General features: G+C 29.1%; 60 protein-coding genes (1 of these 60 running past the window's edge). 29 read left to right on the top strand and 31 right to left on the bottom strand.

Translation table 11 applies throughout. The features are described 5' to 3' along the window. From ACQY5W_RS04085 to ACQY5W_RS04070, 4 genes are all read left to right on the top strand, one after another. Positions 1 to 124, top strand: the 3' end of a protein-coding gene (locus ACQY5W_RS04085; RefSeq protein ID WP_428023672.1) for a hypothetical protein. It extends 272 nt beyond the left edge of the window; only the last 124 of its 396 coding nucleotides appear in the window; its start codon lies off the left edge, out of view; the stop codon is at positions 122 to 124. 126 nt (positions 125 to 250) lie between these two features. Next, positions 251 to 1,588: a c-type cytochrome gene (locus tag ACQY5W_RS04080; protein WP_428023671.1), complete on the top strand. Its 1,338-nt coding sequence runs from the start codon at positions 251 to 253 to the stop codon at positions 1,586 to 1,588. A 9-nt stretch (positions 1,589 to 1,597) separates the two neighbouring features. Further along, on the top strand, positions 1,598 to 2,791 hold the full coding sequence (locus tag ACQY5W_RS04075) for a hypothetical protein (protein WP_428023670.1): 1,194 nt from the start codon (positions 1,598 to 1,600) through the stop codon (positions 2,789 to 2,791). Between the two features lie 68 nt (positions 2,792 to 2,859). Then, the gene (locus ACQY5W_RS04070) at positions 2,860 to 3,531 is read left to right on the top strand and encodes a response regulator transcription factor (protein WP_428023669.1); all 672 of its coding nucleotides are present in this window, start codon (positions 2,860 to 2,862) and stop codon (positions 3,529 to 3,531) included. Positions 3,532 to 3,638: 107 nt separating this feature from the next. On the opposite strand, the gene ACQY5W_RS04065 is transcribed toward ACQY5W_RS04070, so the two are convergent. After that, on the bottom strand, positions 3,639 to 4,307 hold the full coding sequence (locus tag ACQY5W_RS04065; RefSeq protein ID WP_428023668.1) for a 16S rRNA (uracil(1498)-N(3))-methyltransferase: 669 nt from the start codon (positions 4,305 to 4,307) through the stop codon (positions 3,639 to 3,641). Then, positions 4,307 to 4,702, bottom strand: a complete 396-nt coding sequence (locus ACQY5W_RS04060) for a hypothetical protein (RefSeq protein ID WP_428023667.1) — start codon at positions 4,700 to 4,702, stop codon at positions 4,307 to 4,309. Before ACQY5W_RS04060 ends, ACQY5W_RS04065 begins: the two co-directional genes overlap by 1 nt. 82 nt (positions 4,703 to 4,784) lie before the next feature. On the opposite strand from ACQY5W_RS04060, the gene ACQY5W_RS04055 reads away from it, so the two are divergent. The 8 genes from ACQY5W_RS04055 (at position 4,785) to accA (ending at position 11,572) form a co-directional block, all read left to right on the top strand. Beyond that, positions 4,785 to 6,005 (top strand): molybdopterin molybdotransferase MoeA, encoded by a 1,221-nt coding sequence (locus ACQY5W_RS04055; RefSeq protein WP_428023666.1) that lies wholly within the window; start codon positions 4,785 to 4,787, stop codon positions 6,003 to 6,005. After that, entirely contained in the window at positions 5,998 to 6,669 is a 672-nt protein-coding gene (gene queC, locus ACQY5W_RS04050) for a 7-cyano-7-deazaguanine synthase QueC (RefSeq protein WP_428023665.1), read from the top strand. The genes ACQY5W_RS04055 and queC overlap by 8 nt, the downstream gene beginning before the upstream one ends. After that, positions 6,669 to 7,205 carry a 6-carboxytetrahydropterin synthase gene (locus ACQY5W_RS04045; protein WP_428023664.1) on the top strand — a complete coding sequence of 179 codons (537 nt, stop codon included), beginning with the start codon at positions 6,669 to 6,671 and terminating at the stop codon, positions 7,203 to 7,205. Before queC ends, ACQY5W_RS04045 begins: the two co-directional genes overlap by 1 nt. Continuing rightward, a complete protein-coding gene (locus ACQY5W_RS04040) occupies positions 7,198 to 7,947 on the top strand; it encodes a 7-carboxy-7-deazaguanine synthase QueE (protein WP_428023663.1) in 750 nt (249 codons plus the stop codon). Before ACQY5W_RS04045 ends, ACQY5W_RS04040 begins: the two co-directional genes overlap by 8 nt. A gap of 202 nt (positions 7,948 to 8,149) precedes the next feature. Further along, positions 8,150 to 8,893, top strand: coding sequence for a 3-oxoacyl-ACP reductase FabG (gene fabG / locus ACQY5W_RS04035; RefSeq protein ID WP_428023662.1), 744 nt, complete (start codon positions 8,150 to 8,152; stop codon positions 8,891 to 8,893). A 77-nt stretch (positions 8,894 to 8,970) separates the two neighbouring features. Beyond that, positions 8,971 to 9,201, top strand: a complete 231-nt coding sequence (acpP, locus tag ACQY5W_RS04030) for an acyl carrier protein (protein WP_013134306.1) — start codon at positions 8,971 to 8,973, stop codon at positions 9,199 to 9,201. 127 nt (positions 9,202 to 9,328) lie between these two features. After that, the gene (locus ACQY5W_RS04025; RefSeq protein ID WP_428023661.1) at positions 9,329 to 10,588 is read left to right on the top strand and encodes a beta-ketoacyl-ACP synthase II; all 1,260 of its coding nucleotides are present in this window, start codon (positions 9,329 to 9,331) and stop codon (positions 10,586 to 10,588) included. A 42-nt stretch (positions 10,589 to 10,630) separates the two neighbouring features. Continuing rightward, positions 10,631 to 11,572, top strand: a complete 942-nt coding sequence (gene accA / locus ACQY5W_RS04020) for an acetyl-CoA carboxylase carboxyl transferase subunit alpha (protein WP_428023660.1) — start codon at positions 10,631 to 10,633, stop codon at positions 11,570 to 11,572. A gap of 17 nt (positions 11,573 to 11,589) precedes the next feature. On the opposite strand, the gene ACQY5W_RS04015 is transcribed toward accA, so the two are convergent. Continuing rightward, positions 11,590 to 11,934, bottom strand: a complete 345-nt coding sequence (locus ACQY5W_RS04015; RefSeq protein ID WP_428023659.1) for a histidine triad nucleotide-binding protein — start codon at positions 11,932 to 11,934, stop codon at positions 11,590 to 11,592. Positions 11,935 to 12,036: 102 nt separating this feature from the next. On the opposite strand from ACQY5W_RS04015, the gene pheS reads away from it, so the two are divergent. The 7 genes from pheS to efp all read left to right on the top strand — a co-directional run bounded on the left by pheS (position 12,037) and on the right by efp (position 21,378). Further along, a complete protein-coding gene (pheS, locus tag ACQY5W_RS04010) occupies positions 12,037 to 13,029 on the top strand; it encodes a phenylalanine--tRNA ligase subunit alpha (protein ID WP_428023658.1) in 993 nt (330 codons plus the stop codon). Then, positions 13,026 to 15,344 (top strand): phenylalanine--tRNA ligase subunit beta, encoded by a 2,319-nt coding sequence (gene pheT, locus ACQY5W_RS04005; RefSeq protein WP_428023657.1) that lies wholly within the window; start codon positions 13,026 to 13,028, stop codon positions 15,342 to 15,344. Before pheS ends, pheT begins: the two co-directional genes overlap by 4 nt. Beyond that, a complete protein-coding gene (aroA, locus tag ACQY5W_RS04000) occupies positions 15,345 to 16,625 on the top strand; it encodes a 3-phosphoshikimate 1-carboxyvinyltransferase (protein WP_428023656.1) in 1,281 nt (426 codons plus the stop codon). A gap of 3 nt (positions 16,626 to 16,628) precedes the next feature. Beyond that, positions 16,629 to 17,462: a 4-hydroxy-3-methylbut-2-enyl diphosphate reductase gene (locus ACQY5W_RS03995; protein WP_428023655.1), complete on the top strand. Its 834-nt coding sequence runs from the start codon at positions 16,629 to 16,631 to the stop codon at positions 17,460 to 17,462. A gap of 83 nt (positions 17,463 to 17,545) precedes the next feature. Further along, the gene (locus ACQY5W_RS03990; protein WP_428023654.1) at positions 17,546 to 19,198 is read left to right on the top strand and encodes a 30S ribosomal protein S1; all 1,653 of its coding nucleotides are present in this window, start codon (positions 17,546 to 17,548) and stop codon (positions 19,196 to 19,198) included. Positions 19,199 to 19,215: 17 nt separating this feature from the next. Beyond that, positions 19,216 to 20,802: a phosphoglycerate dehydrogenase gene (gene serA, locus ACQY5W_RS03985; RefSeq protein ID WP_428023653.1), complete on the top strand. Its 1,587-nt coding sequence runs from the start codon at positions 19,216 to 19,218 to the stop codon at positions 20,800 to 20,802. A 12-nt stretch (positions 20,803 to 20,814) separates the two neighbouring features. After that, positions 20,815 to 21,378, top strand: a complete 564-nt coding sequence (efp, locus tag ACQY5W_RS03980; RefSeq protein WP_428023652.1) for an elongation factor P — start codon at positions 20,815 to 20,817, stop codon at positions 21,376 to 21,378. Positions 21,379 to 21,525: 147 nt separating this feature from the next. On the opposite strand, the gene ribD is transcribed toward efp, so the two are convergent. From ribD to nadA, 13 genes are all read right to left on the bottom strand, one after another. Beyond that, complete coding sequence (gene ribD, locus ACQY5W_RS03975) at positions 21,526 to 22,542, bottom strand: bifunctional diaminohydroxyphosphoribosylaminopyrimidine deaminase/5-amino-6-(5-phosphoribosylamino)uracil reductase RibD (RefSeq protein WP_428023651.1); 1,017 nt, start codon at positions 22,540 to 22,542, stop codon at positions 21,526 to 21,528. After that, positions 22,542 to 23,168, bottom strand: a complete 627-nt coding sequence (locus ACQY5W_RS03970; protein WP_428023650.1) for a LysE family translocator — start codon at positions 23,166 to 23,168, stop codon at positions 22,542 to 22,544. The genes ribD and ACQY5W_RS03970 overlap by 1 nt, the downstream gene beginning before the upstream one ends. 14 nt (positions 23,169 to 23,182) lie before the next feature. Continuing rightward, positions 23,183 to 23,611, bottom strand: a complete 429-nt coding sequence (rimP, locus tag ACQY5W_RS03965; RefSeq protein ID WP_428023649.1) for a ribosome maturation factor RimP — start codon at positions 23,609 to 23,611, stop codon at positions 23,183 to 23,185. Beyond that, positions 23,611 to 23,967 carry a 30S ribosome-binding factor RbfA gene (rbfA, locus tag ACQY5W_RS03960; protein WP_428023648.1) on the bottom strand — a complete coding sequence of 119 codons (357 nt, stop codon included), beginning with the start codon at positions 23,965 to 23,967 and terminating at the stop codon, positions 23,611 to 23,613. Before rbfA ends, rimP begins: the two co-directional genes overlap by 1 nt. A 1-nt stretch (position 23,968) precedes the next feature. Further along, a complete protein-coding gene (gene infB, locus ACQY5W_RS03955) occupies positions 23,969 to 26,629 on the bottom strand; it encodes a translation initiation factor IF-2 (RefSeq protein ID WP_428023647.1) in 2,661 nt (886 codons plus the stop codon). Then, positions 26,619 to 26,852, bottom strand: coding sequence for a hypothetical protein (locus ACQY5W_RS03950; protein WP_428023788.1), 234 nt, complete (start codon positions 26,850 to 26,852; stop codon positions 26,619 to 26,621). The genes infB and ACQY5W_RS03950 overlap by 11 nt, the downstream gene beginning before the upstream one ends. Positions 26,853 to 26,918: 66 nt before the next feature. Continuing rightward, on the bottom strand, positions 26,919 to 27,800 hold the full coding sequence (gene thrB / locus ACQY5W_RS03945) for a homoserine kinase (protein WP_428023646.1): 882 nt from the start codon (positions 27,798 to 27,800) through the stop codon (positions 26,919 to 26,921). Positions 27,801 to 27,811: 11 nt separating this feature from the next. Next, a complete protein-coding gene (locus tag ACQY5W_RS03940; RefSeq protein WP_428023645.1) occupies positions 27,812 to 28,264 on the bottom strand; it encodes a hypothetical protein in 453 nt (150 codons plus the stop codon). Between the two features lie 8 nt (positions 28,265 to 28,272). Further along, positions 28,273 to 29,181, bottom strand: coding sequence for a UDP-3-O-acyl-N-acetylglucosamine deacetylase (gene lpxC, locus ACQY5W_RS03935; protein ID WP_428023644.1), 909 nt, complete (start codon positions 29,179 to 29,181; stop codon positions 28,273 to 28,275). Next, positions 29,178 to 30,548 carry a M23 family metallopeptidase gene (locus ACQY5W_RS03930; RefSeq protein ID WP_428023643.1) on the bottom strand — a complete coding sequence of 457 codons (1,371 nt, stop codon included), beginning with the start codon at positions 30,546 to 30,548 and terminating at the stop codon, positions 29,178 to 29,180. Before ACQY5W_RS03930 ends, lpxC begins: the two co-directional genes overlap by 4 nt. Beyond that, entirely contained in the window at positions 30,538 to 31,518 is a 981-nt protein-coding gene (locus ACQY5W_RS03925) for a DHH family phosphoesterase (protein WP_428023642.1), read from the bottom strand. The genes ACQY5W_RS03930 and ACQY5W_RS03925 overlap by 11 nt, the downstream gene beginning before the upstream one ends. A 62-nt stretch (positions 31,519 to 31,580) precedes the next feature. Next, entirely contained in the window at positions 31,581 to 32,402 is an 822-nt protein-coding gene (nadC, locus tag ACQY5W_RS03920; protein ID WP_428023641.1) for a carboxylating nicotinate-nucleotide diphosphorylase, read from the bottom strand. After that, positions 32,399 to 33,388 (bottom strand): quinolinate synthase NadA, encoded by a 990-nt coding sequence (gene nadA, locus ACQY5W_RS03915; RefSeq protein WP_428023640.1) that lies wholly within the window; start codon positions 33,386 to 33,388, stop codon positions 32,399 to 32,401. Before nadA ends, nadC begins: the two co-directional genes overlap by 4 nt. Before the next feature lie 102 nt (positions 33,389 to 33,490). Between nadA and plsY the strand changes: the two genes are divergently transcribed. The 5 genes from plsY to prfB all read left to right on the top strand — a co-directional run bounded on the left by plsY (position 33,491) and on the right by prfB (position 37,674). After that, a complete protein-coding gene (gene plsY, locus ACQY5W_RS03910; protein WP_428023639.1) occupies positions 33,491 to 34,111 on the top strand; it encodes a glycerol-3-phosphate 1-O-acyltransferase PlsY in 621 nt (206 codons plus the stop codon). Next, positions 34,112 to 34,423 (top strand): dihydroneopterin aldolase, encoded by a 312-nt coding sequence (locus ACQY5W_RS03905; RefSeq protein WP_428023638.1) that lies wholly within the window; start codon positions 34,112 to 34,114, stop codon positions 34,421 to 34,423. 196 nt (positions 34,424 to 34,619) lie between these two features. After that, positions 34,620 to 35,825: a major outer membrane protein gene (locus ACQY5W_RS03900; protein WP_428023637.1), complete on the top strand. Its 1,206-nt coding sequence runs from the start codon at positions 34,620 to 34,622 to the stop codon at positions 35,823 to 35,825. 124 nt (positions 35,826 to 35,949) lie between these two features. After that, positions 35,950 to 36,579, top strand: a complete 630-nt coding sequence (locus ACQY5W_RS03895; RefSeq protein ID WP_428023636.1) for a c-type cytochrome — start codon at positions 35,950 to 35,952, stop codon at positions 36,577 to 36,579. Then, positions 36,580 to 37,674 (top strand): peptide chain release factor 2, encoded by a 1,095-nt coding sequence (gene prfB, locus ACQY5W_RS03890; protein WP_428023635.1) that lies wholly within the window; start codon positions 36,580 to 36,582, stop codon positions 37,672 to 37,674. A gap of 23 nt (positions 37,675 to 37,697) precedes the next feature. On the opposite strand, the gene ACQY5W_RS03885 is transcribed toward prfB, so the two are convergent. The 12 genes from ACQY5W_RS03885 to ACQY5W_RS03830 all read right to left on the bottom strand — a co-directional run bounded on the left by ACQY5W_RS03885 (position 37,698) and on the right by ACQY5W_RS03830 (position 49,239). Continuing rightward, positions 37,698 to 40,058: a PD-(D/E)XK nuclease family protein gene (locus ACQY5W_RS03885; RefSeq protein ID WP_428023634.1), complete on the bottom strand. Its 2,361-nt coding sequence runs from the start codon at positions 40,056 to 40,058 to the stop codon at positions 37,698 to 37,700. Next, positions 40,042 to 40,602, bottom strand: coding sequence for a FixH family protein (locus ACQY5W_RS03880; protein ID WP_428023633.1), 561 nt, complete (start codon positions 40,600 to 40,602; stop codon positions 40,042 to 40,044). The genes ACQY5W_RS03885 and ACQY5W_RS03880 overlap by 17 nt, the downstream gene beginning before the upstream one ends. Positions 40,603 to 40,609: 7 nt before the next feature. Further along, positions 40,610 to 41,245, bottom strand: a complete 636-nt coding sequence (locus ACQY5W_RS03875) for a hypothetical protein (RefSeq protein ID WP_428023632.1) — start codon at positions 41,243 to 41,245, stop codon at positions 40,610 to 40,612. Between the two features lie 103 nt (positions 41,246 to 41,348). After that, positions 41,349 to 41,591, bottom strand: a complete 243-nt coding sequence (locus tag ACQY5W_RS03870; RefSeq protein ID WP_428023631.1) for a DUF4006 family protein — start codon at positions 41,589 to 41,591, stop codon at positions 41,349 to 41,351. Position 41,592: 1 nt separating this feature from the next. Continuing rightward, positions 41,593 to 42,483, bottom strand: coding sequence for a cbb3-type cytochrome c oxidase N-terminal domain-containing protein (locus ACQY5W_RS03865; protein ID WP_428023630.1), 891 nt, complete (start codon positions 42,481 to 42,483; stop codon positions 41,593 to 41,595). 1 nt (position 42,484) lies between these two features. Beyond that, the gene (locus tag ACQY5W_RS03860) at positions 42,485 to 42,709 is read right to left on the bottom strand and encodes a CcoQ/FixQ family Cbb3-type cytochrome c oxidase assembly chaperone (protein ID WP_428023629.1); all 225 of its coding nucleotides are present in this window, start codon (positions 42,707 to 42,709) and stop codon (positions 42,485 to 42,487) included. Between the two features lie 11 nt (positions 42,710 to 42,720). Further along, the gene (gene ccoO, locus ACQY5W_RS03855; RefSeq protein ID WP_428023628.1) at positions 42,721 to 43,404 is read right to left on the bottom strand and encodes a cytochrome-c oxidase, cbb3-type subunit II; all 684 of its coding nucleotides are present in this window, start codon (positions 43,402 to 43,404) and stop codon (positions 42,721 to 42,723) included. A 15-nt stretch (positions 43,405 to 43,419) separates the two neighbouring features. Next, positions 43,420 to 44,886, bottom strand: coding sequence for a cytochrome-c oxidase, cbb3-type subunit I (ccoN, locus tag ACQY5W_RS03850; protein ID WP_428023627.1), 1,467 nt, complete (start codon positions 44,884 to 44,886; stop codon positions 43,420 to 43,422). Between the two features lie 202 nt (positions 44,887 to 45,088). Next, complete coding sequence (smpB, locus tag ACQY5W_RS03845) at positions 45,089 to 45,559, bottom strand: SsrA-binding protein SmpB (RefSeq protein ID WP_428023626.1); 471 nt, start codon at positions 45,557 to 45,559, stop codon at positions 45,089 to 45,091. Next, positions 45,552 to 46,328, bottom strand: a complete 777-nt coding sequence (locus ACQY5W_RS03840) for a 4-(cytidine 5'-diphospho)-2-C-methyl-D-erythritol kinase (RefSeq protein WP_428023625.1) — start codon at positions 46,326 to 46,328, stop codon at positions 45,552 to 45,554. Before ACQY5W_RS03840 ends, smpB begins: the two co-directional genes overlap by 8 nt. Further along, a complete protein-coding gene (gene truB, locus ACQY5W_RS03835) occupies positions 46,329 to 47,177 on the bottom strand; it encodes a tRNA pseudouridine(55) synthase TruB (RefSeq protein WP_428023624.1) in 849 nt (282 codons plus the stop codon). A 7-nt stretch (positions 47,178 to 47,184) separates the two neighbouring features. Further along, positions 47,185 to 49,239, bottom strand: a complete 2,055-nt coding sequence (locus ACQY5W_RS03830) for an ATP-dependent helicase (RefSeq protein ID WP_428023623.1) — start codon at positions 49,237 to 49,239, stop codon at positions 47,185 to 47,187. A 118-nt stretch (positions 49,240 to 49,357) separates the two neighbouring features. On the opposite strand from ACQY5W_RS03830, the gene ACQY5W_RS03825 reads away from it, so the two are divergent. Continuing rightward, entirely contained in the window at positions 49,358 to 50,257 is a 900-nt protein-coding gene (locus tag ACQY5W_RS03825; protein ID WP_428023622.1) for a LysR substrate-binding domain-containing protein, read from the top strand. A gap of 22 nt (positions 50,258 to 50,279) precedes the next feature. Here the strand turns inward: ACQY5W_RS03825 and ACQY5W_RS03820 are convergent, their stop codons facing one another. Genes ACQY5W_RS03820 through dapB form a run of 3 tightly spaced genes read right to left on the bottom strand, consistent with a single transcriptional unit; the run spans position 50,280 to position 53,388 of the window. Continuing rightward, on the bottom strand, positions 50,280 to 51,281 hold the full coding sequence (locus ACQY5W_RS03820; protein ID WP_428023621.1) for a TIGR01212 family radical SAM protein: 1,002 nt from the start codon (positions 51,279 to 51,281) through the stop codon (positions 50,280 to 50,282). Further along, positions 51,256 to 52,605, bottom strand: a complete 1,350-nt coding sequence (gene purF / locus ACQY5W_RS03815; protein ID WP_428023620.1) for an amidophosphoribosyltransferase — start codon at positions 52,603 to 52,605, stop codon at positions 51,256 to 51,258. The genes ACQY5W_RS03820 and purF overlap by 26 nt, the downstream gene beginning before the upstream one ends. Before the next feature lie 9 nt (positions 52,606 to 52,614). Continuing rightward, positions 52,615 to 53,388 carry a 4-hydroxy-tetrahydrodipicolinate reductase gene (gene dapB, locus ACQY5W_RS03810; RefSeq protein ID WP_428023619.1) on the bottom strand — a complete coding sequence of 258 codons (774 nt, stop codon included), beginning with the start codon at positions 53,386 to 53,388 and terminating at the stop codon, positions 52,615 to 52,617. Positions 53,389 to 53,736: 348 nt separating this feature from the next. Between dapB and ACQY5W_RS03805 the strand changes: the two genes are divergently transcribed. The 4 genes from ACQY5W_RS03805 to ACQY5W_RS03790 form a co-directional block, all read left to right on the top strand. After that, the gene (locus tag ACQY5W_RS03805; RefSeq protein WP_428023618.1) at positions 53,737 to 54,504 is read left to right on the top strand and encodes a fumarate reductase cytochrome b subunit; all 768 of its coding nucleotides are present in this window, start codon (positions 53,737 to 53,739) and stop codon (positions 54,502 to 54,504) included. Positions 54,505 to 54,514: 10 nt separating this feature from the next. Then, entirely contained in the window at positions 54,515 to 56,497 is a 1,983-nt protein-coding gene (locus ACQY5W_RS03800) for a fumarate reductase flavoprotein subunit (RefSeq protein WP_428023617.1), read from the top strand. Next, on the top strand, positions 56,497 to 57,222 hold the full coding sequence (locus ACQY5W_RS03795; RefSeq protein WP_428023616.1) for a fumarate reductase iron-sulfur subunit: 726 nt from the start codon (positions 56,497 to 56,499) through the stop codon (positions 57,220 to 57,222). Before ACQY5W_RS03800 ends, ACQY5W_RS03795 begins: the two co-directional genes overlap by 1 nt. Positions 57,223 to 57,232: 10 nt before the next feature. Beyond that, the coding region (locus ACQY5W_RS03790; RefSeq protein WP_428023615.1) for a fumarate hydratase at positions 57,233 to 57,671 on the top strand (439 nt) is incomplete at its 3' end.

Raw genomic sequence — 57,671 nt, 5'->3', positions numbered from 1 at the left:
CAATTTAGACTTAAATGTATTAAATCTTAACTTAGATGACAAAGCTTATATAAATGCTTCTAACGCATATTCAGATATGCTGAACGCATGTTCAAGATGTCACTCAATTATTAGAGAGTGGTAATTTCTTTATGGGTATGAAGTTTAACTTCATACTCTTTCTTCCAATAAACTAATATTTTTCTTAAATCTAACAATTAATTAACACAGTGTAGCTATCATTTTCCATTAATTTAAATAAGGAGGCTTCATGGATATTATAGGACAATTTCCATTGTTTTATTTTCCAGAATATGGAAGTGCATGGATGATGGGTATGACAGGAACAATTCACATCTTAGCGTCACATACTTCTGTTGGTGCTGCAATGCTATTTGCATTTTTAGCTTACAAAGCATATAAAGAAAATAGAAGTGATTTATATCCGTATATGAAAAGATACGGAATGTTTTTACTAATTTTTTCTTATGTAATTGGTTCAATTACAGGGCCTGGTATTTGGTATACTGCAACAGCAGCAAGTCCAAGGGGAATAAGTGCTCTAATACATAACTTTGTTTGGGTTTGGGCAACAGAATGGGTCTTTTTTGTTTATGAAGTAATTGGGGTATTTGTCCTTGTTTATTTTATTGATAAAATTGATAAAAAAACTCACTTAAAACTAACCTTTTCATTTGCTTTAGCATCCGTAGGAACATTAGCACTTATTATTGGAATAATTAGTTTTATGATGTGGCCAGGAACACAAAGCTTTTATACAACAGGAAGTGCAAGTGATGCTTTTTTTGGAACTAATATCTTTCCGCATATGTTTTTAAGAATAGGATTTATGATTATGTGTTCAGGGGTAATTGGTCTTCTTATTTCAAGTGCAATGAAAAAAGATAATTTAGAATTATCAAATGAACTAACTAAAAAAATGGGTTATATAAGTATGCTTGGTGGGTTTTTAGTTATATTCTTTTTTATGTGGTATATGGGAACACTTCCAGATAATGCCCATGCTGTATTTAACATAACAAAAGCAGATGTTATTCAAAGTAGAATTATTCTTACAATTATTTTTTCAGTTTACTTTTTAATTGCAATTATTAAACCAAAATATATAAGCACACCAATAGCTGGTGTAATGATTTTTGTAATTCTTATTGCAGGTATTTGGCCTGGAGAAAAACTAAGAGAATCCATGAGAAAACCGTATGTAGCTGGACAATATATCTATTCAAATCAAATTATTAGTAGGGATGTTCCAGGAAAAGGAATCAAAAGTGAACTACCAATAATTGCCCAAAAAGGTCTTTTACAAGTAAACCCTTTTGTTCCAGAAAATCTAAAAGTTATAACAGAAGAAAATAAACTAGAAGCAGGAGAACTCCTTGCAAAAATGTCATGTTCAAATTGTCACTCATTGGAAAAAACTGGGAAATATAGACCACTGAAAGATAGACTAACAGCTATGGATAAAGAAGCTATTAAATCAATTTTATATGCAATAGGTGATGGAGGAATGCCATATATGCCAAAACTAAAACTACCAGAACAAGAAACAGATGCAATTGCCCAATATCTTGCATCATTGAAATATTAAGGAGGATTTATGGACGCATCAGTATTATTAGCACTAAGAGACCCAGCAGGGGTACCTTTTTATCCTGTAGTATTTCAAGTACTATATGTTTTAACATGGGCATTACATGCAGCTTTTGTTTTATTGGCTTTAGGTTCCATGGGATTATCAATTTATGGAACATTTAGTCAAAAAAGTGATTCAAATTGGAAAATATTAACACCACATTTAATCCAAACAGGCAAAATAAGTATTTCAATACTTATTGTTTTAGGAGTAGCTCCATTACTTTTTACACAAGTAATCTATGATCCAAACTGGTATGTGGCAAACACCCTTTCAGGTATGTGGGTATTTATATTTATTTATACTTTAATTGTTGGTTATATTATGTATTATTGGTATTACTATGCAAATAAAAAACATGAGGGTGGAGGGAAACTTATTGGTATTATATCCTTCGGAATTTTAGTATTTGCTGGATTATTAATGCACAACTTTGCAGTTACTTCAATCATGCCAAATGAATGGATGAATATGTATGCTCCAAATGGCATTGTGGATAACAGTGGTTGGACATTTAACATGGATATCGTAAGATTAGTTTTTATGGTAAGTTTAGCAATACCCGTTGTTGGTATATTTTTACAAAACTATAGTAGATTTTTAAGTACAAGAAAAGACTTTAGCTCTGAATTTATAAAATATACAGCTGGACTTGGAACAAAAATGGGGGTTATTGGATTGGTTATTAGTGCCCTTTGTTTTGTAGCATGGATGGTACAAATAGATTATTTATTTACTCCTCTTTCTTTAGCAATTATTGCAGGTGTTGCTATTTTATTATTAATGGTTGGAAAAAATAATAATAGTTACCTAACAACTATAGTATTAGTTATTGTAGCTTTATTAATTTCTGGAATGAGAGAACTTATTAGATTTAATATTATGAGTAACCTAGGATATAGTATTTATGAATATCCAGTTAATTTAGAAATTCCTACAATTGCTATGTTCTTACTTACTTTTTTAATTTTAGGAGGAGTAGGAGTAGCTTGGCTTTTAACTATGGCATGGAAAGTTGGTAAAAACCAAGGTATATTTGATGGTTCAAAAGATGTAGCAGTTACAAAATTAGGTAATTATACACTTGGAATAATGATATTATGGATGGTAATTTATTTTACTTGGGGAATGTTTATACTATTTAATAATATTCTTTAAAGTTGTTAAATACTAAAAATGCTAAAGGGTTATTTCCCTTTAGCATTTTTTATTACGGGAGTAATAATATGTTTGGAACAAAAATACTCTTTTTAGAAGATGATAAACTATATCAAGAAACCATAAAAGACTTACTTGAAGAAGAAAAATTTTATGTTGATACGTGTAATGATGGAGAAGAGTTTCTAAATAAGATTTACAACAATATTTATGATTTATATATTTTAGATATTAATGTACCTCAGATTGATGGATATGAGATTATGAAAATATTAACAGAATATAAAGATGAAACTATAAGATTAGTTTTAACCTCTATTCCCAATAGTACTATCAAATCTTTCAAAAGTGGCTGTGATGGATTTTTAAATAAAACTGGTAATAATATTGAATTGATTCTAAGAATAAAATCATTAATTAAAAGAACATATAGAACTTACCACTCAAATATTCAAATAAGTAAAAATCTAATTTATAATATTTTTTCAAAAGAGCTATATTATGATAAAAAAAGAGTTGAAATAGAGGCACAACCCCTTTTGATTTTAAATTATCTAATCAAAAAAAGAGGAGAATTTGTTTCTAAAGATATTTTAGAATCAAATGTTTATCCATCAAATAGTGATTCAAAATCAGATGTAATACGTTATCATATTTGGAATTTACGAAAAATACTTGGTGTAGAATTAATTGAATCACAAAAAAACAGAGGATATAAGCTAAAGCCGATTGGTGTTTAGTGGCTTTGCTTATAATTGTGAATTGATAAAATTTAGTAGGAGATTACCTAATTCATTGTTTAAACAATAGAACTATAAAATATTAGTGTTAATTATTTGTTAGATTATTAAACAATCAATTTTGATGCTATCACTGTAACTGCTGTTTCACTTCTTAAAATCAAATTTGAATCTATTCCTACAATTTTTTCTTGTTTAAATTTATCTAACTCTTTAGGAGAAAATCCCCCTTCGCATCCTACAATTACACTTTTTATCTCATCATTATTTTTAATATAATTATTTGAAAAATTAAATATAAAACTATCATGATAATAGCTTAATACCTCATCAAGATTTTTTAATATTTCTAATTTTATAATCGAACTTCTTCCACACTGTTGAGAAGAATTAATCAATATTTTTTCAAATTTTTCAAGATTTAATTTAAAATTCTTTTGAGAATACTCACCATAAAAAAATGTAATTTTATCAACACCTATTTCATTTAAATATGGAAGTTGTTTTTCTATGGTTTTAGGATCAACAATTGACCAAATAAGATGAAATTTCTTATTTGCTTCAACTATTTTTTCATCTCTTTCAATTAATCTAAGTGTTGCATCTTTTTTGCTTATATCAAATATTTCATAACAATAAAGATAACTATCCCTCAAATTTCTAAAAAATATTTGTGCACCAATTTTTTCACGTCTTGCTTTAAAAAGATATTTATAAATATCTCCATCAACTTTTAAAATATCTTGTGAGGCATCAGCTGAATAAACAAATTGCATTAGAAAATCTTACTTATAATATATGTAGAAACTACTATAATAATCTCTATAAGATATATTTTTTTAGAAAATTTTAAAAACTCTTCTTGTAAAGCTACATCTGCAACTTTAATAACTCTCATTTTCTTAAATCGTTTAATCTCTAATACCATAACGGCAATTGAAGCAGCAATCATAATAAAGATTGTAAAACTAAATATTTTTTCATAAAAAGCAACAATAGTTCCAGTATAGATAATAATTGCATTTAAAGTATGATATAAAGGAGTTAAAAATTTTAATCTTTTAGCTAATTTAATAAAATTATCTAAATTATATACGCTATAAAAATTTACAATCATAACCGCTAAAAAAAGGTATATAAAAAAGACATGCGTATCTATTGAATCTTGCATTAAAGCCATGTGTTTATCTCACTTTTAAAAAATTTTGGTATTATATCAGACTTAAGCATAGGTACAAGTAAAAGGATTTGAAATGAGTGTTTCAGTTGAAGAAGCTTTAAATATTATTATAAACTCTATTGAAATAAAAGATTTTGAAATAGTTCCAATTGAAAATGTAACATCAAGAATAAGTGCCGAAAAAATATATGCAACAAGCTCTTTACCTAAATTTAACAACTCTGCCATGGATGGATATGCAATATTATTTGATGATAAGGATAATGAACTTATTGTTACAAATAAAATATTTGCAGGTGATGATAATCAAGATATTCTAAAAGCAGGTACAACAATAAAAGTTATGACAGGAGCAAGAGTTCCCCAAAATTGTGAAGCTGTTATTGCCCAAGAAGACGTGGAAATTACTGGTAATAAAATTAAAATAAATTATGATGTAAAAAAGATGCAACACATAAGATTTGTGGGTGAAGATATACAAAAAGGCGAACTTTTAATTGATATTGGTGATGAAATAAACTTTTCAAAAGTTACGCTTTTAGCTTCACAAGGAATATCTCATATTAAAGTATATAAAAAACCTAAAATTGTAGTTTTTGCTTCAGGTGAAGAGTTAAAACTTCACTATCAGCCAATAAAAGATTATCAAATATATAATTCCAATACCCCTACTTTTATCTCAAGAGCTCAAGAGTTAGGATGTGATGTAAGTTTTATTGGTCAAGCTCATGATTCAATTGAATCAATAAAAGAGTATATTAACAACTCTTTAAATGCTGATTTAATAATTACTTCTGGTGGCGTATCTGTTGGTGAAGCAGATTTTACTAGGGAATCATTTAAACAAGTTGGACTAAATACTTTATTTGATGGAATAATTGTAAAACCAGGTAAACCAACAATTTTTGGGAAAATAAAAGATACATATATCTTAAACCTTCCAGGAAATCCTTTGGCTTCTGCTATGGTTTTTGAAATGGTTGGAAAAATCATTATTCAAAAAATGATTGGCTCAAAAAACTTTTACCACAATTTTATTACAACAAAACTTGGTAAAAATCTATTAAATAAAAAAGGAAGATTGACTTTAGTTCCCGGTTTTTTTGATGGAGAAAAGTTTAATCCATCTGATAAAAAAAGCCCTGGAATGATATCAATCTTAAGTGAATGTAACTCATTTATAGTATTAAATGAAGATATAACAAAATTAAATGAAAATCATATTGTAAAAGTATTACCAATTAATTGGAAATTCTTTTGTGATAAGAAAAAGGATTATATAACTTATGAATAAAAAAGCTATTTGTATTTTAAGTGGAGGTATGGATTCCACTTTAGCCTCTTATATTGCTAAAAATGAAGGCTATGAAATAATTGCTGTACATTTTAATTATGGTCAAAGAACACAAAATAGAGAACTAAAAGCATTTAGAGATGTTTGTGAAAGTTTAAATGTTAAAAATAAATATGAAATTGATATACCATTTTTTACACAAATTGGTGCAAGTGCATTAACTGATGCAAATATTGATGTTCCAATTGATGGTGTTAAACCTGGTGTTCCTGTTACTTATGTGCCATTTAGAAATGGTATTTTTCTTTCAATCGCAGCTGCAATTGCAGAAAAAGAGAATGCAGAAGCAATGTTTATAGGAGTAGTTGAAGAAGATAGTAGTGGATATCCTGATTGTACAGATTCATTTATTAATCAAATTAAAAATGCAATTAATGAAGGTACAAAAGAGTCAACACATATAAATATCAAAACTCCATTGGTAAAACTTCATAAAAATGAGATTGTAAAAAAAGCATTGGAGTTAAATGTACCATTAGAACTCACTTGGTCTTGTTATAAAGAAGAGCACGAAGCTTGTGGTGTTTGTGATTCTTGTAGATTAAGATTAAATGGATTTGAAAAAGCAAATTCAAAAGATCCAATACCATATAAAGGTTCTTGATGAAATGGAATATCTCAAAAGAGTTTGATTTTTGTTATGGACATAGGGTTTGGTCACAAGAATTAAATTTTGACTTTTCACTAGATTCTTGTTTGGTATGCAGACATCTACATGGACATCAAGGGAAAGTAATAGTTCATCTAGAAAGCTCCAATTTACAAAATGGTATGGTAACTGATTTCAAACATTTAAATTGGTTTAAACAGTTTTTAGATTTAACCTTAGATCACAAATTTATTTTAGATTTAAATGACCCACTTTTTAAAACTTTATTACCACATTTTAAAGATAAAAAAGAGTTAATTTCTCATGATGAAGGATTTTATACCCTTGATTTAACTACTTTAAAAGATGAACCACTTTATATACATGAAATGTATGAAGGATATGTACTTGTTGACTTTGTTCCCACAAGTGAAAATCTTTCAGCTTGGCTTTTAAAAATTGTTCAAAAGAAAATGGATGAAATATCCATAAAAGTATCACACGTAGAATTTTTAGAAACTCCAAAAAGTAAAAGTACTGTATATGCTTGAAGTAAATGAAATATTTGGCCCAACAATTCAAGGTGAAGGTAAATTTGTTGGTAATCCATCTATTTTTATAAGATTTGGTAAATGCAATTTTAGATGTGAAGGTTTTGCTGTTGAGTATGAAACACCAAGTGGTATAAAAAAGTGTTCATGTGACTCCTTTTATGCAGTTGATCCGGCTTTTAAAGATCAATGGCATAAAATGACTAAAGATGAAATCATAAATGAAGTTAAAAAATTAGAGCCCTCTTATAAAACTGATATCGTTATAACTGGTGGTGAACCACTACTTTATTGGAACAATGAAGAGTTTCAAGAGATTTTAGAATACTATATTTCAAATGGATACAAAGTTACAATAGAAACAAATGCTTCATTGAATATTGATTTTACAAAAGAGTATCAAAAAGAGCTTATATTTTCTATGAGTGTAAAACTCTCTAACTCACTTGAACCACTTAAAAAAAGAGTAAATAAAAATACCTTAAAAAAAATCATAACGAATACAAAAGAGTCGTATTTGAAGTTTGTGATAAGTAAAGAGTTTATATCAAAAGCAAAAGAAGAGATAGAATCTATTTCTTCAATTATTCCAAATTGTGAAATTTACCTTATGCCTATGGGTGATAGTGCTGATGAAATAAATAAACATAGTGAAAGTGTTATAAACATGGCAATAGAGTCTGGTTATAAATATTGTGATAGATTACACATACGTGTTTGGGATAACAAAAGAGGTGTTTAATTATTTATAGATATAATGTCATTCTCAAAAGAAGTCTATCTATAAAGAACAACTCGTTGTTCGCTTCAGGATTTGCTTCTTTAAAGAGAATTCATTTCTCTTGTTAAAAGAAGTCATAAAATATAGGTCCCTTTAAAGGTACCCTAAAAAAATATTTATTTTATTAGGAACCTTATTTTAGGGACTAATTTAAAGGATAAAGATGAAATTTACAGGTTCAAATGTATTAGTTACAGGTGCAAGTAGAGGAATTGGAGCAGAGATTGCAAAAACTCTTGCAAGTTATGGACTAAAAGTATGGATTAATTATAGAAGTGGAGCTGAAGCTGCTTCTAAAATTCAAGAAGAGATTGAAGCTTCTGGTGGAAAAGCTGCAATAATAAAAGCAGATGTTACAAATGAAGAAGAGTTTGTAAGTGCAATTAATACTATTATTGACTCTGATGGAGAGTTATCATACTTAGTTAATAATGCTGGTATTACAAAAGATAAACTAGCCCTTAGAATGTCAGTTGAAGATTTTACTGATGTAATAAGTGCAAACTTAACATCTGCCTTTATTGGTTGTAAAGCTGTATTAAAAGTTATGGGTAAAAAAAGATTTGGTTCTGTTGTTAATATCTCTTCAATTGTTGGAGAAATGGGAAATCCTGGTCAAACTAACTACTCTGCTTCAAAAGGTGGATTAAATGCCATGACTAAATCTTTTGCAAAAGAAGCAGCAGCTAGAAGCATTAGATACAATGCAGTTACTCCTGGATTTATTCAAACAGACATGACACATGAACTAAAAGATGAAGTAAAAGAAGAGTATATAAAAAATATTCCACTAAGCAGATTTGGGCAACCAAGTGAAATAGCAGAAGCAGTTGCATTTTTATTAAGTGATCACTCTTCTTATATCACAGGAGAGATACTAAAAGTTAATGGTGGCTTATACGTATAAGCTAAAAATATCTACTTAAAAGAATATTTAAAGGCTTTTGGGTATAATACTTGGACAATTTTAAAAAAGGAAAGAAAATGGCATTATTAGATGATGTAAAAGAAGTAGTAGTTGAGCAATTAGATTGCGATCCAGCCGAAGTTAAAGAAGATTCAAAATTCATTGAAGACTTAGGTGCAGATTCATTAGACGTTGTTGAGCTAGTAATGGCTTTAGAAGAAAAATTTGACATCGAAATCCCTGATGAAGATGCTGAAAAGATCTTAACTGTTTCAGATGCTATCAAATACATCGAAGATAATAAATAATCAAGAGATATATTTTCTTGACCAAATAAAGAGTTAACAATAACTCTTTATTTAAATTTTTGAATTTTTGTAAAAAAATTGAGCAATTTAAATAAAATAAATTATAATCACAATGGAGCTTAAATAGATGAAAAGAGTTGTAATAACTGGATTAGGTACTATAAATTCTTTAGGACATAATGTAAATGATTCATTTGACGCAGTAGTTGCAGGAAAATGTGGGATTAGAGAAATTACTTTATTTGATCCATCAGAGTATTCTGTAAAAATTGCTGGAGAAGTAAAAGATTTTGACCCATCAACAGTTATGGATAAAAAAGAAGTAAAAAAAGCTGATAGATTCATCCAATTAGGTATAAAAGCTGCAAAAGAAGCTATGATTGATTCTGGTTTTATAAGTGATGATAATAATAAAGTTGCAGATAATCTTTCAAATAGATTTGGAGTAATTTCTGCATCTGGAATTGGAGGACTTTCAACAATTGAAAGTAATTCTAGAACATTAGAATTAAAAGGTCCTAGAAGAATTTCTCCATTTTTCATCCCTTCATCTTTAGTAAATATGCTAAGTGGATTTATCTCAATTGAACATGGATTAAGAGGTCCTAGTTTATCACACGTAACAGCTTGTGCTGCATCAACTCATGCTTTAGCTGATGCTGTAAAAACTATTTTAGCAGGTGGAGCTGATAATATCTTAGTAGTAGGTGCTGAATCTGCAATTTGTGGGGCTGGTATAGGTGGATTTGCTGCAATGAAAGCACTATCAACTAGAAATGATGACCCACAAACAGCTTCAAGACCATTTGATAAAGATAGAGATGGATTCGTTATGGGAGAAGGTTCTGGAGCTTTAGTTGTAGAATCTTTAGACTCTGCGCTTGCAAGAGGTGCTAAAATTTATGCAGAAATTATTGGATTTGGAGAAAGTGGTGATGCAAATCACATTACTTCACCTGTAATGGATGGACCATTAAGAGCTATGCAAGCAGCTTTTGAAATGGTAAAAGCAAATAATGGAGAATATCCAAAAATTGATTATATTAATACTCATGGTACTTCAACTCCTGTTGGTGATGTTAATGAAACTAAAGCAATTAAAGAGTTATTTGGTGGAAAAGAAAATTGTCCTCCTGTAACATCTACAAAAGGTCAAGTTGGTCACTGTTTAGGTGCAGCAGGGGCTATTGAAGCTATTTTTACAATCAAAGCATTAAATGAAGGTATTATTCCTCCAACAATTAATATTATCAACCAAGATGAAGAGTGTGATTTAGATTATGTTCCTAATGTTGCAAGAAAAGTTGAATTAACTACTGTTATGAGTAACAATTTTGGTTTTGGTGGAACTAACGGTTCAGTTATATTTAAAAAATATACAAAATAATTTATATTAGAAGATATACATCTTTTTAATAAAAGGAATAAATTGCCAACTTATTTGACATTTGAAGAAAAAATAAAAGCTATAGAAGAAGATATAATAGTTGCAAAAACTAAATCTGATGAGCATGCAGTTGAAATACTAGAAAAAAAGTTAGAAAAAGAAGTTGAAAAAACATTTAAAAACTTAACTGACTATCAAAAACTTCAACTAGCTCGTCATCCTGATAGACCTTATGCCTTAGATTATATAAGAGGTCTTTTAACAGATGCTTATGAAATCCATGGTGATAGACACTATACTGATGATAGTGCTATTGTTTGTTACTTAGGTAAAATTGGCAATGAAAAAGTAGTAGTTATTGGTGAACAAAAAGGTAGAGGTACTAAAAATAAATTAAAAAGAAATTTTGGTATGCCAAACCCTGAAGGCTACAGAAAAGCCCTAAGAGCAGCTAAATTAGCTGAAAAATTCAATTTACCAATACTTATGTTAGTGGACACTCCGGGTGCATATCCTGGAATTGGTGCGGAAGAGAGAAATCAATCTGAAGCAATCGCTAGAAATTTATATGAATTTTCTGATTTAAATGCAATAACAATTTCTGTTGTTATTGGAGAAGGTGGTTCAGGTGGTGCCTTGGCTATTTCAGTTGCTGATAAACTAGCAATGATGAGATATTCTGTTTATGCGGTTATTTCACCAGAGGGTTGTGCTGCAATTTTATGGAATGACCCAGCACAGGCGGAAACTGCTGCTAATTCACTAAAAATTACAGCAGAATCACTAAAAAGTCTTAATCTAATTGATGATGTAATCAATGAGCCATTAATTGGAGCACATAGATCAAAAGATGAAGCTATAAAAGCTTTAGGTGATTATTTTATTGAATCTGTAAATGAATTAAGAAATATGTCACAAGAAGAGAGATATGAAAAAAGATATCAAAAACTGATGTCTTTAGGTAGTTTTTCTCAAAAACAGTAAAAAAGAAAATCTCTTTTTTACTCTTTTATTTTATCTCCAACTAATCTTCCAACATATTCTCCACCTAATATATGAAAGTGTAAGTGATGTACAACTTGCCCACCATGTTCACCAATATTTGTAATCAATCTATAACCATCTTCTCTTAAATTTAATTTTGAAGCTACTTTTTGAATAAACTCAGTCATACCTGCCATTATTTTTGGTGGAACAACATCAAATGAAGTATAGTGATCTTTTGGAATAACTAAAACATGTACTTTAGTTGCTGGACTAATATCCTCAAAAGCTAAAAATTTTTCATCTTCTAAAATAGTCTTATTTGGAATTTCCCCATTTACAATTTTACAAAAAATGCACATCTATATTTCCTTTTAATAGTATTAATTTTTATTATAACCAAACTCTAATAAAAACTTAAGTACAATAATCACCTTTTATATAAATGAAAACAGGGGAAATAATTGAAAGAGTGGATCGAAAAAATAGAATCTGCTGATTCTATAGAAGTGTTAGAAAATCTAAGAATTGAAATACTAGGTAAAAAAGGTTTTTTAACTAAAGAGTTTGCAAGATTAAAAGATATTCCAAATGAAGAAAAAAAAGCATTTGCACAAAATCTAAATAATAATAAAGTAGAAATAACAAATGCACTTGAGTTAAAAAAAGAAGTTTTAGAAAAAATAGAATTAAATAAAAAACTTGAAGAAGAAAAAATTGATGTAACAAGATTCAACAATAACTTGACTTGTGGTGCAGTTCATCCAGTAATAGATACTATGGACAAAATTATTGCTTATTTCCAAAATTTAAATTTTGCAGTTGAAGAAGGTCCGTTAGTAGAAGATGATTTTCATAATTTTGAAGCATTAAATCTTCCTAAGTATCATCCAGCAAGAGATATGCAAGACACTTTTTACAATAAAGATTACACGCTTTTAAGAACTCATACTTCTCCTGTACAAATTAGAACAATGCTTTCTCAAAAACCCCCAATTAGAATGATAGCACCAGGAACAGTATTTAGAAGAGATTTTGATATCACTCATACTCCAATGTTCCACCAAATCGAGGGATTAGTTGTTGATAGTTCTGATAAAATTTCATTTTCAAATTTAAAACATGTACTTGAAGAATTTTTAAAACATATGTTTGGTGATGTTGAAGTAAGATTTAGACCTTCATTTTTCCCATTTACTGAGCCTTCAGCTGAAGTAGATATTTCATGTGTATTTTGTAAAGGTGAAGGATGTAGAGTTTGTTCACATACGGGATGGCTTGAAGTTTTAGGTTGTGGAATTGTAGATGAAAATGTATTTAAAGCTGTTGGATATGAAAATGTATCAGGTTATGCTTTTGGATTAGGAGTTGAGCGATTTGCAATGTTAATTCATAATATTGGAGATTTAAGATCTCTATTTGAAAGTGATTTAAGATTATTAGGACAATTTAAATGATAGTTACAAAAAGATGGTTAGAAGATTTTATAGATATCTCTAAAATTGATACAAATGATATTTGCAAAAAATTAAACTCTATTGGTTTAGAAGTTGATTCTTTAGAAAAAGTTAGGATACCTTCTGGTGTTGTAATTGGATATGTTGAATCAAAAGAAAAACATCCAGATGCAGATAAATTATCTGTTTGTCAGGTTAATATTGGAAGTGAAGTTAGCCAAATAGTTTGTGGGGCTAAAAATGTGGCAGCAGGACAATATGTGCCAGTTGCAACAGTAGGTTGTGAATTAGGTGAAGATTTTAAAATCAAAAAAGCTAAATTAAGAGGAATGGAATCAAATGGAATGATCTGTTCTTCAACTGAAATTGGACTTCCTAAATTAAATGATGGAATAATGGAACTTGATGATTCTATCGGTGAATTAATTATTGGAAAAGAGCTAAACGGATATAGACTTTTAAATGATGATATTATTGAAATCGAATTAACTGCAAACAGAGGTGATTGTTTAAGTATCAATGGAGTTGCAAGAGAGTTAAGTGCTTGTTATGGAATCTCTTTAGCTGAACAAGAAAAAAATTTAGAATACAACGACATTGGAATAGGACAACTTCTTGAAATAGAGTGCGATAGTTCAATTAATTCATCTTTAATTTATAAAGCTGGAGACTTCAATGAACTAAAAGTTCCTCTACTATATAAATTAAGAGTTGCAACCTTAGGATTATATAAAGATTGTGATATTGAAAATATTTTAACTTATGCAACACATACTACTGGCGTAACACTACACGCATATGCAAAAACTGATTGTGATACCTTAAATGATTTATCTGTACTTCATATCAAAAAATCTAATGATGGATTTGATGAAGTTTATGGAAAAGAAAAATTAAGTACTATAAGCATAAAAAATGAAGCAATTAATAAAGATGACACAACATATATCTTAGAAGCTTCATATAATAATCCTGAAGAATTATCAAAAAATGTATTTGAAAAAAAGATAAAAACTGGCGAAGTTTATTATAAAACATCAAGAGGGTCTGAACCAAATATTGAATCTGGTATGGAATATTTTACAACATTGATTTCTAAATTTGGAGCAAAACTATACAGAGGTTTTGAAGTTTTTACAGAGGATAAAGAAAAACTATCTATTGACGTGAGTATCAAAAGAGTTAGCTCAATTGTTGGAAAATCATTTACAAAAGTTAAAATTGAAAAAATATTGAGTGATTTAGGATTTACTGTAAGAGATGGTGGTTCTGGTGTTTTATCAGTTCAAGTTCCATTATATAGACATGATATCAAAAATATAGCAGATATTACTGAAGAAGTTGTAAGAATAGTTGGTATTGATAATATTGAATCAACTCCTTTACAAATAGAAGAAGTAAACAGAGTAAATGATGCTTCTAAAAAAATAATGAAAAAAAATAAAATTAGAGCAAAAGCTATTGAAGATGGGTTTTTTGAGACTTTAACTTATGTTTTTACAAACAAAGAGACTTTAGAAAAATACAATCTTGAAATAGTAGATGAAAAACTTGATATTTTAAATCCTATTGTAAATGAATTAAATACATATAGAACAACTATGCTAACAAATCTAATAGAAGCTTGTTCAAATAACTTTAAACAAGGGTTTAAAAAAGTTGCATTTTTTGAAATTGGTACAATTTTTAATTGTCAAAGGGAAGAATCAAGAAAAATTGCATTTATATTTAGTGGGGATAGTGAACACGAATCATTTTTAAATAATGGAAAACCAAAAGTTATTGACTTTTTTACATTTGCTAAAAAAATTGCAAATAGTATTGGTAAATTTGATTTAGAACCAATGAATGAAATAAAAAATTCTTTAATTCATCCATACCAAAATGCAAATGTAATTGTTGAAGGTAAAATTATTGGATTTATATCTAAACTTCATCCAAATGTTGCAAATGATTTTGATTTACCTGATACTTTTATTGCAGAAATTGATTTTGATAAAATTGGAAATAATTTAATAAAAGCAAAAGAGTATTCTAAATTCCAAGCTTCAAAAAGAGATTTAAGCTTAATTGTACCTAAAGATATTTCATACTCAAAAATTAGAAATGTTATTACAAGTATTGAAGATGATACAATCCAACAATTCAATTTAGTAGATACGTATAGTGATGAAAAACTAGGTGATAAAGAGAGTTTAACAATAAGATTTGTTTTACAAAGTTTTGATAAAACACTTGAAGAAGATGAAATTAATACTACTATGAACAATATTTTAGAAAAATTAAACTCTGTATTAGGAATAGGAATAAGATAAATGCAAAGCTTTAGTATAGATGCTTTAAAAAACCCATTTAATATTGTTATTGATAATATTGCAAGTGATAAATCTATCTCTCATAGATGTGCAATGTTTTCACTTTTAAGTGATAAAACATCGCATATCAAAAACTTTTTAACAGCGGAAGATACACTAAATACACTTTCAATTGTAGAACAGCTAGGTGCAGAAATTACAAGAGATGGTTCGACAGTTACAATTACGCCAAAAGGCACTTTAAGTGAGCCTAATGATGTACTTGATTGTGGAAACTCTGGAACTGCAATGAGACTTTTTTGTGGTTTTTTAGCTTCTATTGATGGTGCTTTTACACTTGTAGGAGATAAATACTTACACTCAAGACCTATGAAAAGAGTTGCTGATCCACTTAGAAGTATTGGTGCAAAAATTGATGGTAGAGAAGATGGAAATAAAGCGCCGCTTTTTATAAGAGGTGTAAAAGAGTTAAAACCTTTTGTTTATAACTCACCAGTTGATTCTGCACAAGTTAAATCAGCAATGATACTTGCAGCACTTAGAGCAAATGGTGTTTCAAAATATAAAGAAAATGAACTAACACGAGACCATACTGAACGAATGTTAAAAGGAATGGGTGCAAAACTTGAAAATGATAGTGAAGGATATATTAATATTTATCCTTTAACAGCACCATTAAAACCTTTAAATATAACAGTTCCAACTGATCCTAGTTCTGCATTTTTCTTTGCAGTTGCTGCTGCTATTACACCAAATGCAAAAGTGACAATTAAAAATGTAACTTTAAACCCAACAAGAGTTGAAGCCTATCAGGTTTTAAAAAGAATGGGTGCAAGTGTTGAATTTGTTGAAAATGAAAATATCTATGAACCAATAGGTGATATTATAGTAGCAAATGATAAATTAAATGGTGTAGAAGTTAGTGAAAATATCTCTTGGTTAATTGATGAACTTCCAGCATTAAGTATTGCTATGAGTTTAGCAAATGGAAAATCAAAAGTATCAAATGCAAAAGAACTAAGAGTAAAAGAGAGTGATAGAATAAGCTCTGTTGTAAATAACTTAAAACTTTGTGGAGTAAACTACACAGAATTTGAAGATGGATATGAGATTACTGGTGGAGAGCTAAAAAAAGCAACTATTAACTCCCATGGTGACCATAGAATTGCAATGAGTTTTGCAATAGCTGGTTTAAATTCAGGTATGGAAATTGAAGATGTTGATTGTATTTTGACATCATTTCCAAACTTTAAAGAGATACTAGATACTTTAGGAAAATAATTTATGAAAGTAAAATTAGCATCATCTTATGGATTTTGTTTTGGTGTAAAAAGAGCTATTAAAATCGCTGAAGATTATAAAAATTCAGCAACAATGGGTCCTTTGATTCATAATACAAATGAGATAGATAGACTTAAAAATGATTACAATGTAGGTCTATATAATAGCTTAGATGAAGTAAAAGATAATGATACAATTATTATTAGAACCCATGGAATTCCAAAATTTGATTTAAAAAATCTAAAAGCTAAAAATGCAAAAGTTATAAATGCAACTTGCCCTTTTGTTACTACTCCTCAACAAATAGTAAAAAAAATGTCTGCTGAGCAATATTCTATAATAATTTTTGGAGATAAAGACCATCCAGAAGTTTTGGGAGTACAATCATATGCACAAGACCAAGATGATGTATTTGTTATTTTAGAACCTAGTGATTTAGATAAGATTAATTTTAAATACCAAAAAATTGCTACCATTGCACAAACCACAAAGAAAAAAGAAAAATATCTTGAAATAGTTAACTCTTTAATTTTAAAAAATAAAGAAGTAAGAGTATTCAATACAATTTGTGATGCCACTTTTGAAAATCAAGATGCTGCAAGAGAATTGTCAAAAGAAGTGGATATTATGATTGTAATTGGGGGTAAAAACTCTTCAAATACAAAACAACTTCTAAGTATTGCTCAAGAGAATTGTAAAGATAGTTTCTTAGTTGAAGATGAAAGAGAATTAGATGCTTCATGGTTTAAAAACAAAAAACTTTGTGGTATCACAGCTGGTGCTTCTACCCCTGATTGGGTTATACAAAAAATAGTAGATAAAATAGAAAAATATTAATCAATTTTTAAAATTTAGTAGTTTAAGCCAATCTTCGATATAATCATCGCATTTTATAAATAATGGTTATACGAAGGAAAAATATGGGTATCGAAGATATTGAAATTGGTGAAGACTTTGACTTTGAGCAAATGCTTAATGAGTCTTTCGAAAATGCAGAGAACAACTCTGTAGTTGATGGTGTTATTGTTGAGATTTCTGGTGAAAACGTTTCTGTAGATGTTGGTCAAAAAGTTGAAGGAAGACTACATATCTCTGAAATTACTATTGGTGGAGTAGTTAAATACAAAGTGGGTGATACTATCCCTGTTGTATTAACAGGTACAAGAGGTGAAAAACCTTCAATCTCTCACAAAAAAGTTTTACAAAAAGAAAAATTTGATTCTTTTGTAAAAGAACATGCAGAAGATTTAGAAAATGTTACAATCGAAGGTAAAATTGTTTCTATTAAACCTAGAGGTGGGTTTATTATTGAAGATGACAATGGTTGTGAATATTTTATGCCAATGGCTCAATCTTACTTAAAAGCTCAAGGTGCACTTGGTAAAAAAGTAAAAGCAAAAGTTCTAAAAATAAATGAAGCTCAAAACTCTATTATAGTTTCAAGAAAAAAACTTATTGAAGAATCAAAAGTAGAAAAAGATTCAAAAGTTGCAGAATTTTTAAATACTGATGGTCCAATCAATGGAACAATCAAAAAAATTACATCTTATGGAATGTTTGTAGATTTAGGCGGAATTGATGGTTTAGTAAACTACAATGAAATCTCTTACAAAGGTCCAGTTAATCCATCTAATTATTATAATGAAGGTGATGAAGTTACTGTTAAAGTTCTATCTTATGACAAAACTAAACAACATTTATCATTATCAGTTAAAGCTGCACTTTCTAACCCTTGGGAAGAGATTAGAGACGAATTAGAAGTTGGTGATACAATTACTGTAACTATTTCTAACTTTGAATCTTATGGTGCATTTGTTGATTTAGGAAATGATATTGAAGGATTATTACATATCTCTGAAATTTCATGGAATAAAAATCTTAAAAATCCAAAAGACTTATTAACATTAGGTGATGAAGTTAATGTTGAAGTTATTGAATTAGACGTTGATAAAAAAAGATTAAGAGTATCTTTAAAAAATCTTCAAGAAAAACCTTTTGCAAAATTCACAAAAGAGCACAAAGTAGGCGACATAATTAAAGGTAAAGTTGCAACTTTAACTGAATTTGGTGCATTTGTTACTTTAGGTGATGTTGATGGTTTATTACACAATGAAGAAGCATCTTGGGAAGGTAATGTAAAATGCAAAAACCTTTATAAAAAAGGTGATGAAGTTGAAGTTAAAATTATCAAAATTGATAGAGAAAAAGAGAATATCTCTTTATCAATCAAAGATATTACAGACTCTCCTGCAAAAAGATTCCAATCTACTCATAAAATTGGTGACATTGTAAAAGGAACTATCAAAGATCTTAAAGATTTCGGTCTATTCATCAAAATTGAAGACAATTTAGATGGACTAGTTAGAAATGAAGATTTTGGTCCTTTAAAACCAGAAGATATTGAAATTGGAAAAGAAATTGAAGCAGTTGTTGTAAATATTGACACAAATAGAAATAGAGTTAGATTATCTATTAAAAGATTAGAGCAACAACAAGAAAGAGAAATCTTAAAATCTGTAAATGATGATTCATCAATGACTTTAGGTGATTTATTAAAAGACCAAATTAAATAATTCAAGGATTTAGTAGAATGAGTAAACATACGATTGTAGTTTGTGATCATATCCATGAAGATGGACTAAATATTCTTAAATCTGCAGAAGACATAAATTATGTTTTTGCTGCAGATATTGATAAAACTACTTTATTAGATGTAATTAAAGATGCTGATGTTGCAATTACAAGATCTTCAACTGATGTTGATGAAAAGTTTTTAGATGCAGCAGTTAATTTAAAAGCAATTATTAGAGCTGGCGTTGGTTATGACAACGTTGATATGGCTGGTTGTAGCAAAAGAGGTATTATTGCTATGAACGTTCCAACTGCTAACACTATTGCTGCAGTTGAGCTTACTATGACTCATATGCTATCTTGTATGAGAAAATTTCCTTATGCTCATAATCAATTAAAAAATGAAAGAGTATGGAAAAGAGAAGATTGGTATGGAAATGAACTATATGGTAAAAAACTAGGTGTAATTGGTTTTGGAAATATTGGACATAGAGTGGCTTTAAGAGCAAAATCATTTGAGATGGATGTAATTACGTATGACCCTTATATTCCTTCAACAAAAGCAACTGATTTAGGTATTAAATACACAACAAATTTTGAAGATATTTTAGCTTGTGATATTATTACTATTCATACACCAAAAAATCAAGAAACAATCAATATGATTGGTGAAGCAGAAATTGCAAAAATGAAAGATGGTGTAATTTTAATAAACTGTGCTAGAGGTGGTTTATATAATGAAGAAGCATTATATAACAACCTAAAATCTGGTAAAATTGCAATGGCAGGAATTGACGTATTTATAAAAGAACCTGCAATTAATAACCCATTATTAGATTTACCAAATATCACTGTAACTGCGCACTTAGGTGCAAACACAAAAGAATCACAAAAAGAGATAGCTATTCAAGCTGCAGAAAATGCAATTGAATCAGCAAGAGGTATTGCATATCCAAATGCACTAAATCTTCCAATAGATGAAAGCAAAATTCCTTCTTTTGTAAAACCATATATTGAATTAACTCAAAAAATGGCATTTCTTGCAGCTCAATTGGATAAATCTTCAATTAGATCAATTTCAGTATGTGCTCAAGGTGATATTGCTGAATATCTTGATTCTTTAGTAACTTTTGCAACTGTAGGTGCGTTAAGCGTTTCTGCAGGAGATGAAGTTAATTATGTAAATGCTAGTTTTTTAGCAGAAGAAAAAGGTATTACTTTTGAAACTTGTGAGATGAAACATACTGCAGGATATAGCAATAAAGTAAGTGTAAAAATTACAACTGAAAAAAGAGTAAATTCTATTTCAGGTACTGTTTTTGATGAAAATGTACAAAGAATAGTAAACCTTGATGGTTTTGATTTTGATATTGAGCCAAAAGGTAAAATGATTATGATGAGAAACAATGATGTTCCTGGTGTAATTGGAACTGTTGGAAAACTTCTTGGAGATAGAGGGATTAACATCTCAGATTTTAGATTAGCACGAGGCAAAAATAATGATGCCCTAGCTATTATTTTAATTGATGAATCAATTAAAAGTGATATTTTAAAAGAAATAAGTAATATAGAAGCTGCAATAGCAGTTTCATATGCAGAAATTTAATAAGGAGTTCTTTTGGCAAGTATAGGAATGAGTGAATTAAAAAAGGGATTAAAAATCGAATTAGATGGTATCCCTTATAAAATTACAGAATATCAACATGTAAAACCAGGAAAAGGTGCAGCATTTGTTAGATGTAAAATTAAGTCTTTTTTAAATGGTAAAGTTATTGAAAAGACTTTCCATGCTGGTGATAAGTGTGAAACTCCAAACTTACAACAAAAAACTATGCAGTTTTTATATGATGATGGCGAGTTATTACAATTTATGGATAACAATACTTATGAACAAATTGGTTTAACATATGACCAAGTTGGTGAAGCATTTGATTGGATTATTGATGGTATGAGTTGTGATATGATGTTCTTCAATGGAAATGCAATCACAGTTGAACCACCAATGACAGTTGAACTTAAAATTGTAGATACTCCACCTAACTTCAAAGGTGACTCTCAAGGTGGTAAAAAACCAGCTACACTTGAATCAGGTGCAGTGGTACAAATTCCATTTCACTTAGTAGAAGGTGACATTATAAAATGTGACACAAGAACTGGTGAGTACATAGAAAAAGTAAAATAAAAAGTCAAAGCTTTATCGTGGAAATACTGCGATATAGCTTTCTTTTCTTCGGTCACTTACATTTGTAAGCTCCCTCTTCAAATAAAACTCTATCTTATTTCGACGATAAATCTTAACCTTTTTTAAATTATATTTTCAACACTAAAATCATTCAAAAGATGGCTTTTTCTTTAAATAGACTATTTTTTCTTCACCTATAAAATTCTCGTGAACTATTTCGAAGTCCATGTCTATTTCATTAAGTGCATTGATTCCATTTCTGATTTTTGGACTAACTAAAAGTATCATATAATCAATTCTTTCTTTTAGTATGTCCATTAGATTATAAATTCCCTCTACCATTACAAACTTGTAATCTAGTAGTTTAAATAAATCATCACTTATGATTACTTCTCTATTTGGTACTTTAAAAAGTGGGATATTATTATCGAAGATTTTGTTTTTACTATAAATCATTACATTTGGAGCACGTCCTGCTATGTATCTAGCATCCAAAGTTGGTTTGTCTGTTCTTACAGTATTTCCACCAATTAACATCAAGTCTATTTTATCTCTTAGGGTATGTACATAAAGTTGAGTCATTTTTGATGAAACTTGTCCATCTATACAGCCATTTAATGTTTGTGCCATTTTATAAAATACAAATGTTCCACTACTCCATTTGATAAATGGATATAAAAGGTCATAGGCTTCTTTTTTCATACATCCAAGACTAACATCTATATTTACACTTTCTAAGGTTTGTATGCCTCCTGAAGCTTGTTTATTTGTATCTTCATGGGCTATGATTACTCTTTTTGGTTTTAACTCTTTAAGTAAGTTTGCACATGAGGGAGTTTTTCCTATATGATTACATGGTTCAAGTGTTACATATATTTCACAGTCAGCAAAAAAATTGTTGTGATTTTTAATTAAATACTCATGTATATCATGGGAAGATTTTTTTGTTTTTAAAACATCATTTGGGTATTTTTTTAAGTATGCAGCTTTCAGGGCATTTACCTCTGCATGAGCTTGCCCTGCTTCTTTGTGAGCCTCTATAGAAAGTATTTCTCCATTTTTTACAACAACACAACCAACAGCTGGATTTGGATAAGTTATAAGTTGATATTTCCATGCCTCATCAATGGCAAGTTTCATATAAAAATTGTCATCAATTTTCATTATGTTTGCTTATTAAATAATAAAAATGTTCCAGCTGCTATCATTATTGAACCAGCTGTATAATTTACTCTTTTTAATGACTTCTTTGACTTTAGAACTTGTTTAGCCTTATTTGCCATAATTGATATACTCATTAATCCTAACATCAAAGCAATGATTGTTAAAAATGCAGCTAATATTATGTCATGATTTGTTAATGATTTTATATCTAAAAATGTTGGTAGAAAAGCAATATAAAATAGTATAACTTTAGGATTAGATGCAGAGATTAAAAATCCTTGCATAAAACCAAAATAGAAATCTTTTTTTCTTGTAACACTTTTATCTGTAGATTCTACTTCAATTGGGGCAGTAATCATTTTATAACCTAAGAAAAATAGATATAATGCTCCAACAACTCTTATAATATCAAATAATAATGCGTAGTTTTGTGCAATAGTAGATAATCCAAGACAAGCAAAAATTAAATATATTACATCACTGATAGTCATGCCAAGTGCAAGTGAAATACATTGTTTTGCACCTAAAGTCATTGATCTACCTAATAAAGCAAAAACTCCAGGTCCAGGGGTAATACCAAAAATAAAAATGGCAAAAAAGAAAGTTAATGAGCTTTCAAGACTCATATTATCTCCTTATTTTACCATTCAAAATATGTAGATGCAGAAGATACTTCATCATAAGTAATAATTTCATCACCATGTTCAGTATTTATTTTTATTTCATTTTCATCTGCAAAAATCAATTCACCACTTAGTACATTTTTTTCAAAATCTTTTACTTTTACTTTTTCACCAATTGATGCCATAAAATGTCTTGGTTTTTTTAATTTTCGCTCAATTCCAGGAGAGCTTACTTCAAGATTATATTTGCCATACATTGGTTCATCAATGTCTAAAATAGGAGAAATCAATCTAGATACTTCAGCACATTTATCTAAAGAAATACCATCTTTTGAAGTTATATATATTCTAAAGATATCTCTATCATTTTCTTTAGTTGTTATAATGTCGTATAATTCAACTCCACAACCTTTTACAGTCATTTCTATTGATTCTTCTAAAGTCATTAGTCCTCTTTTTTATTTTTTTTAATTTGTTCAAATAAAGACTCTATTTTTAAATCTTTTTCCAACTTATCATCAGCTTGAAATTTAAAATTAGGACATTTATACCAACCTGTGGCATTTAAACAGTATGATTTTATATGTCCATTTGCTTTACTTAAAAGATTATTTAAAATTTGATGCTCTTTTTTATCATAATCACTTCCATCATAATAAACTATTGCATCATATTTACCATTTCTACAATTTACTTCTGTAATTGCTAATGATTTAATTCTAGTATCATTTAAAGTAGCTAGAGCCTCTGGAATTAACTCCATTAATAAAGACTCTGTTCTTTGTAAATTTACACTTTTCATATTATAAATCTATTTCTACTTTTTCTTCAATTTGAATAAATGTTTCGATGAAATCTCCAACTTTTATGTCATTAAATTTTTCAAACATAATACCACATTCAAATCCATTAACAACTTCTTTTGCATCATCTTTAAATCTTTTTAATGATGAAATTTTACCAGTATAAGTAACCACACCATCTCTAATGATTCTTGCATGTCCACCTTTAATAACTTTACCATCAGTTACTAAACAACCAGCAACAGTTCCAACTTTTGGCACAACAAAGGTATCTCTAACTTCTGCTTGACCTGTGTTTTCTTCTCTTATAACTGCACTAATCATTCCAGATAAAGTTGCTTTGATATCATCAATCAAGTCATAAATAATTGTATATGTATTAATAGTAATTCCATCAGCTTTTGCTTTTTGTTTAATAGCACCTGTTGGTCTTACATTAAATCCTAAAATTATACAACCTTCACTAGCTCCTGCTAAAACTAAATCAGACTCAGTGATTCCACCAACTGCAGCATGTAAAATTTTAACTTTTACTTCATCATTTTGGATTTTTTCTAATGAACCTTTGATTGCTTCTAATGATCCACCAACATCAGTTTTAATAATTACTGGTAATTGTTTAATTTTACCTTCAGCAATTAATCCACTCATCTCTTCTAAAGATACTTTTGTAGATTTAGATAGCTCTTTTGCTCTAGCATGTTCAGCTCTTGTTGTTGCAATATCTCTAGCTTCTTTTTCACTATCTTGTACAATCATAATTGAACCAGATGTTGGAATATCATTTAATCCTAAAACATTTCCAGTTTCTGAAAGTCCCAACTCTTTAACAGGTTTACCCATATCATTTGTGATTGCTTTTACTCTACCATAAGTTGTATCACTTACAATATTATCTCCAACTCTTAAAGTACCACTTTGAACAATAACAGTAGCAACTGGTCCTCTTCCTTTTTCTAATGTAGCTTCAACAACAGTAGCTTTTGCTTTAGATGTAGGATCTGCTTGTAACTCTAATATTTCAGCTTGAAGTAAAATATTTTCTAATAGTTCATCAATACCATCTCCTGTATGAGCTGATACACCAATAAACTCAATATCTCCACCCCAATCAACAGGAAGCATCTCTTTTTCTGCCATTTGAGATTTAACCATATCTGGGTTTGCAGTTTCTTTATCCATTTTATTCATAGCAACAATAATTGGACAACCACTTGCTTTTGCATGAGCGATTACTTCTTCTGTTTGTGGTTTAACTCCATCATCAGCTGCAACAACAATGATAATAATATCAGTTACATTTGCACCTCTTGCTCTCATTTCACTAAAGGCAGCATGTCCTGGAGTATCTACAAATGTAATTTTTTTACCACTTTGTTCAACCGTATAAGCTGAGATATGTTGTGTAATTCCACCTGCTTCACTTTTTGCAACTTTTGCACTTCTAATTTTATCTAATAAAGAAGTTTTACCATGGTCAACGTGACCCATAATAGTTACAACTGGAGGTCTAGTTACAAAATTTGTTTTATCAATTTCTTCTTCATGGTCTTCAATATAATTTACGTCTTCTAAGGCATCTTTTACAGTTACTTCTATACCAAACTCTTCTCCAAGAATTTCTAATTCATCTTGTTTTAAGAAGTCATTTTTTGTAACCATCATCCCCAATGAGAATAATACAGTAATTACTTCAGCTGCACTTTTTCCACAAGCTTCAGCAAACTCATAAACTCTAATATCTTCAGGAATTGTAATTTCTGTAATTTCAGCAGCTTCAACTTCTTTTTTAATTCTTTTCTTTCTTTTCCCTCTTTTTAATCCTTGAGGTCTATTTCCAAATGCAGCAGGTTTAGAACTTCTAGATTGTTTATCATTTTTCGAAGGATTAGTATTTGGTTCATCAAAAAGTTTTGAAGTATCAGTTAATCCCATATCAAGTAAAACAACTTCTTCACCTAATAAAGAGTCATCTGATTCTTTAAAATCTTCTTTTTCAATTTCCAACACTTTTCCATGTTCATGTGCTTTTGGAAGTGCTTTTTTCTTTTGAGTTTTTACTTTTGGTTTAGGTTGATTATTATCTTCTATAGATGGTTCTTGATTATTCCCACCTAAAATTTCACTTAAAGATTTCATAGGTTTTTTTACAACATCTTGAGCTACAGGCTCTTGAATAGTTTTAACTATTTTCTCTTCTTCTTCAGGTTTTTTCTTTTTAACAATCTTTAAACCTCTTCTTTTAGGTACTACTTTTTTAACAGATAAATTGTCATTAACTTCTTGAGTATCATCAGTTTCTTCTTGGCTAGTCTCTTCAACTTTCTTAGGTTTTGTAATTACTGGCTTTATTTTTTCTTTTGGTTTCTCAATTTCAACTGGCTTTTCAATATTAACTTCTTCAGGTTTCTTTTCTTCAGTCACTGATACTTCTTCAATAACTTTTGCAGGTTCTACTTTTTTAACTGCTTTTTTCTTTGGCTGAAGTCTTTTACTTTTTCCAGTCATTATATAGTTTACTATCTCTTCTGCATCTTCAACAGAAGTTTGACTTTGAGGTGATTTAAGTTCTATTCCTAAATCTTTTGCTTTTTTTATAACATCGTTGCTGCTAGCCCCAGCTTCTTCTGCAATTTCATATACTCTTACGTTATCTGACATGCGTTATTATCTCCTTAAGTTGTACCAAGTACTCGTCTTTTTTTTTGCACTGTCTAAAAAGTGCTTTTTCTATTTTTTTTGTTTCCATATCTGTAAGAGCCTTCTCTTGACACTCATTACAAATATAGAAACTCCTACCTATACCATCAAAACTGATAAGTTTGTAATCTTTACACTGTAATCTAATTAGATTTTCTTTAGTTAGTTTATTACGACAAACCACACAAGTTCTTATAGGTTTTTCTAATTTAGCCAATTATTATATCCAAAACTTACTAAATTTCCAATTTTATGCTTCTACTCTTACACCATAGTTATCAAAACCTGAAATAAATACTTTAAAATGAGGAAATTTTGTTCTCAAATCTTTCTCTATTTTCTTAGCATCTTCAAAATAACATATTGAAAAAAGTGTAGAACCAGAACCAGATAATGTACTCATTAAAGCACCACTATTTAAAGCACATTTTTGTACTTCAAAAAGTTCAGGCATCTGTTTCATTCTATAATTTTGATGAAACTTATCTTGTGAAGCAATTTTTAACATATCCCAATTTTCACTCATAAAAGCAGCTGTTAATAAAGATGAATGTGAAATATTAAATACCGCATCCTCTTTAGAATACTTAAATGGTAAAGTTTTTCTTGAAAGTTGTGTAGAAATTGGTCTATTTGGAACAACAACCACAGCACTTAAACTTTTTGGAATAGATTTATTTATATATTTTACTTCATTATCTTCAACAGATGAAACAGTAAAACCACCCATTACTGCAGGAGTAATATTATCTGGATGTGATTCATATGCAAGTGCCAAATTAAGTAACTTACTTTTTGGTAATTCAATCTCTTCTATTGCATATGCTGATGCAATTGCACTAACAATTACAGCAGAAGAACTTCCTAAACCTCTAGATAATGGAATTTGATTTTCAAATTCAAATCTAAATGCTCTTTTCTTTTGTGATAAATTATTATAAAAATCATTAAAAATAGCGATAAACATATTGTTATCTTTTAAGATAGGATTATTTGCTCCTTCACCTTTTAAAGATACACTATGAAATTTTGCTGGTCTTATTGTTACTTGATTTTTTATTTTTAAAGCTAATCCAAGGGTATCAAAACCTGGCCCTAGATTTGCACTCGTAGCTGGTACACTAACTCTCAATTATTTTCCTTTTATACTGCTGGTAAATTGTAAATTGGTAAAGTATTAGATGAAAATTTTGTTTTATCTAAATATTTTGGTAATTTAAAATCCGAAATTATACTCTTTTCTTCTAAAAAATCTATTATTATTTTGTCATTTTTATTAAAAAAATATTTTTTACCCAAAGCTTTAATAGGAGAATTCTCATTAAATAAAAATCCACTTACAGCATTTAACTTAATATTATTAACTATACACACTGTTTTTAAAAACACATATGCAACTTTTATTGCCATATATGAACCTGGAGTATTTACATATGTAATAGAGTCTATCTTGTATTTTTTTAATAAATCTTTAAATATTATAGGCAAAAGATTTGATGTCATGCCATCTTTTTCTATCTCTTCAATTAAAACACTATTTTCATATACCCCTATTTTAATTGGAGTAGAAATTGAAATAACTAAAATATCAATCAAATAAAACCTTAATTTGCATCTACCATTGCATATGCTTTTTGAAATACATAACTCTCTTTTTGAGCTACTTCTAAATCTATAATTTCATAATTTTCTTCAGACTCATAAAGTTTTTTTGTTAATAAATGATTTAAGTGATGACTTCCTGCATGTGCATCATATTCTCCAATAAGTGTATAACCTAGTAGTGCCATATCACCTATTGCATCAAGAATTTTATGTCTTACAAACTCATTTTCATATCGTAAGCCTTCAGGATTTAGTATTTTATCTCCATCTACAACAATTGCATTTTCTAAACTTCCACCTTGTGCAAGTCCTATACTTCTTAAATATTGTACTTCATGTAAAAATCCAAAAGTTCTAGCTTTACTAATATTTTCTTTATACTCTTCAATACTATAATCAAAATGGTAATTTTGCTGACCAATTACTGGACTTTCAAAATCAATTGAAAAATCATATACAATATGATTAGATGGTTTTAATGACACTCTTTTCCCATCATCAGTTGTAACTTCAACCTCTTTTTTAATCTTAATTACCTTTTTTGATTCATTTAACTCTTTTATTCCAACTTCATCAATTAACATACAATACCCTGATGAACTTCCATCAAGTACTGGAACCTCATCATTATCAAGTACGACTCTTAGATTATCAATTCCATATGCGTAAACAGCTGATAATAGATGTTCAATTGTCGAAATAACAACTCCATCTTTACCAATAACTGTTGCCATTTTTGTATCTACTACATTTTCTATTTTAAGTGGAATTGATAAACCCTCATCTGAACGATAAAATATTATTCCTTGATTTGCTTCAAGAGGTTCTAATCTCATTTTTACAGGAACGCCTTTATGAAGTCCTATTCCTACAATTTCTACAGGTTTTGCTATTGTTCTTTGTTTCATTTATTGTCAATTACCTTTTTTGCTTCATCAATAATATCAGTAATTCTTGTTTTTATCCAGTTTTTATCCATCCATTCTAAAGGATCAACTTCTATACCTTGTATCAAAACCCCAAAATGTAAGTGATCACCTAAAACTGCCCCACTAACACCAGTATTTCCAATTTTTTGATTAGCTTCAACTTTCTCACCTACAGTTACATTTGAAGAACTAGTATGGGCATAAAGTGTTTGTAAACCAAATCCATGATCTAGAATAATAGTATTCCCATATATTCCTAAATAGTCATTAAAAATAACTCTTCCTTTATTTGTAGTAAAGATATCTGCTTTTTTAACACTTGCCCAATCAACTCCCAAATGCCAAGCTTCATCAATTTTTATATTGTTATGATAATAAGATCTTCTTTGTCCAAATTGACCTGCAGTTGCAGCATTTGTTAGTCTTTTAAAAGGTATAATATTAAACTCATTTACAAGTTCCTTATCCATATACTTTTTAGAAACTTCTTCTATCTTAGCAACATTTTGAGACCTTAATAATTCATTTTGTTTAATAAATATTTCAACTAAATCATTTGGTATCTCTTTTCCACTTTGATCTAGAACTTTTGTACTTACATTTTGAATAAAACTATCACTAATTTTAATTTTTGATGCTTTTTCTTTTATATTTCTAATATATAAAGGTACTTTTATTATAGATTTATTATCTGCTTTATCTATGGCAATTAAATTTACTATGCTAAAATTTTCTGTTAAAATAGGCCATGCGATTAACGAAGCATAATAATTATCTTTGTAAAATGGTATCAACTCAAATTTTTGCTCATTATTAAATGAAATATAACTATCTTTTAAATTTTCATCTTCTACTTTTACAATAACTAAGGCACTACCACCTCTTTTTATTGCAAACGAATTTGATATAACAGAAGCCAAAGGTTTTTTTCTATCTATTTTAAGATTAAAACTTTCAATTACTTTATTACCTTCTAAAAAATTCCATTTACTACTATCTATTGCTTCTACTATTATTTGAACATCTGTACTTTTAAAGAACATATCAAGCTCTGGTGATTTTAATTCTAAATCAACTCTTTTTTTAGCTTCAACTAAAACTTGTGTATCTAATACAATCTCTTTATTTCCATCTTTAAAAATTACTTTATAAAATTTTATACCACTATCATCACTAATACTTAAATTTAATTTACTTTTTAAATTCCAATATATATTATCTTTAAACTCAATTTTTGGAGGATTTTTTTCAAACATTGGTGATAAATATACAAATCCACCTGCTGCAATTCCAGCTACTAAAAAGATAAAAAACAATATTTTTCCAAAACTACTTTTATTTCTCAAGAATTTCCTTTAATATAATCTTTTTTGCTTCAAAAACATCATCAGTTTGTATTACACAACCTGCAGCATTTAAATGCCCTCCTCCACCAAAAACGGAAGCGATTTTTGAAACATCTATTTTCTCTTTTGATCTAAGAGATACTCTAACTTTGTCATTTACTATTCTAAAATATATTGCTATTTTTACAATTGCAATATTTAATACCATATCTAGCGCAACTTCTGTTTCAAGAGTTGTTGCACCACTTTCTTCAAACCACTCTTTTGTGGCATAAATAGTTGCAACTTTACCTTCATCTAAAAGTTCTAAACTATTAAATATCTTGGGTAAAATTCTATATTTAGCCAAAGAGTCTCTTTTTATAAACTTATCAGCAATATAAACTGGACTAGCGCCACATTTAACTAAAAAGTTAATTTTTTCATAGGTAAACTCATCACATCTTGGAGTTGTAAAAGCTAATGAATCATCGTAAATACCAACATAAAGTGCTTCTGCTGTATTTTTTGTAATATATAAACCATTGAATCTAAAAAAATCATATACAATTTCAGAAGTTGATGATTTATTAATATCAACAATATTAACTGTTCCAAAATTATCATTTGATTTATGATGATCAAAATTAATTAATGGCATTCCTTGGGGAATATCTATACCAAATCTATTTGAAGTACCACAATCAACTGAAATAACTAAATCATAAAATTTAGGGATTTGGTCAGTAATTTTTTCATACCTATTTATAAAGTCACATTTTTCAGGAAGATTTTTCCCCTTATTAAAAACTTTATGTTTTATTCTATTTTCATATAAATAGTTTGAAAGAGCAAGCCCTGAACATATAGTATCAGGGTCTGGATTTATATGGGTGATTATCAAAATATATTTTGAATTCTCAATTAATTTTAACGCACTTACAAAAGAGGCAGTATTTACTTTGTTATTTGTTATAAAATCTTTTGTCAAATACTCTCCTTTATTAAAATATTTTTTAGACTAACATATAATTACTAATCAAAAGTTAACCACTAATCAAATTTCATAGAAAAATCTAACCATGTTGCTTGGTGAATAATACTTCCTGAACTAAGTGCATCAACACCAGTTAGTGCATAATCCCTTACCGTATCTAAATTTATATTTCCACTTGCTTCTAAAAGAACGTGAGGATGGACTTCATTTCTAAACTTTACCACATCTCGTATTTGAGTAGGAGTCATATTGTCACACATTATGATATCTCCGCCTGCTTCCATAGCATCTTTTACTTGCTCAAAAGTTTCACACTCTATTTCTATTTTAGTAACCCAAGAGATTCTTTTTCTAGCTTTTTTAACAAACTCTTTTAGATTTGTAATTGTTCTTAGGTGAGTATCTTTTAACATCAAACAATCATCAAGTCCCAATCGGTGATTAATAGCACCACCTATTCTACTTGCATATTTTTCAAAATCTCTAAGTTGTGGTCTTGTTTTTCTAGTATCAAGTAAAACAACATCTAAGTCTTCAATCAAAGAAGCATAAGAATTTGCCATTGTTGCTATTCCGGAGGCATGTTGAAGTATATTTAAAAAAGTTCGCTCACTTGAAAGTAAAACTGCTGCTTTACCTTCAAGATTTGCTATAACATCACCTTTTTTAATCTTGTCACCGTCATGTTTTAAAAATTTACACTCAAATTTTTCTGTTTTGGATAAAGCTTTTGCATATATTTCACCAGCAAAAATACCATCATCTTTTGAAATAACCTTTGCTGTAAATCTACCCTTTGGAGCAACATCAAAAAATAAATCACCCCTACCATTATCTTCAATTATGGCATTTTTTACGAATTTTTTTATATTAATCATACTTCAAACATCCTTTGTAGCGCCACTTGTGCCCATTTTGTTACATTTTCATCTACAAAAATTTCATTAGAAAATACTTCTTTTTTATCTTTTATCTCTTTTAGACAATTATATACATCTTCCAATGTTGTCTCATTCATTGTTGGACACTCTGGTTTTGTTGAACTTAATATGTATGTATTTTTTTCTCTTAATCTATTTACCATATTATATTCTGTTCCAACTGCAACTTTTTGCTCAACTGGTAACTCTTTTATATATGTAATTAATTGTGAAGTAGAACCAACAAAATCAGCCATATCACAAATTTTTGGGTCACATTCAGGATGAACTGCAATTAAAATATCTGGATATTTATTTCTATAAAACTCAATATCATCAGTAGAAAAAAGTTGATGAACAGAACAAAAACCATCATAACATATAATATCTGCTTCTTTTGGGTCAGTTCCATCACCTATTACAGTTGATTTAAGATTAAGACTTTTTGCAAAATTTTGTCCCAAACAACGATCTGGTACAAAAAAGATTTTTTTACCAGACTTTAAACCTTTTTCAATAATTTTATAAGCATTTGAAGAGGTACAAACCATCCCACCCATTTCTCCAACTCTAGCTTTTACTGCTGCACTAGAGTTAATATATGTAATAGGAAGAAGTTCATCACTTGATACTCCCATAGCATTTAATTTGGCTAATGATTCATCAAAATAATCCACATCAATCATTCTAGCCATTGCACAACAGGCAATTTTAGGCATTAGAACTCTTTTTTGAGGGCTCATTACTTTAACACTCTCCCCCATAAATCCAACACCACAAAAAACTATATATTTACTATCTGTTTGCATAGCTTTTTTAGCTAATTCTAAAGAGTCTCCTGTGATATCAGCTAGTTCAAACACTTCATCTCTTTGATAAAAGTGTGCAACTAACGTAACATCTAACTCTTCTTTTAATTTTATTATTTCATCTTTTAAATTCAAAACTTACCCTTAGGTTTTAATATTTATTAATTAACGGGAATATAACAAATTTTTAGTTATAATCCATTTAAACATATTTTAAAATGATAATTGAGGTTATTAATGGATTTCTTAAATACAAATCTGATTTTCTATATTTTAGCATATTTAATTGGTTCTATTCCATTTGGGTTATTACTTGCAAAAAGTTTTGCGGGGGTAAATATAAAAGAGCATGGTAGTAAAAGTATTGGTGCAACAAATGTTCTACGAGTAGTAAAAGAAACAAATCCAAGTTTAGCAAAAAAACTAGGTCTTGCAACTGTTATTCTTGATGCTGTAAAAGGAACTGTTGTTTTACTTATTGCGATGGCATATGGTGTTAGTGAAGCTACGCTTTGGACTATTGCTGTTTTGGCTATCATTGGACACTGCTACAGTATTTATTTAGCCTTAGAGGGCGGAAAAGGTGTTGCAACAGGACTTGGTGTTTTTTTAGTGCTTATTCCAATCCCAACACTTATAGGTGCTGTTGTTTGGGGATTTTGTGCAAAGGTTTTAAAAATATCATCACTTTCATCACTTTTAGGTTTAGTTGCAGTTGTTATTTCAGCACTAATATTTAATAATGGACTTGCTGTAAATTCAAATGCTCCAATGTATTTAATAGCTTTTATAATTTTTTATAAACATATTCCAAATATAATTAGACTTATAAAAAAAGAAGAGTTAAAAGCTGTATAAATGAAGGTTAAAATAAAAAACCTTACTTTTAATTGTATTATTGGTATTTTGCCATTTGAAAGAGAAAAAGAGCAAAAAGTAGTAATAAATTGCTCTTTTAAATATAAATACCAAAATTCAAACTTTGTAGATTACTCAAAAGTAGCCTTGGATATAGAAAATATCATGTTAGAAAAAAAGTTTGAACTTTTGGAAGATGCACTTATCCAATTAAACACATTTTTAAAGAATAAATACAATATAAAAAAACTCAAACTAACTATCCAAAAACCAGATATTTTACCTAAGTGTAAAGTAAGTGTAACACTATAATTTATACGATTTTTATAGGTAAAACTTAAAATAATAGATTAAATTACTAAAAAACCCACAAATTAAGAAAACTTTAATTTTAATCCAAGTAAAATTTTCGCAACGGTGAATCGGAAAGTATCTTTCAAACACTTCGTGTAAGAAGATTGTTCGCGCGTCCGAGGATCTGATTTAAATAACCCTTTCAGGAGATCAAATGAAAAAATTCGTAAAATTAAGTTTAGTTGCTGCTGTTGCAGTAGCTGGTTTAACTACTGCTAATGCAAAACCATTAGAAGAAGCAATTAAAGGTGTAGATGTATCTGGTACAGTTGCATATCAATATAATGATAGAAGTTCTGATAATACTACATTAGATGCTAATGGTAAGAACCTTCACCCAAATGTAACTAGCCATAGTTATAAAGCAGCTATTACATTAAAAGCTAATGCTACTGATGATATTACTGTTGTAACAAAAACAATTATTGGTGGTGGAAATACACTAGCAAACAATCCTAGTAATAATTCTGTTGGTGCTACTGGTTCAACAAATGATATGGCTACAATTTCTGCAGGTGGTTCTGATGCACAAGCTTCTTTTGGATTAAGCCAAGCTAACTTTGTATATACTGGTATTGCTAATACTACATTTATTGCTGGTAAACAAGCTGTTCCTTCTCCATTTGCAGTACAAGCTGACGCAACAGGTGATGAAGATACAGGTAACGGTTTAACTGCAGTTGTTAATGCAGGTCCTGTTACAATTGCTGGTACATACTTACAAAACACTAACTTAGCTACTACTGGTCAAGCAGTTGCAGGTTTAGGTGTAATGGGTAACGCTGGTCCAGTTGCTTTAGATGCGTGGTATTTAGATGTTTCAGAAATACATGATAACTCTGATGATGGAGCAAAAGCATATACTCTTGGTGTAAGTGGAAAAGTTAGTGTTGTTTCTTTCTATGCTAGATATTCTGCATTAAATCCAGATGTTGCTAATGTTGACACTGCTAAATTATTCAAACTTGGTGCAAAAGCTAAAATTGGTATCGTAGGATTCGGTGTTGATTATGGTATGACTAATGATGTTAATACAACTTCAGGTGTAAATATCACTGGTGACTCTGATGCTGACGTTGGGTTCCAAGGTTGGGGTGTAGATTTAGGTAACAGAGATGATGCTGATATGTATAAATTAAATGTTAATGTAGATGTTACATCTAATATTAACCTTTCTGTTAACTACAATGACTTATCTGTAGATTCTGCTGCTAATTCAGATGAAAGTGAGTGGGTATTCCAAGCAACACATAAAGTGGCTAAAAACTTCTCTTACTATGTAAGACTTGGTCAAGTTGACAAAGATGGTGATACTGATTCAGGTAAAAGAGGTAGACTTAACATTGTATATTCTTTCTAATATTAGAAAAATATAGTTAACTACAAAACCTAAAGGCTAGAAGCTAAAGCTTCTAGCCTTTTTTTATAAATAAAATCTCAAGAAACTTTATGATAAAATATCCTTTTTATAAAGGATATCAAAAATGATAAAACTAATCTCAGCATTTACTTTTGCAACCCTAACTACAATGTCTCTTTTTGCACAAACAACTATGTGCTTTAAAGAAAATCATAAATCAATGTCAACTATTGAAAAAACAAAACTAGATGGTGGACTTTGTTCAGGTGAAAAATCTCCTTCTCAAATGAAAGAAGAAGGTTGGAATGTCAACGACATCAAAATAACAGAAACAAAAAATGGATACAACTATATCTATGTCTTTAAAAAAAATGAAAATGTAAGTAATTTTGATATAGATAAATTAGAAAAACAAATTATTGCAAGACTTGAAGACAAAGATAAAGAAGCTAAACGACAAGCAATAGTTAAAAGAAATTATGCAATGTCTATTTCAGGAAAACAAAGATATATAGCGAAATGTCAAAGATGTCATGGTGAAAAAGGTGAAATAGAATCAAGTGGTACATCAAGACCAATAAAAGATTTAAGTTTAGATGATTTTATAATGACAATGAGAGACTACAATCTTGGAACTTACAATAGAGGACAAGCTTTTGTTATGATGCCATTTGCAACTATATCTAGCACAGATGATATTAAAAATATCTATGTATATTTACAATCAATCAATAAAGAAGAGACAGATAAATAAGTGGATAATTACGAATACTCTGAATTATTAAAACTATTAAATAAAAAACTTAGTAATATAAAAAGCATTTTGAAGCCAGAAGAATTGACTTCTAGACTAAAAGAGATTGAAGAACTTGAATCAAGTCAAGATTTTTGGAATGATGTTGACAACGCTACTAAAATTGGTATAGAAAAAAATAGAATTTTAAGTAAATTGTCTAAATTTAATAAAGCTAATGACTCATTAAGTGGAACAAATGAACTTTATCAATTAGCAACAGAAGAAAAAGATGAAGATACCTTTGAATTGTTATATGATGAAGCTGAAGATTTAGAAAATCTAATCAAATCAACTGAAATATCAGTTATGTTATCAAATCCTGATGATACACTTAATGCAATTATATCTATTCATCCTGGTGCTGGAGGTACAGAGTCTCAAGATTGGGCAAGTATACTTTATCGTATGTATCTAAGATGGGCTGAAAGAATGGACTTTAAAATTGAAGTTTTAGATTATCAAGATGGCGAAGAAGCTGGGATAAAAGATGTCTCTTTTATTATAAAAGGTGAAAATGCTTATGGATATCTAAAAGCAGAAAATGGTATTCATAGACTTGTAAGAATATCACCTTTTGATTCAAATGCCAAAAGACATACCTCATTTGCTTCAGTTATGGTAAGTCCTGAAATTGATGATAATATCGATATAGTAATTGAAGATAAAGATATTAGAATCGATACATATAGAGCAAGTGGTGCAGGTGGGCAACATGTAAACAAAACTGAAAGTGCCATTAGAATTACACATATTGCAACAAATATAGTTGTACAATGTCAAAATGATAGATCTCAGCATAAAAATAAAGCAAGTGCATTGAAGATGCTTAAATCACGACTTTATGAATATGAACTTGAAAAACAACAAGCTACAAAAGATGGTGTAGAAAAAAGTGAAAATGGATGGGGACATCAAATAAGGTCCTATGTTATGCAACCATATCAACAAGTAAAAGATACCAGAAGTAATATTGGTTACTCAAATGTTGAAGCAATACTTGATGGGGACATTACAAAAATGATTGAGGATGTCTTAATCGCTACTTCAAAATAGTGTAAATTAATATTTACACTATTTTATCTATTGCAAATAGTTTTAAACTCACAATACTGACAAGTTGATGTTTTTTCACACTTTTCAAAATTTACTTCTGTAGTTTTAAGTTCACTTAGTATATTTTTTAGCAAATCTAGTTTTTCATTTAAAACAACCTCTTCAAGGAGTTTTGAGCTATTTAAATCATAATAATATGCTTTTATTTTTTCATATCCAAATAACTCTTTACAAGCAAGGTAATAAAACTCTAATTGAAAATCAACGCTATTTTCATAGGTCTTTAAACTATCAATACTAAGAGAAGAAGATGTTTTATAATCTATAAGTAAAAATGTATCATCTAACTTATCAATTCTATCTATACTTCCCTTTATTCTTATTCCCTCATAATCAAAGTTAAAACTTTTTTCTACTTCAAGTAATGCTAAGTTATTATCTTCAAATCTTTTTTTCTCTACATTAACAAATTGTTCTAGCTTTTTTAAATATACCTCTTTATCCAAAAGTAAAAATGGATTATCAATCAAATGTTTTTCAAATAATTCTTTTAACTTTTCAAAAGTAATATCAGCTATATCATAATTTTGAAATGCAAACTCAAGGGTTTTGTGAACAATACTACCAAGTTCAAAACCTTTTGGTTTTAAACTTATATCATGGTCTTTGATTTTGTGAATATACTCTAAATAATATTTTCTTTTACACTCTAAAAACTTTTTAAGTGAAGTTGCAGACCATTCTTGTTTTGATAAATCAATATTATGTATTATCTCACTATCAAAATGATTTATATTTTTGTTTTTATATAAAATTTGTTTATACTCTTTGTCTTTTGTTTTTGTATCAATTTTATCTTTAAAGAGTTCATCTGTAAATCTACTTATTTGCATAGTTTCATTTTGTGTATATGAAATATAAACTTTTTGGGCACTATTTATTAGCTTATAGTAGTAATACTTTTGTAAGTTTTCTCTATCCTTTTGTGTTGGTAAATTAACTCTTTTTTTAATTACTGAAGATAGAAACTTATCTTTGATACTTGATTTTGGAATATAATTTTCATTGAAATCACAAATAATCACAGCATCAAATTTTACTGCCCTTGTTTCTAATAAGCCCATTACTGTAATAAGCCCAGAATTAACATCATCCAAACTGATTTTTGATATTTTTTGTATAAGTATTTTAATAGCTTCTTTATAAACTATATTTTGTGTATTATTAAAAAATAGATGATTCAATTTATATATAAGCTCATCAAACTTCTCTATTATCTCTTTATTTGTTTCTATGGATTTTAAATAATCTAATAACAAATCAAAATTGCTTTTATTTAATCTTTTATTCCATACAGTTTTTAGATTATTTATTATTTCTATATCAATACTATAAAACTCTATTGACTCTTTTGTTTTTCTTTCTTCTTCACTTAAATAATTGTATATGGAACTTATAACCTTATATAATTTGCTATTAGTTATACTCTTTCCCATCGCATAGTTAAAATAACCTTCATCATCAAATTGTTCTATGATAGCTGTAAATTTTTCATCTGGTACTACTAAGACTATTTTATGAGCTTCTATGCCACTATTAACAGCATTTACAACTGAATCTTTTATAAATGCAATTTGATTTATCCTACTTGTAAAAGCATTAACTTTTATATCTGATAATTCTGAATATTCTTCTTCTTTTTTTAAAACTAATCTATTAGTCAAATCAATTTTATATTCAAAACCACTTTCTAAATCAAATCCCATTTCTATAAAACTTTGCATGGATTTTTGATTATACTTATTTGAATAGAGATTAATAATAGTTTTTTTTCTTTTAGCAATATTTGATATTATTTCCAATTCAAAATTAGTAAAATAACCTTCAAAAAATATTTCTATTTCATCATATCTATCCAAAAAATTTTCATTTATTTCATAAAAATATGCAATATTTATTTTGTCCACCGCATTATTATCATTTAATATTTCAATATAATTATTATAAATTTCTTTTAAAATTTCTATGTGCTCTTTATAATATTCATATGTATCAGCAAGTTCAATAGAATCAATTGAGACTTTTTCAGCTGCTAATTCTGCAAAAAATCTAAATAAATAATCCGATTGTTTTAAAAAAGAGGTAAAATTATTTGATAAACCAAGTTTTTCAAGTCTTTTTACATCAGAGGCAGCTTTTAAGAATAAAAACCTTTGTTCTTCATCAATGTATTTTTTGTTCGCTATAGAAATAGATTTTTTAAAAAGTTCATCAATAGTTAAATAAGATGGAAGTAATGTATTTTCATTACTTCTATTCTTTATTACTTCCCTAATAGCTCTTGAAGTGGGATATACGATAAGTTTGTTACTTTGATGTAGCATTTGACTTTATATAAAAGTAACCTTTTTCTCCATCATTTGTATCAATAGTTCCAGTTATATTCCAATTACCCTCTTTAGCTAAGTCAAAATTAAAAGAGTAATTTCCATTTTCATTATTATTAATGTCAATATCAGAATAACTATTTGTTGTTCTAGTAACTTTAAAATTAATTTTTGCATTATTAACTACTAATCCATTTTTATCACTTAATTCAAATTTAACACTATTTGAACCTTTGTTAAAAATATCTTTATGTGTGGACTTATCATCAATTACTCTTTGAGATAAGAATACATCATTTATTAGTAGTTTATCAAATACTTTTTCATTAATTTTAATTTTTATGTTATATTTGTCACTAAATTTTTCATTTGAAGCAACGATATCATTAAAGTCACCATCAACATTATGATATGTACTTAAAAATGATTTATCTTCATGTACTGGCGTATTTACAGCTGAAACAATAGTCCATACAATCATAGAGAAAGTAAAACCAAATATAGCTATAAAAAGAAGTGGCCAAAAATTTCTTTTTTTCATTTATTACCTATTTCTTTTTTGTTCTTAATACTGCAAAAGTATAAAGTATAATACCACCTAAAACAATTGTGTACATAAAAACTTTCCAAATAGTTCCAGCAGTTTTCCCAGAATCTGGAATTCCTGTTTCAAGTTTTTCTACACCGTTCGCCTTGGCAATTTGATCAGCAATTTCATCATAGCCATTCAATACAGCAGCGCTTACTTTTGTAAAAAGTGTATTTTTATCTTTTGAAGCAAGTAATGGTACAACATAACCATTTAAAATATCATTTTTATCAATTATTTTTTCTATATCTTTCGACATAAGTATATTAACATGAGTTTGTTCTAAAGCAATATTTAAAAGTACATAAGGTTTTTCTAATTTTGAAACTAATTGTGTTTCATAATTTTTAATAAATTCTAATTTTTCTTTTGTTGGAATTTCTTTATCAATGCCTAAAGTTGTTTTGGCATTAACATATATATTTACATTTGTTTTACTCTTAACTTCTGAGCCAATTTCTAATATCTTTTGAGCTGTTCTTGTATCAATAACAACATCATCAGATATAACATATTTGTTTATACTTGCATTTAATGGGATTAAAAAAAATAGCAGTGAAAACACTGCTATTTTTAAAGTTTTTAAAGCTCTCATTTATCCAACAAATACTTTTGAAGAATCAAAATAAGCTAAGTAAGCTGATACTACAGCTGATACTAATAATAGTAGTCCGATAATTTTATCCATAATCTACCCCTTACTTTGTTTTACCAACAAGTTCATAATGACTTGCATTATCTGAACTGTTAGCTTTAAGACCAGTTAGATCTTGATTAATTTTATAAAAATTTTGAGCTTCATTTGCTTGTGTCATGATACCAAAAAATGTTAAACCACCTAAAATCGATAATAATAGTACTGTAGCAATTAACATTCCAGTGATACCATTAAGAGCAAATATACCTCTTTCACTATCGTTCATTTGAGAATTTCCAGCCATATCACTCTCCTAAACTTCTAATATATGCAGCTACTGCTTTTTCTTGAGTAGGGTTTAATCTACCTTTAAAAATTGGCATTGCACCAATTGCACCTTTTTTACCATTTTCTAATACTGCTGAAACTAAAGCATCATCATATTCTAAAATGTTTGGAGCAACATAAGGCATACCTTTACCATCAGCACCATGACATCCAGCACACACACCAAATGCAGCTGGTTGTTCACCTTTAAACCCACCAGCAACATATGTAGATACTACTTTAATATCATTTTCATCTGTTAACATCATTGGAGGCATACCACCTGGATATACAGTTTTAAGGTTATTAGCACCATTTCTAATCACATTCTCAACAGAAGCTTGTGACATTCTTTTTCTTAAATTTTGAGCTTTACCATTGATACCTTCTGCATCAACACCATGACAAGGTGAACATTGTACTAAGAATACAGACTCACCCATTGCAGATAAAGTTTCATTTGATGGGTTTTCCCATTTTGACTCAAATTTTTTATTGAATTCAATAGTCTCTTCATTCCATTGACCAATTTGAGAGAATCCATTTGTTGGATAACCAACTGTCCAGTACCATAATAACCAAACAATAGTTCCAATAAAAGCTAATCCCCAACCAGTTGGGATAGGATTTTTATACTCACCAATACCATCCCATTTCTCTTCTGCTAATTCACCACCAGCAGTATCATTTTTCATTTGATTAACATACTTTAAGGCAACAAATACAGTAATTGTAATAATTGCAACTGCCCCAAGCATAGTTAAACTATTAATATAATCATCACTATTAAAAGCATCACCAGCAACGAAGTAAGTTCCTGCTATTAAAGCGACGATAAGAATAATTCCACCTATTACCATAGATTTCATACTATTTCTCCTTCTCTTTTTCGTCTAAATTGTTGTTTCTATCTTCAAGAGGTTTAGACTCAATTGAGTCATCATGTACCAAGTTTGAATATTTTTCAAAATTTCTCTCACCCTTTTTATCTCTTTTGTATATTGAGTAAGCATAAGAGTAAAATATAATAAATACTACAAGGATAAGAAAAAATTTCATATATCCTTGTAAATCAACCAATTCTTGATGACTCATGTCTTAACCTCTTATTTTAAAGAATTCATATACGCGATAAGCGCTACAATCTCAGGAATCTGACCGTTCGCTACGGCATCTTTTACAGCTTGATTTTTCATATCTGCAGCTATAACTTTTGCTTCTCTTAAAGCTTCAGCTTTTGCTTCTTCAAAAGTTCCTAATGGAACATCTACTTTACCATCTCCGTTTAAATCAACATCATATGGTGTATTAAATACATTTTTAACTGTAACAGCTTCTCCATATGCAGTCTCAACATCAGCAATATTTGAAAATTGATGTGCATAAGATGGCATAATTGAACCTGGAACAACAGAAGCAGGAGCCATCATATGATTTTCATGCCAATCTGTAGTTCTATAATTTCCAACTCTCATTAAATCTGGACCAGTTCTTTTTGATCCCCATAAAAATGGTCTATCATAAGCATATTCACCAGATAATGAATACATACCATATCTATCAGTTTCTGATTTAAATGGTCTAATCAATTGAGAGTGACAAGCATTACATGAATCTTTAATATAAACATGTCTACCTGTTAACTCTAAAATTGAATATGGTTTTGTACCAACTGTTGGTCTACTTTGTTTTGCAAAATCAGGTATAACTTCAATAATACCTGCAAATGCAATAAATATAAATACTAATACCGCAAAGAAAAACGGTCTTTGTTCGAACCAATGAAACATAATAATCCCTCCTTCTTATGCAGCTACTGGCGTTGCGTTAGTTGGTTCTTTATCAAGAACTCTACCTGCTGTTGCCGTTTTATACATATTATATGCAAACATAAAGAAACCAATTAAGTACATTAATCCACCAACAGCTCTAATTGTATAGTAAGGTTGTAATACATTTACTGTATCAATGAAAGAATAAACTAATGAACCATATTCATCATATGCTCTCCACATCATACCTTGAGTAATTCCCGCAATCCACATTGATGTAAAATATAATACAATCGCAGTAGTTTGTAACCAGAATTGTGTATCCATTAAAGATTTAGAATAAATTTCTCTACCATACATTCTTGGTGCCATATGATATAAAGCAGCCATAATCATAAATACTAGCCAACCTAAAGTACCATCATGTACGTGTCCTGGAATCCAGTCAGTAAAGTGTGCAATAGCATTAACTGATTTAATTGATTGAATTGGACCTTCAATTGTTGATAACATATAGAATGTTGATGCTAATATCATAAATTTAATTAATGTATTAGATTGTAACTGTTGCCACTCACCCTTCATTGTTAAAAGCATATTAATAGCAGATCCCCATGATGGTAAAATTAAAACAACTGACATTACAGAACCCATAGTTTGCATCCAATCTGGAACAGTTGAATAAACTAAGTGGTGTCCTCCAGCCCATAAATAAACAAATAATAATCCCCAGAAAGCTAATATAGATAACTTATATGAGTAAACATTTTGTCCTGATTCTTTTGGCAAGAAGTAATAAATCATAGCAATTAATGGAACAGTAAATACGAAACCAACTGCGTTGTGTCCATACCACCACTCAACTAAAGCATCATTTGTTCCTGCATACATAGAAACTGAGTGATACCAGTTACCATATCCAGATACTAACGCTGTTGGAACTTCCATAGAGTTAAAAAGGTGTAACATTGCAACTGCTAAGAAAGATGCAATAAAGTACCAAATAGAGATATATAATGTTCTCTCTCTTCTAATTCCGATCATTCCAAAAATACCAACACCCCATAAAACCCACCATAAAGTGATAAGGATATCTATTGGCCACTCTAATTCAGCATACTCTTTAGAAGTTGTAATACCAGCTAATAGTGTAACAACTGCTAAAAGAATCGTAATGAAATAAAGCAAGAAATGTAATTTACCAATGGCCATTAAAAATGGTGATTCTTTCAAAGAAACTTTTAAAACTCTTTGAGAGATGTAATACCATGAAGCAAAAATACCACTAAGAGTAAAACCAAAAGCAACACCATTTGTATGTAAAGGTCTTAATCTACTAAAAGTACCATATTCACCAGCTAAATTATTTAAGCTAGGGAACGCCATTTGGAATGCTAGAATAACACCAACTAACATACCAATGATACCAAACAGAATTGTTGCAAATGTAAAGGCTTTTGCAATTGAGTAATCATACTCGATTTGTGCACCGTTTTGCATCAATCTCCTCCTACTAATTTTTTTATACAAGTCACAGTTCTGTCACTTATGATAGGATGTTAACGAATTCGGAATAAATCTAAGCTTAATTATTAGTTTTTTTTTTATGTTTTTTTTTTAAGATAAATTTAATATTACGAAAGGTAACTAATAAAATTATTTCTATTTTTTATTGACTTTTTTAATAAAAAATAGAGTAATTTTACCAGTTTTTAATTGCTTGTTCTGATTCTCTTTTTAAACTCTTTTCTTTTAGATCTGCTCTTTTGTCATATAGCTTTTTACCTTGTGCAGTTGCTATTTGTAATTTTGCAAAGTTTTTGTCATTGAAGTACAGTTTTAAGGGAACTATTGTTATTCCATCTTTTGTTACTTTTTCAAAAAGTTTATCTATTTGTTTCCTGTGAAGAAGTAATTTTCTTGCTCTACTTTCATCTGCTCTATATGTGGCATGAGTAGTCTCTAAATGTGAAATATGCATGTTCAAAATAAAGACTTCATTTTTTATAATTCTTACATAAGAATCTTTCAAATTTACTCTTCCATCTCTTATGGATTTTACTTCACTTCCAAGAAGTTCTATACCCGCTTCAAAGCTTTCAAGTATAAAATAATCATGAAATGCCTTTTTATTCTTAAATGATAAATTAATATTTTTTTCTTTTTTAGCCATTATTTTTTACCTTAAAAAAACTACTTCCACTACCACTAAAAAACCAATTCTCTTTTTCATACTCTTTTAACAAAGGATAAGTATCCAGTGCTGGTTCATATAGGTCATTTGCACTTGATATATTAAGTTCTTTTAGTATGTCTTTTGAATTCATATTTAAAAGTTTATCTTTTTCTTCAAGGGAAACTTCTTTATAAAATTTTTCCCTAAAAGAAGTAAATATTTTACCAGTATTACACTCTATTTTAGGAGTTACAACTTCAATATCAAGCGCTTCTTCCTCATACTTTTCAACAATTTCACCAATACCTGTTACATTTGCACTATCATACTCATATATAAAAAAAGGAACATCAGCACCTATTTTTGCACCTATCTTTGCCAATTTTTCTTTAGAATAATATAAATCAAAAAGCTTATTTGCCATTATTAAAAAAGTAGCAGCATTTGAACTTCCACCACCAAGTCCTGCAAATTCTGGGATTTTTTTATCAACTTTTATACTATATATTCTAAAGTAAGCATCAATTTTAGGACAATTTTTTCTTAATTCTAAAAATGCTTTATATATTGTATTTTTTTCTAAAGGACATCCAAAATCACCTATTAAAGTAAATTCACCCTTTGGGTTTTCTGGAATAATAGTGATTGTATCATATAAATTTTTTACCCTTACAAACCTAGAAACTAATTCATGATAATTATCTCTTTTTCCTGCAATTTTAAGAAAAGTATTTACTTTTGCATATGATTTTGCACTTATATTCATTTATATCATTACCTTATTTAATATGTATTTTACTTCTCCATTATCTATTTCAATAATTGAAAAGAAATCATTAAATTTTACTAAATATTTACCATCATTTTTTTCATCAAGATATTCAATCAAGATTTTTTTACCTTGCTCAAAATATGATTTGTCACCACTATAATTTATCTGTTTTATATCCAAATAATCTAAAGGATTTAAATCTTTTTCATTCTCATAAAAAAACTCTCCTTCATTTAGCCTATTTAAATATGATAAAGTACCAACTCTATTTAATTTTTCAAGTAAAATTTGAGCTAAACTTCTTATGTAACTTCCTTCACTCACACTTGCTTCAAAAGTTATAAAAGGATGGCTATAAGAGATAAACTTTGTTGCGTAAATATTCATTTTACTTTTTTTAAGCTCAACTGCTTTACCCTCACGGGCTAAATTATAAGCCCGTTCACCATCAATCTTTTTAGCAGAAAATTTTGGTGGATAATACTCTATTTCTTTTTCTAAATTTTTTAACTCATTTTTTATATCATTAATATCTAATTTATTTTCTTCATTGATAGACATGATATTTTCTATGTCAAGGGAATCAGAAATTGCACCTAACCAAATAACTGCCCTATAAGTTTTTGGAGTCTTCTTCAAAAATTGAAAAAGCTTAGAATACTGTCCAAAAGCAACTATTAAACAACCCTTTGCAAAAGGGTCAAGTGTCCCAGAAAATCCTGCTTTTTTGTTTTTGTATTTTCTTTTTATTTTATTTAAATAAGAATTTGAACTAATAAACATGGGTTTATTTACTACAATTAACTTATTTAATGGCTCTTTATTATAAACTCTTTTTTGCATGAAATTTTTATGCTTTTTCTACAAATGATGAAAGAATATCTCTTTTTGTTCCACCAAAATTTATTGTAAGTTTAAAGTCTTTTCCAGCTTTAACAGCTTTTTGAACCCTTCCCATACCAAAAATCTTATGTTGAACTAAATCACCTTTTTTGTATGATGATGATTGTTGTTGAATTGTTAAACAACCTTTTATTAAACCTGATTCAGTTAAAAATCTACTTTTTAATAAAGTTGTTCTTTTCCCCTTATAAAATCTTGAATGAACAAAACTACAAGTTAAATTATCCATAGCCCTTGTAAATGCAACATATCCAAGACGTCTTTCTTCTTCTGCGTCACTTCCATCACCAATTATAGGGAAAAATCCCTCTTCCATACCTATTATAAATAGATGTTTATACTCTAAACCCTTTGATGCGTGAATACTCATCATTGAAATTGCTTCATTTTCTAATTCAGTATCTTCTGTCCCTAAAGCAATTTCATTTAGAAAATTATCTAACTCTAATAGTGGATTTTGAATAAAATAATCCCTAACATATCCATAAAACTCATCAATATTTGCTTGTCTTTCAAAACCATCAGGTAGATTTTCAAATGATGCTCTAAAATCAAAAGTATCCTCAAAAGTATCAAGGAATCTCATTTTTGACTCTTCTAATGTATCTTTTAAATCCAATATTGAAGCTAAAAATACTTTTAAAGTTCTAGAGTTTTTCTTTCCTACTATTACACTTAACTCTTCAGGAGAAAACTCTTCAATTATTTCAAAAATTGGTTTTTTTAATTCAATTGATTTCTCTTCAAGCTTATCAATTGTTGTTTTTCCTATACCTCTTTTGGGTTTATTTATAATTCTTTTTAAAGAAAAATTATCATATGAATTTGTAATTATTCTAAAATATGCAATTAAATCTTTGATTTCAGCTCTCTCATAAAACTTCATTCCACCCACAAGTTTATAGTTTAATCCTGCTTTATTAAAGCCCTCTTCAAGTGATCTTGAAAGTGCATTTACCCTAAATAAGATAGCAATATCACGCCCTCTTACACCACTATCTAATAGCTTTCTAATATCTTGAACAATTTTTCTTGTCTCTTCATTTTCATCATGGGATTCATAAACTTTTACACTATCACCTTTGGCTCTTGTACCAATTAACTTTTTACCTAATCTATCACGATTGTGTTCAATTAGCTGATTTGCGTGGTCAAGTATTGTATCAGTTGATCTATAATTTTCTTCAAGTTTTACTATTAAAGTATTTTCAAAATGCTCACTAAAATTTAAAATATTTTTAATAGTTGCTCCCCTCCAACCATAAATTGATTGGTCATCATCACCAACTACACATAGGTTACTGTGAGTCATGCAAAGAAGCCTTAAAAGCTTATATTGAAGTTCATTTGTATCTTGATACTCATCTACCATTATATATTGATATTTGCTACTTGTTTCTTTTGCCAACTCTTTATTATTTGATAATATTTTATAAGGAAGTAAAAGTAAATCATCAAAATCAACTAAATTATTCTTCAATAAATAGTTTTCATATTTTTCATATACATCTGCAACTTGTTGATAAATCTTAAGTTCAGCTCCTGCTTTTACTTGAATAGGATCTAATAATGTATTTTTATATTTTGAAATCTCTGATACAAGCATGGCAACAGGTATATCTTTTTCTATGGTTTTTAATATTCTTTTTTTGTCATCTGTATCTATAATTATAAAATTGTTTTTTCTATTTAATTCACTCATATAAAACTTTAAAAAGAGTAAACCAAACTTGTGAAATGTACATAAAATTGGGGGTGTATTTACATTTGAGCCAATCATTGAATAAGCTCTTTCTCTCATTTCAGTAGCTGCTTTGTTTGTAAATGTAAGTGTTAAAATTGAAGTTGGGTCAATACCTATAGATATTAAATATGCCAATCTTGTAGTAATAGTTTTAGTTTTACCAGAACCAGCACCCGCTAAGATTAATAAAGAACCATCAATATGTTTCGCAGCCTTTTGTTGCGATTCATTTAAATTTGCTAAAAATTTTTCTGACATTTTAACTCCAATAAGTTATCTATTATATCAAAAATAAAATAAAACTATTAAAATTAATATTTATATATATAAATAAATGTTATCATTCTCATAATTAATAATAAAAGGTTTTGAAAAAATGCTTAATGATTTTGCAAAAGTAAATACTTTTTTAACAGTGGTTAGAGAAAAATCTTTTTCAAAAGCTTCTGCTAAACTTGGTATTTCTCAACCTGCTGTAACACAACAGATGAAATTCATCGAAGACTATTTAGAAGTTCAAGTAGTTGATAGAAAGAAAAATGGCATAAGACTTACAAAAGAGGGTCAAATGCTTTACAATATCGCTCAAAAAATTGAAAGATGTGTAAGTAATGGTGAAAAAGAGTTACTTAAAATTATGAATAAAAACGTAACTTTTATGTTTGGTGCTTCATTTATCATTGGTAATTATATACTACCTAGATTTTTAAATCACCTAAAAGAAAATATTCATAATGATGTATCTATTAATGTATCTGTTTCCCACAAGACTATAGAAGATTTACTTGATAAAAAAATAGATTTAGCCTTAGTTGAAAACTATATTCCTGATGAAAATATCATCTATAGGGAGTGGATGGAAGATGAGATTGTAATATTTTCTAATCAAAAACTTCCTTTACGAGCTAAACCTGAAGATTTATTATCTTATAAATGGGTTTGTAGAAATCCTGATTCTAATACAAGAATGATATTTAAAGAAAATCTAGATCGTGCTAATTTCCCTGATTGTGACCAATTTGATGTTACGAGTGAAGTAACAAGTGCTACTACTATTGTACAAACTGTTTTACACTCAGATACTACACAAGCTCCAACAGTATCAATTGTATCTAGAAATGCCATTGATTCTTTACTTAAATCTGGTGCACTATATGAATCAAGAATTGGTAATACAAAAATGACTAGAAAACTATATATTGCTTATAGAAAAGATAGAAAACATGATGCTTTTATAGAAAATGTAGTTGATTATCTTCTTAAAATCAAAACTTAATTTGTATCTTTTTAGATACAAATTAATATCTCAATCCCTCTTTTACTAAAGCTTTTTTTATTTTTTGTATTTGCTCATGTTTATTTTTACACCAATTAGGTGCTAAAAGTGTGTTATCATCAATTCCTGCGGTTATTCTTTGTATAGAGATATTTTTTGGAAGCATTTTTATAGATTTTACAACTGTATCTATATAAAGTTCTTCACTTATTGGCTCAAATTTTCCTTTTAGATATTTAGCGGTTAAAAGTGTATTTTTAACAACATATAAAGGATGAAATTTAATTGAATCAACTTTTAGTGCAATAGTTTGACCAAGTGTTTCTAACATCATCTCTTGAGTTTCATTCGGTAAGCCATAAATTAAATGTCCACAAACATTTAAATTTCTTTGTTTAGTTTTTATAATCCATTCTTTCATATTTGAGACATTATCGCCTCTATTTATTTCTTCAAGAGTTTCATCATAAAAACTTTGTATCCCATACTCTACCCAAATCTCTTTGTCTTTTGATAACTCTTGCAAAAAATCTAAAATCTCATCGGTCATACAATCAGTTCTTGTTCCAATACTTAAGCCTATTACATTTTCAAATGATAGTGCTTTTGTATAAAGAGCTTTAAGGGTTTCAAGTGGTGCATAAGTATTTGTAAATGATTGAAAATAAACTATAAATTTTTTTGTTCCAAACTTATTACCAAGTCTTTGTTTTGTGGCATTAAATTGTAATTCCAATTGTTTTAGTTGCTGTTGCAAATATGGATTTGAAGGATTTGAAGGATGCAGTTTAAATTTTTGTTTTTTTTCTTGTAAATTGGGAGAGAAAGAGTCATTTTCACAAAAACTACATCCACCCTTTGCCACTGTACCATCAATATTTGGACAAGTAAATCCAGAAATAGATACAGGAACTTTGTAAATGGTTTCACCAAACTTACTTCGGAAATATTTTCCAATAGTAAGTAGGTTTTCTAGGCTATTTTTTTTTATGTTTTTGCTATTTTGTAACGAAATAGTCACCATTAAAACTTTCTAAAGCATAGTTTCTATCATTACCTATAGATTCAGTTAAATCTTCTACAGATAGATATTCTAAAGAATCTGCTTCAATATATTCACAAACCTCATCTTTAGTCATTCTGTGAGAGATTAACTCCTCTTTTGTTGGAGTATCTATTCCATAATAACAAGGAAATTTTATCTCTGGACTTGCAACTCTAAAGTGAACTTCTCTTGCTCCTGCTTCTTTTAACATCTTAACAATTCTTTTTGATGTTGTTCCTCTTACAATTGAATCATCAATAACAAGTAATGATTTACCTGCAATTAAAGATCTCATAGGAGATAATTTCATTCTAACTTTTAGATTTCTCATCTCTTGTGTAGGTTCTATAAAAGTTCTTCCTACATAATGATTTCTGATAATCCCATATTCAAAAGGAATTCCACTCTCAACAGCATAACCAAGTGCAGCAGGAACTCCAGAATCTGGAACAGGTACAACCATATCATAAGTTATAGATTTACCTTTATCATTTCTAGCTAAAGCTTTACCCATATTTTCTCTAGTTCTATATACATTTTTACCATCAATTACAGAATCAGGTCTTGCAAAATATACATATTCAAAAGCACAAGGTCTAAACTCTGGTTGATAAAGTTGAATTGATTCTGGTTCTTCATTCTCTTCATCAAAAATTAACATTTCACCTGGATCTACATCTCTTATAAAATCTGCATCAACTAAATCAAAAGCACACGTTTCACTTGCTACTATATAACCACCAGATTTTAATTTTCCTAAAGATAATGGTCTAATACCATATCTATCTCTAATAACAAACTGTTTTGATCGTGATTGAATAATAAAACAGTAAGCACCAACTGTTTTATCTAAAGCTTCTTTTATTCTATCTCTTAATCTATCTTTAGAATTTTTTGCAATTAGATGAATAAGATTTTCTGTATCCATTCCTGTTTGAAAAATTGCACCTCTGTCTATTAGTTCAGCTCTAACTTCATCTTTATTAATCAAATTTCCATTGTGTACAATAGATATTTCACCTAATTTATATTTAGCAAATACTGGTTGAGCATCCATAATAGAATCTCCCCCAGCAGTTGAATATCTGTTATGACCTATAGCCATATTACCTTTTAAATATTCCAATGCATCATTAGTAAAAACATCAGAAACTAATCCTCTATTTTTAATTGTATAGATTTTGCCATCACAAGATGAAGATATTCCCGTTGCTTCTTGCCCTCTATGTTGCATAGAAAACAAAGCTAAAGATGCTAATCTAGAAGCCTTTTCATTACCAAAAATTCCAACTATTGCGCACATATTATTTCCTTATAGACCTAAACAATCATTTATTGAGTATAAACCAGGTTCTTTATTTACAAGCCACTTAGCAGCTTTTATTGCACCTTTTGAAAAAGTATTTCTAGCTGTTGCAGTATGATTTAATTCAATAAATTCACCATCATTATACAATCCAACTGTATGCCTTCCAACGATGTCTCCACCTCTTAAACTCATAACTGCAATTTCATCTTTAGATCTTGCACCAATAATGCCATCTCTTCCTGAAACTCTAACCTCATCAAGATTCAAATCCCTAGCATTTGCTGCATGTTCTGCAAGTGTTAAAGCAGTACCTGAAGGTGAGTCAACTTTATGTTTATGATGTTGTTCTACAATTTCTATATCAAATTCTCTTAAAGTTTTTGAAGCGATAGCAACAAGTTTATTTAAAACTGCTACTCCTAAACTCATATTTGTAGAGTATAAAACTGGAACTAATTTACTTGCTTCTACAAGTAAATTTTGTTGATGTTTTGAAAATCCTGTTGTTGCAATTACTAAAGGCTTTTTATTTTTACCCTCAATAACTTCTGTAAGCAGACTCTCAGTTGCAGTGGGTGCAGAAAAATCTATAACAACATCAACACTTTCTAATAATGTTTTCATATCATTTGTTACTACTGTACCTTCTGGTACACTTTTTTTTAGTTGTTCAAAAACATGACAAGCTCCTAATTTAGCTTGCTCATCGTTTTGTAAATCATCAATTAAAAGTGAACCAACTCTACCCGTACTACCTACTATACCTACATTAATCATATTTTATTATCCTAAATGTTTTATAATATTAACAATAGCTTTTAGCTACTAAAATTACTTTTTACTATAGTAAATTATAATTAATTACTATAGTATTATTGTAAAACTTCTTTTGTATCACATTATACTTTCTTCAAGATTTTTATAAAATAAAGAAATAGTAATACATCTTAAAAGTGCTTAATAAAGTCGACATAATACTTAAAAAATATTAAGTATAAGGTTAATCAAAATAAGTTCATCTTCTCTTTGAAAAAGATTTTTTAAAAAATTTGTAAAGTCATATTAAAGACATATTCCTCATATAAACTTCATTTTTAGAATAAGTAATTTAAATAAGGAGAACAAATGAATGAAGTTATTGAAGCCTACACTGGCATAAGTCCACAAGGCAATAAAAGTAGAGTGCCAGCAAAACTTGATAAAGCATTAACTGCAACAGGAATTATACTTGCAATTTTTATGATGGGACATATGTTTTTTGTTTCTACAATTTTATTTGGTGAAAATGCAATGTATAGTGTTACAAAAATGTTTGAGCTAAACTTTATTTTTGATGAGGGACTTCCAATTGTTGTAAGTATATTTGTAGGAATAATTACAGTTATTTTTATAACACATGCAATACTAGGAATTAGAAAATTTCCAACATCATATCGTACATATCTTAGAATCAAAGAACATTCAAAAATGATGAAACACACAGATACTTCTATGTGGATGTTTCAATGGATTAGTGGTTTTATTATGATGTTTATTGCGACTATTCATCTTTATATTATGTTTACACAACCACAAAATATTGGTCCTTATGCAAGTTCATATAGAGTTGTAAATCAGCATATGTGGCTTTTGTATATGGTTTTACTAATTTGTGTTGAACTTCATGGTTCAATTGGATTATATAGAGCAGCAATGAAATGGGGTTGGTTTGATGGTAAAAATCCAAAAGAAACAAGAAAAACAATGTTAAAAGCAAAAAAAGTTGTTAGCTTTTTCTTCTTAGCTTTAGGAACAATCACTCTTCTAGCTTATGCAAAAATAGGTTTTGATAGAATTGACCTTGCTCCTAGTAAATATCATCCAAATAACTCTACACAACTAATTAATAAATAAAGGTTATAACATGAAAATTAAATATTGTGATGCTTTAGTAATTGGAGGAGGTCTTGCAGGTCTTCGTTCAGCAGTTGCTGCGGCACAAAAAGGTTTAAATACTACAGTTTTAAGTTTAGTTCCAGTTAAAAGATCTCACAGTGCAGCAGCTCAAGGTGGTATGCAAGCAAGTCTTGGTAATGCAAAAATGAGTGAAGGTGATAACGAAGATGTTCACTTTTCAGATACTGTGAAAGGTAGTGACTGGGGATGTGACCAAGAAGTTGCAAGAATGTTTGTGACAACTGCACCAAAAGCAATTAGAGAATTAGCATCTTGGGGAGTACCTTGGACTAGAATTAAAAAAGGAAATCATGAAGCAGTTATAAACACAAAAAGAACTACAATTTTTGAAGATGATGAAAAACATGGATTAATTAACTCAAGAGATTTCGGTGGTACAAAAAAATGGAGAACCTGTTATACCTCTGATGCAACAGGTCATACCATGTTATTTGCTGTGGCAAATGAATCATTAAAATTAAATGTAAATATAGAAGATAGAAAAGAAGCTATTGCTTTAATACACCATAATAAAAGATGTTATGGAGCAATCGTTAGGGATTTGATTACGGGTGAAATAGTAGCTTATGTTGCAAAAGGAACTTTAATAGCAACTGGTGGGTATGGAAGAATCTATGAAATTACAACAAATGCCGTAATTTGTGAAGGTATAGGAACTGCTATTGCCTTAGAAACAGGAATTGCAAAACTTGGAAATATGGAAGCTGTACAGTTTCACCCTACTCCACTTTTTCCATCTGGTATTTTATTAACAGAAGGTTGTAGAGGGGATGGTGGAGTTTTAAGAGATGTTGAGGGACATAGATTTATGCCTGATTACGAGCCTGAAAAAAAAGATTTAGCATCTAGAGATGTTGTATCTAGAAGAATGATGGAACACATGAGAAAAGGGAAAGGTGTTAAATCACCTTATGGAACTCACCTTTGGTTAGATATCTCTATTTTAGGACGAGAACACATTGAAAAAAATCTAAGAGATGTACAAGAGATTTGTGAATATTTTGCAGGTATTGATCCTGCTGATGAGGGTCAAAAAGGATGGGCTCCAGTTCATCCAATGCAACACTATTCTATGGGTGGTATTAGAACTAAACCAACTGGAGAGTCTCAAACATTAAATGGACTTTTCTCTTGTGGTGAAGCTGCTTGTTGGGATATGCATGGATTTAATAGACTTGGAGGAAACTCTGTTTCAGAAACTGTTGTTGCAGGTATGATTGTTGGGAACTATTTTGCTGATTATTGTATCAATAACCAAATAGATATTAAAACAGAAATTATTGAAAAATTTGTCCATGAAAAAAAAGCTTATATGATAAACTTAGTTTCTAAAAATAATGGAGAAAATGTATTTAAAATCAAAAATAGAATGAAAAAAATTATGCAAGAGTATGTTGGAATTTTCAGAGATGGAGAAGGTTTAGAAAAAGCAGTAAAAGAGCTTGAAGAGTTATATATTAAATCAAATAATGTAGCTGTTAAAAATAAACAACTGACTGCCAATTCAGAACTTGAAGAGGCATATAGAGTTCCTATGATGTTAAAAGTAGCACTTTGTGTAGCAAAAGGTGCACTTGATAGAACAGAATCAAGAGGTGCTCATACAAGAGAAGATTATCCAAAAAGAGATGATGTAAATTGGCTAAAAAGAACTCTTACTTCATGGGAATCTGGAGCTACTATGCCAACTGTTGAATATGAACCACTTGATATTATGAAAATGGAAATACCACCTGGATTTAGAGGTTATGGGGCAAAAGGTAATTTAATAGAAAATCCATTGAGTGCTCAAAGACAAGCTCAAGTTGATGAAATAGTAGAAAAAATGGAATCAGAGGGAAAAGACAGATATGAAATTCAAGAGAAACTTATGCCATTTCCACTTCAAGATGAATACAAAAGAAAAAATATTAGATTAGGAGATATATAATGAGCCGAGAATTAACTATAAAAGTCCTTAGATATGATCCACAAAATAAAAATAATATTAGAGCATACTTTGAAGATTATAAAATTCAAGAGGCACCAAGTATGACAATCTACATTGCTCTTACGCAAATAAGAGAGACTTTAGATGCGGGATTAAGTTTTGACTTCGTTTGTCGAGCAGGTATTTGTGGTTCTTGTGCCATGATGATAAATGGAAGACCACAACTTGCTTGTAGAACTTTGACAAAAGATTTACCAGATGAAATTATTTTACTTCCCTTACCTACATTTAGTCTCATTAAAGACTTAACTGTAAATACTGGAGTTTGGATGGATGCTATGAGTAAAAGAGTTGAATCATGGATTCACTCTTCTGAAAAAGTTGATATTGCAAATATAGAAATGCCAATTGAACCTGAAGTTGCCGATGCAGTATTTGAATTAGATAGATGTATTGAGTGTGGTTGTTGTGTTGCTGGATGTGGAACAAAACTTATTAAAGAAGATTTTGTAGGTGCTGTTGGACTAAATAGAATTGCAAGATTTGAGTGTGACCCACATGATGAAAGAACAATTGAAGATTATTATGAATTAGTTGGTGATGATAATGGTATTTTTGGATGTATGACACTTCTTGGTTGTGAAGATACTTGCCCAAAACACTTACCTCTTCAAAATAAAATCGCTTATATGAGAAGAAAATTAGCAACTGTAAAAGGTTCTTAAGGGGGACATTATGAAAAAAATAACCGAAGAAGATATAATCAATAGTATAGCAGACGCATGTCAATATATATCGTTTTACCATCCAGAAGATTTTGTAAAAGGAATGGTAGAGGCTTATGAGAATGAAAAAAGTGAAGCAGCAAAGAATGCAATAGGACAAATATTAATTAATTCAAAGATGTGTGCAATGGGTCATAGACCTTTATGTCAAGATACAGGGTCAGTTAATATTTTTGTTAAAGTTGGTTTAAATGCAAACTTAGACATAAAAAAAGAGTTAGTTGATTTATTAAATGAGGGGGTTGCAAAAGGTTATACAGACCCAGATAATACATTAAGATACTCAGTTGTTGCAGATCCTGCAGGAAAAAGAGTAAATACAAAAAACAATACTCCAGCAGTTATACATGTAACAGTTGATAATTCAGATGAATTAGATATCACTGTTG

Origin of the sequence: Arcobacter sp. (assembly GCF_050300555.1) — a bacterium.
GTDB lineage: Bacteria > Campylobacterota > Campylobacteria > Campylobacterales > Arcobacteraceae > Arcobacter.
The sequence above is the reverse complement of the archived record's forward strand: the minus strand, read 5'-3'. Positions and strand labels throughout refer to the sequence as shown.

Coding starts and splice junctions, on each gene's coding strand:
- ACQY5W_RS04080 (WP_428023671.1), top strand. CDS start 251: ATGGATATTATAGGACAATTTCCATTGTTTTATTTTCCAGAATATGGA.
- ACQY5W_RS04075 (WP_428023670.1), top strand. CDS start 1,598: ATGGACGCATCAGTATTATTAGCACTAAGAGACCCAGCAGGGGTACCT.
- ACQY5W_RS04070 (WP_428023669.1), top strand. CDS start 2,860: ATGTTTGGAACAAAAATACTCTTTTTAGAAGATGATAAACTATATCAA.
- ACQY5W_RS04065 (WP_428023668.1), bottom strand. CDS start 4,307: ATGCAATTTGTTTATTCAGCTGATGCCTCACAAGATATTTTAAAAGTT.
- ACQY5W_RS04060 (WP_428023667.1), bottom strand. CDS start 4,702: ATGCAAGATTCAATAGATACGCATGTCTTTTTTATATACCTTTTTTTA.
- ACQY5W_RS04055 (WP_428023666.1), top strand. CDS start 4,785: ATGAGTGTTTCAGTTGAAGAAGCTTTAAATATTATTATAAACTCTATT.
- queC (WP_428023665.1), top strand. CDS start 5,998: ATGAATAAAAAAGCTATTTGTATTTTAAGTGGAGGTATGGATTCCACT.
- ACQY5W_RS04045 (WP_428023664.1), top strand. CDS start 6,669: ATGAAATGGAATATCTCAAAAGAGTTTGATTTTTGTTATGGACATAGG.
- ACQY5W_RS04040 (WP_428023663.1), top strand. CDS start 7,198: ATGCTTGAAGTAAATGAAATATTTGGCCCAACAATTCAAGGTGAAGGT.
- fabG (WP_428023662.1), top strand. CDS start 8,150: ATGAAATTTACAGGTTCAAATGTATTAGTTACAGGTGCAAGTAGAGGA.
- acpP (WP_013134306.1), top strand. CDS start 8,971: ATGGCATTATTAGATGATGTAAAAGAAGTAGTAGTTGAGCAATTAGAT.
- ACQY5W_RS04025 (WP_428023661.1), top strand. CDS start 9,329: ATGAAAAGAGTTGTAATAACTGGATTAGGTACTATAAATTCTTTAGGA.
- ACQY5W_RS04015 (WP_428023659.1), bottom strand. CDS start 11,934: ATGTGCATTTTTTGTAAAATTGTAAATGGGGAAATTCCAAATAAGACT.
- pheT (WP_428023657.1), top strand. CDS start 13,026: ATGATAGTTACAAAAAGATGGTTAGAAGATTTTATAGATATCTCTAAA.
- aroA (WP_428023656.1), top strand. CDS start 15,345: ATGCAAAGCTTTAGTATAGATGCTTTAAAAAACCCATTTAATATTGTT.
- ACQY5W_RS03995 (WP_428023655.1), top strand. CDS start 16,629: ATGAAAGTAAAATTAGCATCATCTTATGGATTTTGTTTTGGTGTAAAA.
- ACQY5W_RS03990 (WP_428023654.1), top strand. CDS start 17,546: ATGGGTATCGAAGATATTGAAATTGGTGAAGACTTTGACTTTGAGCAA.
- serA (WP_428023653.1), top strand. CDS start 19,216: ATGAGTAAACATACGATTGTAGTTTGTGATCATATCCATGAAGATGGA.
- ribD (WP_428023651.1), bottom strand. CDS start 22,542: ATGAAAATTGATGACAATTTTTATATGAAACTTGCCATTGATGAGGCA.
- ACQY5W_RS03970 (WP_428023650.1), bottom strand. CDS start 23,168: ATGAGTCTTGAAAGCTCATTAACTTTCTTTTTTGCCATTTTTATTTTT.
- rimP (WP_428023649.1), bottom strand. CDS start 23,611: ATGACTTTAGAAGAATCAATAGAAATGACTGTAAAAGGTTGTGGAGTT.
- rbfA (WP_428023648.1), bottom strand. CDS start 23,967: ATGAAAAGTGTAAATTTACAAAGAACAGAGTCTTTATTAATGGAGTTA.
- infB (WP_428023647.1), bottom strand. CDS start 26,629: ATGTCAGATAACGTAAGAGTATATGAAATTGCAGAAGAAGCTGGGGCT.
- lpxC (WP_428023644.1), bottom strand. CDS start 29,181: ATGAAACAAAGAACAATAGCAAAACCTGTAGAAATTGTAGGAATAGGA.
- nadC (WP_428023641.1), bottom strand. CDS start 32,402: ATGATTAATATAAAAAAATTCGTAAAAAATGCCATAATTGAAGATAAT.
- plsY (WP_428023639.1), top strand. CDS start 33,491: ATGGATTTCTTAAATACAAATCTGATTTTCTATATTTTAGCATATTTA.
- ACQY5W_RS03905 (WP_428023638.1), top strand. CDS start 34,112: ATGAAGGTTAAAATAAAAAACCTTACTTTTAATTGTATTATTGGTATT.
- ACQY5W_RS03900 (WP_428023637.1), top strand. CDS start 34,620: ATGAAAAAATTCGTAAAATTAAGTTTAGTTGCTGCTGTTGCAGTAGCT.
- ACQY5W_RS03895 (WP_428023636.1), top strand. CDS start 35,950: ATGATAAAACTAATCTCAGCATTTACTTTTGCAACCCTAACTACAATG.
- ACQY5W_RS03885 (WP_428023634.1), bottom strand. CDS start 40,058: ATGCTACATCAAAGTAACAAACTTATCGTATATCCCACTTCAAGAGCT.
- ACQY5W_RS03880 (WP_428023633.1), bottom strand. CDS start 40,602: ATGAAAAAAAGAAATTTTTGGCCACTTCTTTTTATAGCTATATTTGGT.
- ACQY5W_RS03875 (WP_428023632.1), bottom strand. CDS start 41,245: ATGAGAGCTTTAAAAACTTTAAAAATAGCAGTGTTTTCACTGCTATTT.
- ACQY5W_RS03870 (WP_428023631.1), bottom strand. CDS start 41,591: ATGGCTGGAAATTCTCAAATGAACGATAGTGAAAGAGGTATATTTGCT.
- ACQY5W_RS03865 (WP_428023630.1), bottom strand. CDS start 42,483: ATGAAATCTATGGTAATAGGTGGAATTATTCTTATCGTCGCTTTAATA.
- ACQY5W_RS03860 (WP_428023629.1), bottom strand. CDS start 42,709: ATGAGTCATCAAGAATTGGTTGATTTACAAGGATATATGAAATTTTTT.
- ccoO (WP_428023628.1), bottom strand. CDS start 43,404: ATGTTTCATTGGTTCGAACAAAGACCGTTTTTCTTTGCGGTATTAGTA.
- ccoN (WP_428023627.1), bottom strand. CDS start 44,886: ATGCAAAACGGTGCACAAATCGAGTATGATTACTCAATTGCAAAAGCC.
- smpB (WP_428023626.1), bottom strand. CDS start 45,559: ATGGCTAAAAAAGAAAAAAATATTAATTTATCATTTAAGAATAAAAAG.
- ACQY5W_RS03840 (WP_428023625.1), bottom strand. CDS start 46,328: ATGAATATAAGTGCAAAATCATATGCAAAAGTAAATACTTTTCTTAAA.
- truB (WP_428023624.1), bottom strand. CDS start 47,177: ATGCAAAAAAGAGTTTATAATAAAGAGCCATTAAATAAGTTAATTGTA.
- ACQY5W_RS03830 (WP_428023623.1), bottom strand. CDS start 49,239: ATGTCAGAAAAATTTTTAGCAAATTTAAATGAATCGCAACAAAAGGCT.
- ACQY5W_RS03825 (WP_428023622.1), top strand. CDS start 49,358: ATGCTTAATGATTTTGCAAAAGTAAATACTTTTTTAACAGTGGTTAGA.
- ACQY5W_RS03820 (WP_428023621.1), bottom strand. CDS start 51,281: ATGGTGACTATTTCGTTACAAAATAGCAAAAACATAAAAAAAAATAGC.
- purF (WP_428023620.1), bottom strand. CDS start 52,605: ATGTGCGCAATAGTTGGAATTTTTGGTAATGAAAAGGCTTCTAGATTA.
- dapB (WP_428023619.1), bottom strand. CDS start 53,388: ATGATTAATGTAGGTATAGTAGGTAGTACGGGTAGAGTTGGTTCACTT.
- ACQY5W_RS03805 (WP_428023618.1), top strand. CDS start 53,737: ATGAATGAAGTTATTGAAGCCTACACTGGCATAAGTCCACAAGGCAAT.
- ACQY5W_RS03800 (WP_428023617.1), top strand. CDS start 54,515: ATGAAAATTAAATATTGTGATGCTTTAGTAATTGGAGGAGGTCTTGCA.
- ACQY5W_RS03795 (WP_428023616.1), top strand. CDS start 56,497: ATGAGCCGAGAATTAACTATAAAAGTCCTTAGATATGATCCACAAAAT.